This window comes from Paenibacillus baekrokdamisoli, assembly GCF_003945345.1.
GTDB lineage: Bacteria > Bacillota > Bacilli > Paenibacillales > Paenibacillaceae > Paenibacillus_Z > Paenibacillus_Z baekrokdamisoli.
The window spans coordinates 346,029-403,699 of the sequence record NZ_AP019308.1; the positions used below are offsets into that span (position 1 = coordinate 346,029).

50 protein-coding genes, 1 tRNA gene and 3 pseudogenes (2 of these 54 cut by a window edge) are annotated in these 57,671 nt (G+C 45.3%); 50 read left to right on the plus strand and 4 right to left on the minus strand.

Annotation, left to right across the window (positions count from 1 at the left end):
- From EKN16_RS01415 to pstA (EKN16_RS01455), 9 genes are all read left to right on the plus strand, one after another.
- Nucleotides 1-732, plus strand: partial view of an IclR family transcriptional regulator gene (locus tag EKN16_RS01415; RefSeq protein ID WP_125653372.1) — the 3' portion only. The gene continues 27 nt to the left of window position 1, outside the view; only the last 732 of its 759 coding nucleotides appear in the window; the start codon falls outside the window, past its left edge; it ends in the stop codon at nucleotides 730-732.
- A 55-nt stretch (nucleotides 733-787) separates the two neighbouring features.
- A complete protein-coding gene (locus EKN16_RS01420) occupies nucleotides 788-1,558 on the plus strand; it encodes an SDR family NAD(P)-dependent oxidoreductase (protein ID WP_125653373.1) in 771 nt (256 codons plus the stop codon).
- 42 nt (nucleotides 1,559-1,600) lie between these two features.
- Nucleotides 1,601-2,503 (plus strand): fumarylacetoacetate hydrolase family protein, encoded by a 903-nt coding sequence (locus EKN16_RS01425; protein WP_125653374.1) that lies wholly within the window; start codon nucleotides 1,601-1,603, stop codon nucleotides 2,501-2,503.
- Nucleotides 2,504-2,700: 197 nt separating this feature from the next.
- The gene (locus EKN16_RS01430) at nucleotides 2,701-3,339 is read left to right on the plus strand and encodes a PadR family transcriptional regulator (protein ID WP_125653375.1); all 639 of its coding nucleotides are present in this window, start codon (nucleotides 2,701-2,703) and stop codon (nucleotides 3,337-3,339) included.
- Nucleotides 3,332-4,864 (plus strand): MDR family MFS transporter, encoded by a 1,533-nt coding sequence (locus EKN16_RS01435; RefSeq protein ID WP_125653376.1) that lies wholly within the window; start codon nucleotides 3,332-3,334, stop codon nucleotides 4,862-4,864. The genes EKN16_RS01430 and EKN16_RS01435 overlap by 8 nt, the downstream gene beginning before the upstream one ends.
- A 526-nt stretch (nucleotides 4,865-5,390) precedes the next feature.
- Entirely contained in the window at nucleotides 5,391-6,785 is a 1,395-nt protein-coding gene (locus tag EKN16_RS01440) for a stalk domain-containing protein (protein ID WP_125653377.1), read from the plus strand.
- Between the two features lie 74 nt (nucleotides 6,786-6,859).
- Nucleotides 6,860-7,711, plus strand: a complete 852-nt coding sequence (locus tag EKN16_RS01445) for a phosphate ABC transporter substrate-binding protein (protein WP_375782099.1) — start codon at nucleotides 6,860-6,862, stop codon at nucleotides 7,709-7,711.
- Between the two features lie 111 nt (nucleotides 7,712-7,822).
- Nucleotides 7,823-8,782 carry a phosphate ABC transporter permease subunit PstC gene (gene pstC, locus EKN16_RS01450; protein ID WP_125653379.1) on the plus strand — a complete coding sequence of 320 codons (960 nt, stop codon included), beginning with the start codon at nucleotides 7,823-7,825 and terminating at the stop codon, nucleotides 8,780-8,782.
- Nucleotides 8,783-8,833: 51 nt separating this feature from the next.
- Nucleotides 8,834-9,679, plus strand: coding sequence for a phosphate ABC transporter permease PstA (gene pstA, locus EKN16_RS01455; protein ID WP_125653380.1), 846 nt, complete (start codon nucleotides 8,834-8,836; stop codon nucleotides 9,677-9,679).
- 748 nt (nucleotides 9,680-10,427) lie between these two features.
- Here pstA (EKN16_RS01455) and EKN16_RS01460 read toward each other — a convergent pair.
- A complete protein-coding gene (locus EKN16_RS01460) occupies nucleotides 10,428-10,919 on the minus strand; it encodes a hypothetical protein (protein WP_125653381.1) in 492 nt (163 codons plus the stop codon).
- A 102-nt stretch (nucleotides 10,920-11,021) separates the two neighbouring features.
- Between EKN16_RS01460 and EKN16_RS01465 the strand changes: the two genes are divergently transcribed.
- From EKN16_RS01465 to phoU (EKN16_RS01475), 3 genes are all read left to right on the plus strand, one after another.
- Nucleotides 11,022-12,185: a methyl-accepting chemotaxis protein gene (locus EKN16_RS01465; RefSeq protein ID WP_125653382.1), complete on the plus strand. Its 1,164-nt coding sequence runs from the start codon at nucleotides 11,022-11,024 to the stop codon at nucleotides 12,183-12,185.
- A 150-nt stretch (nucleotides 12,186-12,335) separates the two neighbouring features.
- Nucleotides 12,336-13,115 carry a phosphate ABC transporter ATP-binding protein PstB gene (gene pstB, locus EKN16_RS01470; RefSeq protein WP_125653383.1) on the plus strand — a complete coding sequence of 260 codons (780 nt, stop codon included), beginning with the start codon at nucleotides 12,336-12,338 and terminating at the stop codon, nucleotides 13,113-13,115.
- A 35-nt stretch (nucleotides 13,116-13,150) separates the two neighbouring features.
- Nucleotides 13,151-13,810, plus strand: coding sequence for a phosphate signaling complex protein PhoU (gene phoU / locus EKN16_RS01475; RefSeq protein ID WP_125665728.1), 660 nt, complete (start codon nucleotides 13,151-13,153; stop codon nucleotides 13,808-13,810).
- 49 nt (nucleotides 13,811-13,859) lie between these two features.
- Here phoU (EKN16_RS01475) and EKN16_RS01480 read toward each other — a convergent pair whose 3' ends face one another.
- The gene (locus tag EKN16_RS01480; RefSeq protein ID WP_125653384.1) at nucleotides 13,860-14,759 is read right to left on the minus strand and encodes a LysR family transcriptional regulator; all 900 of its coding nucleotides are present in this window, start codon (nucleotides 14,757-14,759) and stop codon (nucleotides 13,860-13,862) included.
- 183 nt (nucleotides 14,760-14,942) lie between these two features.
- On the opposite strand from EKN16_RS01480, the gene EKN16_RS01485 reads away from it, so the two are divergent.
- From EKN16_RS01485 to EKN16_RS01540, 12 genes are all read left to right on the plus strand, one after another.
- Complete coding sequence (locus tag EKN16_RS01485) at nucleotides 14,943-15,890, plus strand: phosphate ABC transporter substrate-binding protein (protein ID WP_125653385.1); 948 nt, start codon at nucleotides 14,943-14,945, stop codon at nucleotides 15,888-15,890.
- A 104-nt stretch (nucleotides 15,891-15,994) separates the two neighbouring features.
- The gene (gene pstC, locus EKN16_RS01490; protein WP_125653386.1) at nucleotides 15,995-16,933 is read left to right on the plus strand and encodes a phosphate ABC transporter permease subunit PstC; all 939 of its coding nucleotides are present in this window, start codon (nucleotides 15,995-15,997) and stop codon (nucleotides 16,931-16,933) included.
- Complete coding sequence (pstA, locus tag EKN16_RS01495; protein WP_125653387.1) at nucleotides 16,930-17,817, plus strand: phosphate ABC transporter permease PstA; 888 nt, start codon at nucleotides 16,930-16,932, stop codon at nucleotides 17,815-17,817. Before pstC (EKN16_RS01490) ends, pstA (EKN16_RS01495) begins: the two co-directional genes overlap by 4 nt.
- 19 nt (nucleotides 17,818-17,836) lie before the next feature.
- Nucleotides 17,837-18,598 carry a phosphate ABC transporter ATP-binding protein PstB gene (gene pstB, locus EKN16_RS01500; protein ID WP_170180892.1) on the plus strand — a complete coding sequence of 254 codons (762 nt, stop codon included), beginning with the start codon at nucleotides 17,837-17,839 and terminating at the stop codon, nucleotides 18,596-18,598.
- 58 nt (nucleotides 18,599-18,656) lie between these two features.
- Nucleotides 18,657-19,316, plus strand: a complete 660-nt coding sequence (gene phoU / locus EKN16_RS01505; RefSeq protein ID WP_125653388.1) for a phosphate signaling complex protein PhoU — start codon at nucleotides 18,657-18,659, stop codon at nucleotides 19,314-19,316.
- Nucleotides 19,317-19,821: 505 nt separating this feature from the next.
- Nucleotides 19,822-21,318 carry a GGDEF domain-containing protein gene (locus EKN16_RS01510; RefSeq protein ID WP_164522631.1) on the plus strand — a complete coding sequence of 499 codons (1,497 nt, stop codon included), beginning with the start codon at nucleotides 19,822-19,824 and terminating at the stop codon, nucleotides 21,316-21,318.
- A 2-nt stretch (nucleotides 21,319-21,320) separates the two neighbouring features.
- Nucleotides 21,321-22,535, plus strand: a complete 1,215-nt coding sequence (locus tag EKN16_RS01515; RefSeq protein WP_125653390.1) for an EAL domain-containing protein — start codon at nucleotides 21,321-21,323, stop codon at nucleotides 22,533-22,535.
- A 130-nt stretch (nucleotides 22,536-22,665) separates the two neighbouring features.
- Nucleotides 22,666-25,323, plus strand: coding sequence for a DNA polymerase I (gene polA, locus EKN16_RS01520; protein ID WP_125653391.1), 2,658 nt, complete (start codon nucleotides 22,666-22,668; stop codon nucleotides 25,321-25,323).
- Between the two features lie 170 nt (nucleotides 25,324-25,493).
- On the plus strand, nucleotides 25,494-26,357 hold the full coding sequence (gene mutM, locus EKN16_RS01525; RefSeq protein WP_125653392.1) for a DNA-formamidopyrimidine glycosylase: 864 nt from the start codon (nucleotides 25,494-25,496) through the stop codon (nucleotides 26,355-26,357).
- 152 nt (nucleotides 26,358-26,509) lie between these two features.
- A complete protein-coding gene (gene ytaF / locus EKN16_RS01530; RefSeq protein WP_311547861.1) occupies nucleotides 26,510-27,208 on the plus strand; it encodes a sporulation membrane protein YtaF in 699 nt (232 codons plus the stop codon).
- A gap of 13 nt (nucleotides 27,209-27,221) precedes the next feature.
- Nucleotides 27,222-27,818, plus strand: a complete 597-nt coding sequence (gene coaE / locus EKN16_RS01535) for a dephospho-CoA kinase (RefSeq protein ID WP_125653393.1) — start codon at nucleotides 27,222-27,224, stop codon at nucleotides 27,816-27,818.
- Nucleotides 27,815-28,396 (plus strand): lytic transglycosylase domain-containing protein, encoded by a 582-nt coding sequence (locus tag EKN16_RS01540; RefSeq protein ID WP_125653394.1) that lies wholly within the window; start codon nucleotides 27,815-27,817, stop codon nucleotides 28,394-28,396. Before coaE ends, EKN16_RS01540 begins: the two co-directional genes overlap by 4 nt.
- A gap of 68 nt (nucleotides 28,397-28,464) precedes the next feature.
- Here the strand turns inward: EKN16_RS01540 and EKN16_RS01545 are convergent, their stop codons facing one another.
- Nucleotides 28,465-28,683 carry an alpha/beta-type small acid-soluble spore protein gene (locus EKN16_RS01545; protein WP_125653395.1) on the minus strand — a complete coding sequence of 73 codons (219 nt, stop codon included), beginning with the start codon at nucleotides 28,681-28,683 and terminating at the stop codon, nucleotides 28,465-28,467.
- Between the two features lie 129 nt (nucleotides 28,684-28,812).
- On the opposite strand from EKN16_RS01545, the gene nrdR reads away from it, so the two are divergent.
- From nrdR to EKN16_RS01580, 8 genes and pseudogenes are all read left to right on the plus strand, one after another.
- Nucleotides 28,813-29,292 (plus strand): transcriptional regulator NrdR, encoded by a 480-nt coding sequence (gene nrdR / locus EKN16_RS01550; RefSeq protein ID WP_125665734.1) that lies wholly within the window; start codon nucleotides 28,813-28,815, stop codon nucleotides 29,290-29,292.
- A gap of 48 nt (nucleotides 29,293-29,340) precedes the next feature.
- A tRNA-Ala gene (locus tag EKN16_RS01555) sits at nucleotides 29,341-29,416 on the plus strand.
- A 351-nt stretch (nucleotides 29,417-29,767) separates the two neighbouring features.
- Nucleotides 29,768-29,845: pseudogene (locus tag EKN16_RS33395) on the plus strand (TetR/AcrR family transcriptional regulator); the annotation flags it as partial.
- A gap of 45 nt (nucleotides 29,846-29,890) precedes the next feature.
- On the plus strand, nucleotides 29,891-30,283 hold the full coding sequence (locus tag EKN16_RS01560) for a TetR family transcriptional regulator C-terminal domain-containing protein (RefSeq protein ID WP_269462742.1): 393 nt from the start codon (nucleotides 29,891-29,893) through the stop codon (nucleotides 30,281-30,283).
- Between the two features lie 412 nt (nucleotides 30,284-30,695).
- A complete protein-coding gene (locus EKN16_RS01565) occupies nucleotides 30,696-32,174 on the plus strand; it encodes an Lsa family ABC-F type ribosomal protection protein (RefSeq protein WP_125653397.1) in 1,479 nt (492 codons plus the stop codon).
- Nucleotides 32,175-32,388: 214 nt separating this feature from the next.
- Complete coding sequence (locus tag EKN16_RS01570) at nucleotides 32,389-33,420, plus strand: Cfr family 23S rRNA (adenine(2503)-C(8))-methyltransferase (protein ID WP_125653398.1); 1,032 nt, start codon at nucleotides 32,389-32,391, stop codon at nucleotides 33,418-33,420.
- 401 nt (nucleotides 33,421-33,821) lie between these two features.
- Nucleotides 33,822-34,391: pseudogene (locus EKN16_RS01575) on the plus strand (Crp/Fnr family transcriptional regulator).
- 101 nt (nucleotides 34,392-34,492) lie between these two features.
- Nucleotides 34,493-35,353 carry a DNA alkylation repair protein gene (locus EKN16_RS01580; protein WP_221226878.1) on the plus strand — a complete coding sequence of 287 codons (861 nt, stop codon included), beginning with the start codon at nucleotides 34,493-34,495 and terminating at the stop codon, nucleotides 35,351-35,353.
- A 144-nt stretch (nucleotides 35,354-35,497) separates the two neighbouring features.
- Here EKN16_RS01580 and EKN16_RS01585 read toward each other — a convergent pair whose 3' ends face one another.
- Nucleotides 35,498-36,064, minus strand: coding sequence for a TetR/AcrR family transcriptional regulator (locus tag EKN16_RS01585; RefSeq protein WP_125653399.1), 567 nt, complete (start codon nucleotides 36,062-36,064; stop codon nucleotides 35,498-35,500).
- Between the two features lie 200 nt (nucleotides 36,065-36,264).
- On the opposite strand from EKN16_RS01585, the gene lpdA reads away from it, so the two are divergent.
- From lpdA to EKN16_RS01670, 18 genes and pseudogenes are all read left to right on the plus strand, one after another.
- Nucleotides 36,265-37,665, plus strand: a complete 1,401-nt coding sequence (gene lpdA, locus EKN16_RS01590; protein ID WP_125653400.1) for a dihydrolipoyl dehydrogenase — start codon at nucleotides 36,265-36,267, stop codon at nucleotides 37,663-37,665.
- 36 nt (nucleotides 37,666-37,701) lie between these two features.
- Nucleotides 37,702-38,334 carry a biotin/lipoyl-containing protein gene (locus EKN16_RS01595; RefSeq protein ID WP_125653401.1) on the plus strand — a complete coding sequence of 211 codons (633 nt, stop codon included), beginning with the start codon at nucleotides 37,702-37,704 and terminating at the stop codon, nucleotides 38,332-38,334.
- Nucleotides 38,318-39,490: an ABC transporter permease gene (locus EKN16_RS01600; protein WP_125653402.1), complete on the plus strand. Its 1,173-nt coding sequence runs from the start codon at nucleotides 38,318-38,320 to the stop codon at nucleotides 39,488-39,490. The genes EKN16_RS01595 and EKN16_RS01600 overlap by 17 nt, the downstream gene beginning before the upstream one ends.
- 494 nt (nucleotides 39,491-39,984) lie before the next feature.
- Nucleotides 39,985-40,205, plus strand: a pseudogene (locus EKN16_RS01605) (glyoxalase); the annotation flags it as partial.
- Between the two features lie 172 nt (nucleotides 40,206-40,377).
- Nucleotides 40,378-41,838, plus strand: coding sequence for a M28 family metallopeptidase (locus EKN16_RS01610; protein ID WP_125653403.1), 1,461 nt, complete (start codon nucleotides 40,378-40,380; stop codon nucleotides 41,836-41,838).
- A gap of 325 nt (nucleotides 41,839-42,163) precedes the next feature.
- Nucleotides 42,164-43,405 (plus strand): ROK family transcriptional regulator, encoded by a 1,242-nt coding sequence (locus EKN16_RS01615; RefSeq protein WP_125653404.1) that lies wholly within the window; start codon nucleotides 42,164-42,166, stop codon nucleotides 43,403-43,405.
- 70 nt (nucleotides 43,406-43,475) lie between these two features.
- Nucleotides 43,476-43,631, plus strand: a complete 156-nt coding sequence (locus tag EKN16_RS31995) for a hypothetical protein (protein WP_164522632.1) — start codon at nucleotides 43,476-43,478, stop codon at nucleotides 43,629-43,631.
- Nucleotides 43,632-43,712: 81 nt separating this feature from the next.
- Nucleotides 43,713-44,828, plus strand: a complete 1,116-nt coding sequence (locus EKN16_RS01620; protein ID WP_125653405.1) for a Gfo/Idh/MocA family protein — start codon at nucleotides 43,713-43,715, stop codon at nucleotides 44,826-44,828.
- A 76-nt stretch (nucleotides 44,829-44,904) separates the two neighbouring features.
- Complete coding sequence (locus EKN16_RS01625; protein ID WP_125653406.1) at nucleotides 44,905-46,032, plus strand: ABC transporter ATP-binding protein; 1,128 nt, start codon at nucleotides 44,905-44,907, stop codon at nucleotides 46,030-46,032.
- Between the two features lie 6 nt (nucleotides 46,033-46,038).
- The gene (locus EKN16_RS01630) at nucleotides 46,039-48,984 is read left to right on the plus strand and encodes an extracellular solute-binding protein (RefSeq protein WP_125653407.1); all 2,946 of its coding nucleotides are present in this window, start codon (nucleotides 46,039-46,041) and stop codon (nucleotides 48,982-48,984) included.
- Nucleotides 48,977-49,939 carry a carbohydrate ABC transporter permease gene (locus EKN16_RS01635; protein WP_375782098.1) on the plus strand — a complete coding sequence of 321 codons (963 nt, stop codon included), beginning with the start codon at nucleotides 48,977-48,979 and terminating at the stop codon, nucleotides 49,937-49,939. The genes EKN16_RS01630 and EKN16_RS01635 overlap by 8 nt, the downstream gene beginning before the upstream one ends.
- Nucleotides 49,906-50,820: a carbohydrate ABC transporter permease gene (locus EKN16_RS01640; protein WP_125653409.1), complete on the plus strand. Its 915-nt coding sequence runs from the start codon at nucleotides 49,906-49,908 to the stop codon at nucleotides 50,818-50,820. The genes EKN16_RS01635 and EKN16_RS01640 overlap by 34 nt, the downstream gene beginning before the upstream one ends.
- Nucleotides 50,821-50,832: 12 nt before the next feature.
- Nucleotides 50,833-52,323, plus strand: coding sequence for an NHL repeat-containing protein (locus EKN16_RS01645; RefSeq protein WP_125653410.1), 1,491 nt, complete (start codon nucleotides 50,833-50,835; stop codon nucleotides 52,321-52,323).
- Complete coding sequence (locus EKN16_RS01650) at nucleotides 52,289-52,972, plus strand: Yip1 family protein (protein WP_125653411.1); 684 nt, start codon at nucleotides 52,289-52,291, stop codon at nucleotides 52,970-52,972. The genes EKN16_RS01645 and EKN16_RS01650 overlap by 35 nt, the downstream gene beginning before the upstream one ends.
- Nucleotides 52,969-55,185: a DUF5696 domain-containing protein gene (locus EKN16_RS01655; protein ID WP_125653412.1), complete on the plus strand. Its 2,217-nt coding sequence runs from the start codon at nucleotides 52,969-52,971 to the stop codon at nucleotides 55,183-55,185. Before EKN16_RS01650 ends, EKN16_RS01655 begins: the two co-directional genes overlap by 4 nt.
- Entirely contained in the window at nucleotides 55,178-56,110 is a 933-nt protein-coding gene (locus EKN16_RS01660; protein ID WP_232016149.1) for a carbohydrate ABC transporter permease, read from the plus strand. Before EKN16_RS01655 ends, EKN16_RS01660 begins: the two co-directional genes overlap by 8 nt.
- Nucleotides 56,111-56,119: 9 nt before the next feature.
- Nucleotides 56,120-57,040: a carbohydrate ABC transporter permease gene (locus tag EKN16_RS01665; protein ID WP_125653413.1), complete on the plus strand. Its 921-nt coding sequence runs from the start codon at nucleotides 56,120-56,122 to the stop codon at nucleotides 57,038-57,040.
- Between the two features lie 136 nt (nucleotides 57,041-57,176).
- Nucleotides 57,177-57,671, plus strand: partial view of an extracellular solute-binding protein gene (locus EKN16_RS01670; RefSeq protein WP_125653414.1) — the 5' portion only. 888 nt of this gene lie beyond the right edge of the window; 495 of the gene's 1,383 nt are visible here — the first part of the coding sequence; its start codon is at nucleotides 57,177-57,179; its stop codon lies beyond the right edge, outside the window.

Consider the following 57,671-nt stretch of genomic DNA (forward strand, 5'->3'; position numbering starts at 1 on the left):
CCTGCGCTAGAGAAGGCAGACCGTATTTTGAATTTAATAGCGCAAGAGCCAGGCAGCAATAAGCTGATTGATTTATCCAAGCAGCTTGATATGAACAAGAGCTCAATGTTCTCACTGCTACATACGATGGAAGCCCTTCAATGGGTCAAAAAAAGCAGCAGCGATACTTATTCGCTTGGGGCAGCTATCTCAGCACTTGGTTCGTCCATCGTAAAACAGTTTGATCTGCATGATGCATTTCAGAATGAAGCTACCGAACCTCGTGATCGGCTTCATGAAACCATTCAGCTGGCCAAGCGTGAGGATGCGTTTGTTCTCTACATTGGCAAAGTGGAAGCGTTGACACCTGTTCGACTGTTATCTGAGCCGGGGATGCGATTGCCGGGACATGCTACTGCCTTAGGGAAAGTGATGTTAGCTCAATTACCAGAGACGGAATGGCTGGAGCTGTTTCCAGAACTAACCTTGAGTGCGATGACACCCTTTACTTTGACGGATAGAGGTGAGCTTTTCACCCAACTGAGGCAGATTCGAGAACAAGGCTATGCGCTTGATTATCAGGAATCCGTAGTAGGCTTCCGGTGTGTAGCAGCGCCTATTTTCAATCAAGCTGGAGATGCTGTAGCCGCCGTTAGCTGTTCCATGCCACTTCATCAATGGGAGGTCAAAGCTGCAGCTGCGCAGCAGGAAATCACCAAGCTAGCACGGTGTTTATCGATGTTATCGCAATAGTTATGTTTTTTTAATAGTTATGTTTTTCTTTATAAACGATATAGGAGTGATTAGGTTGCGATTGAAGGACAAGGTTATTTTAATTACAGGCTCGGGATCAGGCATTGGCAAAAGCACTGCATTGCTATTTGCATCAGAAGGCGCGAAGGTCATCGTTAATGATTTGTCCGGGGTTGGCTTGGAGACGGTAAGTGAAATAGAAGCTGCTGGCGGAGAAGCGATCTTCATCCAATCCGATGTTACCGACGCTAGCTCGGTTGCCGCAATGGTCGATCAGATTATCCAGACCTACGGACGAATCGATGTTCTGTTCAACAATGCGGGGATCAGTGGTGTTGGCGTTCTGCATGAGATTGAGCCTGAGGCTTGGGACAAGGTCATTAATGTTAATATTCGAGGTGTATTTCTCCCTAGCAAATACGTTCTGCCTCATATGATTGAGCAGCGCAAGGGATCTATTATTAATATGTCCTCCTGCATCGCAGAGATCGGACTTGCTCGCCGTGCATCCTATGCTGCTACCAAAGGAGCGGTCCTTGCGCTTACCAAATCGATGCAGGTTGACTATGCACCGTATAATATCCGAGTAAATGCGCTGCTTCCTGGAACAATCATGACACCTTTCGTCGAAAAATATTTGAAAAACTCGTACGATGATCCTGCTGCGGCAATTGAGAGTCTCAAGAAGCGCCAGCTAAGCGAAGAGCTAGGCTTACCAGAGGATGTCGCTTTAGCTGCTCTGTTCCTGGCATCAGATGATTCGAAATTCGTCATGGGTTCACCATTATATGTGGATGGCGGCGCTGTTTTCGGTAAAAATGCTTAAGCATTTATATAACTAAATAAATATTATGGAGGTCAGCTTATTATGAAACTTTTAACAATTGCCAAAGAAGGACGCTATGCGCTTGGTGTTCAAACGGAAGCTGGTATTATCGATATTGAACTGGCGATCCAAGCTAAACCTGCTCAAGCAGTCCTTCCAACTACGATTATGGAAGTCATTGAGGGTGGGGAATCGAAGCTGGAAGCTTTGTCGAGCTATGTCTCTTCTCTGTCTACGGAAGGAAACGAGGAATATCTTCTCGACGAAACTAACGTTGAGTGGGGTCCTTGTGTCACTAATCCGAACAAAATCATTTGCGTTGGCCTTAACTATCGGAAGCATGCAGAAGAAACGAATGCCAAAATCCCTGACTATCCGATCTTGTTCAACAAATTCAACAATACGCTAACGGCTCACAATAAAGAGATTGTGGTTCCCAAAGTAACAGATAAGCTGGATTACGAAGCAGAACTCGTCATCGTTATTGGTAAGAAAACGAAGAATGTTGCGAAGGAGCAAGCGCTTAGTCATGTGTTTGGCTACTGTAACGTGAATGATTTGTCTGCGCGTGATCTTCAGCTCCGCACGAATCAATGGCTGCTCGGCAAGACTTGCGATGATTTCAGCCCGCTTGGTCCTTACTTGGTAACGGCTGATGAGGTAGGCAATCCGAATAACCTCTCCATTAAGTCAACAGTGAATGGTGAAGTGAGGCAATCTTCGAACACATCCGATATGATTTTCCACTGTGATGAGATCGTAAGCTACATCTCACAGCATATGACGCTAGTGCCGGGGGATATTATTTTGACAGGAACACCTGAGGGGGTTGTGCTTGGTTACCCGGAAGATCAGCAGGTTTACTTAAAGCCTGGTGACGAGGTTACAATTGAAATTGAAAAGCTGGGTTCGCTTACCAATCGGTTTATTAAAGATCCTGCTTGATTCTCGGAGTGCATAATTTTAATCCGATTCCGAAATAAAAACGAGCTCTCCTTGAATAAGGGATGAGCTCGTTTTTTTTGAAATGCTGCCAGAGGACGGGTCAGCCGTTTCTTTATGCTTGACAAAGAATACACCAAAAATATATAGTCGATCTAGACTATACGATGTCGGTCAATCGAACGAAAGGGTAGGATTGAATGGCAAAGCGTAAAATAACAAATATGCTAGCACTGGCCGTCTTGTCCATGTTGAACGAGAGACCGATGCATCCTTATGAAATTTCTGCTTTAATGAAACAGCGGGGAATAGCTGATGTCATTAAACTGAATAATGGTTCTCTCTACTCCACTGTAGATTCGCTGCTTAATAAGAAGTGGATCGAATCGGTGGAAACTCAGCGCGAGGGCAAGCATCCAGAACGAACGATCTACGTACCCACAGAATTGGGAAGAGCAGAATTCCAAGAATGGCTTCGCACTATCATCGACACGCCAATTGAGGAGTACCCTCAGTTCACTTCAGGTCTATCCTTCATCGCCCATATCGCGCCACAGGAAGCCATCTTATTGCTCCTTAAGCGAGTGAAGCTGATAAAGAATGAGGTAACGACAAGGCGAGCTATGATCCAAGGGGTGATTAAGGAAGGTGTAGGGAGAATTTTTCTCGTGGAGCAGGATTATAAGCTGACTCTGTTTGAAGCTGAGCTTAACTGGCTGAATCAGTTTATAGATGACATTCAAGAAGGCCGATTAACGGTACAACAAGAGGGTCAGCAAGCATGGAAGGTTTCGGGCGATTTTAATGAACAGGTGGAGGGAAAGAAAGAAAATGGCTAAAGGAAATAATATGAGCGTTATTGTTGCGGGTCTATTGCTTGCGATTCTAATGGCTTCAATGGACAACACTATTGTAGCGACAGCAATGTCAACGATTGTTGGTGAATTGGGCGGAGTCGATAAGTATGTATGGGTGACGTCAGCTTATTTGGTTGCTGAGATGGCAGGTATGCCTATTTTCGGTAAATTATCCGATATGTATGGGCGTAAAAGATTTTTTGTTTTCGGGATTATCGTATTCATGATTGGTTCCGCCCTCTGCGGAACAGCGGATTCTATTATTCAGCTTAGTATTTATCGCGCGATTCAAGGTATAGGCGGCGGCGCTTTGGTGCCGATCGCATTCACAATTATGTTTGATGTAGTACCACCTGAGAAACGGGGTAAGCTAGGAGGCTTGTTCGGAGCTGTATTCGGTCTTTCAAGTATTTTTGGACCTCTACTAGGTGCCTATATTACGGATTACATCAATTGGCCATGGATTTTCTACATTAATCTGCCGCTTGGATTAATTGCGTTTATTATGATCGCTTTCTTTTATAAAGAGTCTGTGGAGCATTCCAAGCAAAAAATCGACTACTTGGGTGCATTTACCCTTGTAGCCGCAATTGTATGTCTCATGTTCGCACTTGAATTAGGCGGTAAGCAATATGCTTGGGATTCAGCGATGATTATTGGGCTTTTCGCCGGATTTGCTGTTCTTCTCCTAGCATTCATCATTGCCGAGAATCGTGCGGAAGAGCCTATTATTTCTTTCAGTATGTTTAGAAAACGACTTTATGCGACGAGTAATGCCATGGCAATGTTCAGCGGTGCAGCGTTTATTACAGCTTCCATCTATATTCCGTTTTTTATCCAAGGCGTGCTAGGCGGATCGGCGACTAACTCCGGTCTTGTACTGCTTCCGATGATGCTTGGGTCGGTTGTTACGGCAGCTGGAGGCGGAGGTATGTTAACCAAATTCACTTATCGTTCCATTATGATACCTACACTAGCCCTTCTTGTAGTCGGTATTGCACTCCTCACCACATTAGGACCTGATTCATCCCATTTCATAGTAACGATCTTCATGATTCTAGTTGGTCTAGGTATTGGTGCCTCCTTCTCGGTGCTCAGTAATGCAGCGATTCATGGGTTCTCGACAAGGCAGCGCGGTTCTGCCAGCGCAACCTTGAACTTCTTGCGCTCGCTTGGGATGACGATTGGTATTACGGTCTTCGGTATTATCCAAAGCCACTCGTTCATGAACAAATTAACAACGGGATTTGCTGGATCAGAAGGTGGAGGTCAACTACCAGAGGGTGTTGATTTAAGCGATCCACGGGCTATCCTGACACCCGCATCGCGAGAACTAATTCCCGCACCTGTACTTGATAAAATCAAAGAGGCCTTATCCTCCTCCATTGTTCAAACTTTTGCTTGGGCGATTATCCCATCCGTATTGGCGCTCATTGCAGCTTTCTTTATGAGCAGGGAGAAGCTGGATCCAGCTGCAGAATTAGGTGAATATTCTTCTTCTCATTAATAAACCAAAATAGTGCTTGCCCTCACGGCTAACCTAGCGAAGTGGACGGAATCGTTCTGAAGAAGCGATAGCGTTCGCCTTTGTCTCCTTATTTCTACCCCTAAGGGATAGAATCAAGAAATAGGGAGACAACAGCGATCGTAAGAATGATCCGTCCGTGAAGCGGGCTGCACTAACGGGCTGCACTAAGAATGATCCGTCCGCGCAGCGGGTTGGCGTATACCCTTCATTATCAAGGAATAAAAGGTTGTCCCCAAGGTGATTTTGCACCTATGGAGACAACCTTTTTTGTTTTTGAATCGCTTTATGACTTTATTTACAATATCTCTACAATAGATTAACCGTCACTTAACAATATTTACATGGTTGATTAACGGTCACTTAACAATGGTTCCTTATAATCAATCTTGTACATAAGCACAACGCAACCATGGGAGGTATGAGATGCCCGGCGCTTTAGTCAGCTGGGGTGGTCGGAACGTCTATTAAATAAAGAGAAACCAATCGAAAGGTGATATGACCTAACATGTCTATGAAAAAAACGCTTCTCGTAACAGCATTAGCAGCAGCACTTAGCACTTCAGCAATCAGCGTGGTTTCCGCAGCTTCCGTTTCGACAAAGATTGAAGTACAGCAGTATTCATTATTTGTTAATGATGCGGCAACAACAGTACGTACCGTTAAAGTAAACGGTGTAACACTGGTATCCGTACGCGATCTGGGAACGGCAGTCGGCGCTCTGTTTGAAGTTAATCCTAAAGGCGGGGTATTCGCTTACTTCCAGGATCATGCAATTGCTCTGAAAGCTTCCTCGAATAAAGCTCTCGTGGACGGCTCGGAAGTAGATCTTGAAGCAGCAGTAACGAGCGTTGCTAATTCCTACTATATCAAGCTTGAAGACTTCGCTGCAGCACTTGGCGTAGATTCATCCGTAGATAATGCTGGAAAAGTATGGATCGATGCCGTACAAAAAATTCAAGCGGATCAAGCGAGCTGGATCGATGCTGGTCATTTGCTTGCTTCACAAATGACTGAAACGGGTCGCATAGATTATGTGGTTGATGCCGCAACAGGAAGCTACAAGCAGCTTCTGAATTCGACAGAGGCATCAGATCTTATCGTAGCTCCTAACGGTACTAAAGCTGCTTATACCGATCAAGATGGTGCGGTGTATGTAATCGACCTAGCTAAGAAAGTGACAGTTGAGATTACAGCAGATAACACAATTAAGCCTGAGCTTGTATGGTCGGCTGACAGCTCCGCGATCTACTTCCTACAAGGTGACAAAGGAAGTGTAATTGCAAAGCTGAACCCTGCAGACGGCACAATTACAAAAGTTCTTGATGATAAAGTTGATTACAAATCCAACCTGAGCGTTTCTGCAGACGGCAAATCCTTCATCTACACCGTTATTAAGCCAGGAGCCGTAACCGCTGATGCTAGCAAGCCAGTGGATTCCGATGATGTTGTTATTGATTCGACAGGAACTGAGCCGCAATACTTCGCTTACGATTCTTCCGTTAAAGAGAATAAACCAGTGAAACTGACAACATCAACGGACGACAAAATCTATGTAGGTGCCAATGCTGATGCTAGCAAAGCTATCTATGTGAGCGTAGAGGACAACAAGCCGTCTTCCTTGATTTCCGTAGGAAAAGACAAAACCGTAACGAAGCTGATTGATGATAAAGATGTTCTTCAAGCGGTAATCGCGGGTGACATCGTATACGCATTAGTTGATGGTGCTACGGACGAATCGATCTATGAAGTTAACCTGACTACTGGCGCGAAGAAGCTAGTTAGTACGGTTCCAGCTGAAGTAACAGAAATTATTGCAGCTCCAGGCACGCCGCTTGCTATTGTTCAGGATGGTCAAGTACTAGTAAATCACAATTCCAAATGGAAAAAAGTTACAAAATAGTACAAGGAAAAAAGTTGCGAATATACAAAAAATAATCGTTCCACATTCGAGAGGAGAAACAAATACCCATGAAAATGAAATGGTTTAAATCAATCTCTTTTACTGTTATCGCTCTAGCCGTAGCACTTAGCTCTGTATCCGTAGCAAGTGCAGCAAGCAAACTCACTGGTAAAATCGTAATTAACGGCTCTTCCGCTCTTCTGCCACTTTCGCTTCAAGCTGCTAGCGAATTCAAGAAATTGAATCCAAAAGTAAGAATTTCCGCATCAGCTGCAGGTTCCGTAACAGGTCCTCAATCTGTTCGTAAAGGTATTGCTGATATCGGCGCTTGCGACTGGGATGCTTCCACAGACGTTCCAGGGTTCAAGAAATTTGACGGTCAAGTAGCTAACAAGGTTGCCGTTATTCCTTTCGCTGCTGTAACAAACAGCAACGTTAGCGTAAGCAGCTTGTCCACTAGCCAACTACAAGGTATTTTCTCCGGTAAAATCACGAACTGGAAAGAAGTTGGCGGTTCTGACGCTGATATCGTTGTTGTAAACCGTGCTTTTGGATCGGGTACACGCGTTAACTTCCAAATGAAAGCTCTTGAAGGTACAGATTTCATGACTAAAGGCTCGAACTACAAAGAAGTTAAATCCAGCGGTGACATGAAAACAGCGATCGAAACAACTCCAAATGCAATTGGTTACCTTGACCTTGTTTATGTAACTAGCAAAATGAAAGCACAAAAAATCAACAATGTTGCTGCTTCTGAAGCAAACGTAATTAACGGTTCGTACAAGGTATGGGCTTATGGCTACTACATGACTAAAGGTCAACCAACTGGCGCTACTAAAGCGTTCATCGAATATGTACAAAGCAAAACGTTCCAAAATGGTTCCCTGAAAAAGCTTAAATTCATTCCGCTATCCGCAATGAAATAAGAAGCTTGATCCGGTGTAAGGAAAGAACAAGAGAGCCAGCATCGGCACCGCGCCGGTAGCTGGCTTCTCTTCGATAATGAAATTGAAAAGTAGTGAAGGGATGAGAATGATATGCTTGAAGTGCCATCGGCGGGTCAGCCTTACGCAGCCACAGGGGAGCTTGGGAAAAGTCTGAAATCAAGCTCTGGCAAAAATTTCGATCGCAAAAAAAGGCTCTCTTTCTATAATAAAACGTTTAAAATAGCCTGTATTGCTTGTGCGATCTTTGTTTGTTTGATTTTGTTCTCCATCTTGTTCCTCATGGGACGTACGGGCATTCTCACCTTTGAAACGGTTTCGGTTAAGGATTTCTTCTTCTCCACCGAATGGGTGCCTGAGAATGATCAATATGGAGCGTTCGTCTTTATTTTTGGCACGTTCGCGCTGACTCTTCTAACGATGGTGATCTCGATACCGCTATCTGTTCTCATCGCTGTCTTTCTCGCAGAAATGACGCCGCCTTGGCTCAAAACGATGCTGCGTCCGATTCTCGATCTTCTCGTTGGTATACCTTCGGTTGTCTACGGCTTCCTGGGGTTGACGATCCTTATCCCGATGCTGCGTTCGATTACCGGAACAAGTATGGGAGATGGTATTCTAGCTGCCGCAGTCGTGCTGACTATTATGGTACTGCCTACGATCAGCCGCATTACGGATGATGCGATCGTAGCGGTTCCGAAGAAGTATCGTGATGCTTCTTATGCATTAGGTTCCACAAGGTTTCAGACCGTATTCAAGGTCGTTCTGCCGGCAGCAAAAAGCGGTATTATGTACGCGGTCATTCTCGGTATGGCTCGTGCGATTGGCGAAACAATGGCTGTCGTTATGGTTATCGGGAATACACCGCAGCTGGCCGATGCCCTATTCAAGCCAACTTCGGTTCTAACAAGTAATATCGTTATGCAAATTGCTAACGTTCCTTTTGATTCAACATGGAATTACGCTTTGTATATGATGGGTTTCATCCTGCTTCTTATTTCATTGCTCATGATTGTGGCCGTACGTTTGATTCAAAGCAAAGGGGTGAAATAATTGCGTTCAGAGATCAAATCACCCTCAAATCCATTTAGCTCAAGCAAAAGCATGAATCATATCAACAATCGCTTGTTTACCATCCTTGTTTGGATAGTGGGCATCGTTACCATTTTATTTATTTGTGGACTCTTATTTCTAATTTTGCAAAAAGGGCTCCCTAAGCTGGACTTCTCATTCCTCTATGGGCTGCCAAGTGAAATTGACGAAGGCGGAGGAATCGGGCCGGCATTGTTCAATTCCTTCTATGTACTCATTATTTCACTTATTATCTCGATTCCGCTTGGCATGGCGGCAGGCATATATTTGGCTGAATTCGCGCCAGCTAACAAATTTATTGCTTTCATTCGTATATGTGTCGAGGGGCTTGCTTCTGTACCTTCCATTATTTTCGGTTTGTTCGGGATCGCCATCTTTGTAGAAGCGATGGGTGTTGGGCTAACCATTCTCGGCGGTGCTGTTAGCTTGGCCTTCCTGAACCTGCCTGTTCTTACTCGCGTAACGGAAGAAGCGCTGCGAGCGGTTCCTCAGGAGATGAAGACCGCTTCGTTCGCGCTTGGCGGTACACATCTTCAAACGATCCGCCGCGTTCTTATCCCTGTTGCATTGAACGGGATCATTACTGGTATTTGTCTAGTTGCAGGTAGAGCATTTGGTGAAAGTGCTGTAATCATACTTACGGCTGGTGTTTCTACATCCGGCGAAATGTGGGATTTCAGCTTGTTCTCGCCAGGAGCAACGCTTGCTGTTCACCTCTGGTATGTCCAATCGGAAGCGATTGTTCCGGATGCGCAGGCAATTGCGGAGAAAGCAGCAGCTGTGCTGGTATGCGTCGTTCTGCTCATTAATCTTGTGTTCCGCATACCGCTGTGGATCAATTCACGGAAAATGCGCTAACCTATAGGGACAAAAAAAATGTATTATCCCCTCTAAGTAGGAACTCAACCTTGGAGGGGATATTTTTTATGGTCAAAAAGGGGCTCAACACCAAAACTAGTGGTTGACGACGAAGGTAATCAGATACTGAGCGGACAGGAGAGCTCTTATTTCGGTCCAATCGCTGCATGTAGGTGGATTAAAGGACAGAGAAGACGCTAATCTCCAGAAAATCATCTGAAATCAGCTAAAATTTAGTTGATAGCGGAACCTGTGTCCGCTGAACTTGTTGGAGTCGTGTTTCGATCTGAATAGCGGTTCCTCAGTCCGCTCAGCAAGATTAACGGGAAAAGCTCCTGTTATTTCTTATTGAACGCCTGAAACGCTGTGTAGAATCATCTATCGGCGAATAAAAAGCGGCTAAGGCTCGAAACGGGCCCGTTACAAAATAGTCAACCACTGATTATGAGATTGAGCCCAAAAAGGACATGTAGTACTGTATTACGAAATGCGAAGCATGGTGCGTAGAAGTCCGCTACACGGACGGATCATTCTTACGATCGCTGTTGTCTCCCTATTTCTTGATTCTATCCCTTAGGGGTAGAAATACGGAGACAAAGGCGAACGCTATCGCTTCTTCAGAACGATTCCGTCCGCTTCGCTTTGTTAGTCGTGATGACAAGCACGTGGGGAATGGCTCTATTCATGGTCAGCCTATTGGTCATGTTATAGTTTGGTGTGAAACACTTTACGCTTGGGTTTTACTTGGTTACTCCAAGACTTGATCATTGGGTAAGTTAATGCGAAGCACTTCTTTATTTGCTGTATCAAACAAAACCACCCATTCAATTAAAGATTCGTGTGAGTCGCTTACTTTAACTGTGCTAATGAAGAAATGATCTTTTGGAATGGAAAGATTGTAAATCTCCCCTCCAACGGATATTTTTGCACTTCCTAAATTATCGTTTTCACCAAGTAGAGTAACGTATTTGGTATCACCTGACTTTATTATTGAATACCTGATTTTCGAGGTTCCATGGCCAACATTTTTATTGAGCAAGTTTTTATTAATTCCTTTATCGAAAATTGATTCTCCTATTTGATTTTCAAATGTGAATAGTACTACTTTTGAATGGCCGATTTCTAATGAATTTTTAATTGAAATTGGTCGGATGTTCGAGAATTGCTCAATAGATCGTTTGATCGCTGGTTCATTGTCTCTGATTGGATGTAATTTTGTTTCATTTCCGTGGCTTTCCAAATTTTCGGCTTATTTTGACACTCCCTTTACAATACTTTGCATTCTAGATAATGCAATAGTCCTATAGTGAGGTTAGATATAGACTCGAAGGGAGCGGGAAGTATGACGGTTGCATGGTTAGAAGCAGAAGTAGAAGCAGCACCAGAGGCCCAAATAGAAATTCCGATGAACGAGAGAGTGGTATCAGAGACTTCGGTCCTAGGAGATTTTATTCGAAAAACACCATCGGTGGCCCTTTCTCTTACCAGTGAGGAAGTCATCGCCTTATTTGCCATAACGCCTGATTGTGAATGCGTCGTTGTCTGTGATGAGAAGAATAGAGCACGAGGCCTTGTAATGAAGAACCGTCTTATGATAATTCAGACACATCGCTTTGGCAGAGAGCTTTATTATGGCCGCTCTATCGCCAAGATTATGGACTATCACCCGCTTATCATCGACAAGAATACTTTGCCGCAAGAGGTGCTTGACCGTGCGCTCAGTCGTGAGGAGAAAACGCTCTATGATTGTGTGGTTGTGACGGATGAAGATCGGTTTGTCGGGATATTAACGATGGCAGATTTACTTAACATCTCTCGTTTGTTACAGCGTCAGAGTGTTCATTCTCAGATTAGGACGATTCGCGGTGCAGAAGCGATGATTCAAGAAATTGATCAATCCGTCGTAGAAGTACATAAAGCAGCACAACTGGGCGAGTCCATGTCCGCAGCAATGGTTGATCTAACCCTTAAAGGGAAGAATGAGCTGAATAAAGTTACGGCAGCCTTCCACAGCATATCCAATCGGGCAACCGAGCAGGAGGGACAGATTGGAGACCTTCAAGAGCGAGCGGGTTCCATAGGTAAAGTATCTGGCTTGATTCGTGAACTGGCGGATCAATGCAACCTGCTGGCTATCAATGCAACGATTGAAGCAGCGCGAGCAGGAGATCATGGTCGGGGCTTCGCTGTCGTTGCTAATGAGGTGAGACAGCTGGCTACCCAGACGAAGCAGTCTGCTGAAGATATTAATCAACTCATTAAATCCATCCTTGAGGCCGTCAAACAAACGGTTCAACTCGTTCGTACAGGGCGTGAGGAAACAGCTGTTAGCCAATCTTCTGTCAAAGAAGCGACGGATGTATTCGAGAAGCTGTTCCATGCCGCTGCGAATAACAGCAAGAGTGCCAAGCAAATTGATACCTTGTCTACGCATGCTTATGAGCAATCGGAACGTGTATCCGATGAAATCAAACGATTAATTACAGATATGCAGGGCATTCGCTAAAAAGTTAATATGAAATTTACAAAACGAACATACGAGAATGACAATTATGCTCTATGATACAAGTTGTATATTGAATCGGACGATCGACCAATGATCAAAGCAATCTTTTGCTATTGGACGTTTAAGCCACTTTATTTGGAGGAGACTGTTATGCAGACCGCTACGCAATCAGCTGCGCAAACGTTAATCGACATTAAACAATTGAATTTATACTACGGTACTTTTCATGCGCTCAAAAATGTTTCGATGGAGATTCCCGAAAAAGCAATCACCGCTTTCATTGGACCATCAGGCTGCGGCAAATCAACGCTATTACGTACATTGAATCGCATGAATGACATGATTCCGAATACGCGTATCGAAGGCTTGATTGCTGTTGGAGGAGCTGATATCTACTCCAAAGAAGTGGACGTTGAAACCTTGCGTAAGAAAGTAGGAATGGTGTTTCAGCAACCGAACCCTTTTCCCAAATCGATCTATGATAATGTAGCTTACGGGCCTCGTCTTCATGGCATTCACAGCAAACAGAAGCTCGATGAAATCGTTGAGACAAGCTTGCGATCCTCTGTGCTGTGGGAGGAAGTTAAAGATTATTTGAAGCGATCAGCTCTAAGCTTGTCCGGTGGACAGCAGCAGCGTCTATGTATCGCACGGGCTCTTGCAGTTAACCCTGATATTCTTCTTATGGATGAGGCTACTTCAGCCCTTGATCCGATCTCAACACTTAAAATTGAAGAGCTGGCTCAAGAATTGAAGGATAAATATACGATCGTTATGGTAACGCACAACATGCATCAAGCTGCTCGTGTATCGAATCAGACTGTATTCTTCTTGAACGGCGAGGTTGTGGAATATTCCGATACAGAGAAACTGTTCTCCAACCCTAGAGATCAACGGACGGAAGATTATATTAGCGGCCGATTCGGCTAAATTAATTATATGAGTAGGGGCGGACTTTCATAATGATGACGAAACGTAAAGAGTTTGATCTTGGACTAGAGCAATTGAATGAGCTTATCGTCGAAATGGGTAATCGCGTGGAGAAATCAATCGGAGAAGCAATGATTGCGCTAATTAATGTGGATGGCCCTGAAGCGGTACGGATCATCGTTCAGGATAAGGAGCTTAACCAAATTGAAGAGAGAATCTCTGAACTAGGTGCTACGCTGATTGCTACGCAGCAGCCGGTTGCCAAAGATCTTCGTCGCATCCTTGTTGCCTTTAAAATTGCAAGTGATCTGGAGCGAATGGGTGACTTCTCCGTGGATATTGCTAAGGTGGTTGTTCGATTAGAAGGCCAAACACTAATCAAACCGCTTATAGATTTACCGCGCATGACGGAGATCGTGCAATTGATGACTCGTGAATCCATTCAGTCCTATGTGCAGGAGAACGTGGATTTGGCTTACAAAATGGCCAAGGATGACGATATGGTCGATGCGCTGTATTCCCAAATCATTCGGGAGCTGTTCACCATTATGATGGAAAATCCACTTACGATTTCGCAAGCCAATTTGCTGAGCTTCGTTGGAAGATATTTGGAGCGCTTTGCTGACCATGCCACCAACATCGGTGAAAGTGTCGTATATTTGGTTACTGGCGCACGTCCTGATCTGAACTCCTAGTTAAACAATTATAGTATGGCATATCCCTATAACAGATAATCCGAACTTATTAATTTCGGATTATCTGTTTTTTATTTTCCTGAAGAAGCTGCAGCATTCGCTGCATAAGGGATGGATTCCAATAATCACTGCGCCAAGTCGAATACAGCTGCCAGGTATGGGCTTGTCCTGGGAGAGGAATGACTTTAACCCCTTCAAGGGAATGAGATCTTGTATGAGAAGGCAAAATAGTCATGCAAAGCCCTGATTGTACCGCATTCAACGCTAGTTGAGCTCGATCTGTAGACCACTGCGTCTGCAGAGTCACCCGCTCACTGATTTCCCAAAGCTTGATCGTTTCTTGAAGAGAAGTTTCATTCAATAGCATAAAGGGAATGCCAGCTAAACGGTAAGAAGGCACAATTGATGATTGGGCTAACGCGTGCTGATCGGGCATGTATAAAGATAAGGGAGACTCGAGCAGCAGCTTTTGCTGGAAAGCAGCTTGGACAGCTTGGACAGGCAGCGTGCCGGTTATGATTAAATCCACTGAACCATTCTGAAGTTTATCGAACAGCTCAGTTGACGTGCCGGTTATAAAGGTAAACTGCCTATCGGCTATCTCAGAAACTTGCACGAACCAGTGATCCTGGAAAAGGATAGTTGCGGCCGCATCTATGCATCCGATCACGAAGGGATGTCTACCGCTTTCCTTATGCGAATTAAATCGATTCTGAGCTTCTGTATAGGTGCGGTCGATCTGTTCGGCATAATGATGAAGCAGTCTTCCTGCTTCTGTCAGCATGACCTTGCCGGTCTTCATTTCAAAGAGTGGAACCCCCCATTCCTCTTCAAGCCTGCGCATGTGAAAGCTGACAGTAGGCTGCTTCATTCCGAGCTCCTCTGCAACCGCAGTGACCTTTTTCAGCTTCTCAAGCAGAACGATAATCTTCATTTTTAATAAACTCATAATGTAAAAGCTCCTCTAGCGAATGAATATATATTTAATTTATAACAATCTTAACTTTTATACAATAAATCTATGTATTTTTAGCATTGCGTTAACACTTAGAAAATATCAGACGAATACCACACCTATACAATAGGTCTTGTAAACAAATAACCCGTGAAGACGGAAGGAGAAACAAACGAAATGAAAAAGGTATTGTTAGTTGTAATGGCGCTCATGTTGACGATCGGTTTGGCGGCTTGCGGTTCAAGTAACAGCAAAAACGACAATTCAAAAAATAGTGGTACAACGAACACAGGCAACGCAGGTAGCGGAGATTCAGCAGCACTTAAAGGTTCCCTTCTTGCAGCAGGATCATCTGCACTACAACCGCTAGTCGAACAAGTTTCGACTAAATTCATGGCCGATTCCAAATACAGCGGCATCACTGTTCAAGTACAAGGCGGCGGCAGCGGTACTGGACTTACTCAAGTATCGGGTGGTCAAGCACAAATCGGTAACTCCGATATCTTCGCTGAAGAGAAGTTCAAGGATGCTGATGCAGCAATCGCAAAGGAACTGGTTGATCATCAAGTTGCAGTTGTAGCTATGGCAACAGTTGTTAACAAAGATGTTAAGGTAGACAACCTGACGAAAGCTCAGCTTGTTGATATCTTCACAGGTAAAGTAACGAACTGGAAAGACCTTGGCGGCGCAGATGAGAAAATCACTATCGTTAACCGTCCATCCAGCTCAGGAACTCGCAAAACATTTGAGAAATACGCACTTGGTACAAAATCCGAAGATCTTAAAGGGTCCATTCAAGAGGATTCCTCAGGTACAGTCAAAAAACTAGTTGCTGACACAAAAGGCGCTATTGGTTACCTTGCCCTATCTTACCTGGATGATTCCGTTAAAACAGTGAAATATGAAGGCGTAGAACCTAAAGAAGAGAACATTGTAACAGGCGCTTATCCAGTATGGGCTTACGAGCATATGTACACGAAAGGCGAGCCTGATGCAGTAGCAAAAGCTTTCTTGGATTACATGATGAGTGATGCTGTACAAAATGCAGACGTTGTAGAACTTGGTTACATCCCAGTTGGCAAAATGCAAGTGAAACGTGATGTAGCAGGCAACGTTACGAAATAATCTTATTTTCTAAAATTCCATGCAAGAAGTAATCAAATAAGCCAATGAGGTAGAGCGATCTACCTCTTGGCTTAAAGCTTTGCTAAAGCGCAGGAGGAGATCTAATGGAGCGGCAAGCAGCCAACAATCAACCATCATCTACACAACCTAGCTCGACTAGAAAATTAGTACAACCGCATATATTGGAAGAATGGGTAGGTAAGGTTTATACGACGATTTGTATCCTGCTGCTTGTCGTAACCATCGTGGCCATCGTCTTTTTTGTCTCTTCACGCGGCTTGACTACATTCTTTGTTAATGGCGTCAGCCTGGGTGGGCTGCTTACGGGAATGAAGTGGGATCCGGAAGGCGATATTAAGCTTTTTGGCGCACTGCCTTTTATATTCGGTTCCTTCAGCACTTCTATACTAGCTGCAGTCATTGCTGCACCGCTTGGGGTTTGTGCAGCAATATTCATGACTCAAATTATGCCCGGCATTGGCCGCCGCGTACTGCAGCCTGTTGTTGAGCTGCTGGCTGGTATACCTTCTGTCGTTTTTGGATTCGTGGGGCTAAGCGTGGTTGTTCCGCTGCTGCGTGATATTTTCCCAGGTCAAGGAATTGGTATTGCTGCAGGTTCTATCGTGCTATCCATTATGATTCTGCCGACCATTACGACGATTGCTACTGATGCGCTTGCAGGGCTGCCTTTTGGATTAAAGGAAGGCTCTTATGCACTTGGTGCGACACGCTGGCAGACGATTTACCGAATTGTGGTTCCCACTACGCTGCCCGCTATTCTAACGGGTGTTGTTCTCGGGATGTCACGAGCATTCGGTGAAGCTTTAGCTGTACAGATGGTTATCGGTAATGCGCCGCATATTCCACATTCGTTATTCGAATCCGCTTCAACCTTGACTAGCGTGATTACGCTGGATATGGGGAATACCGTATCGGGCTCGGCCCATAACAATGCGCTTTGGTCGTTAGCTATGATCTTGCTTGCGATGACCTTCGTATTCGTATTCATTGTCCGCTTCCTTGAAAGGAGAAATAAACGATGAACGCTAAACTTGCTGATCGAATTGCCACAGGCGTCATTATTGCCGTCTCTGCCTTCATCGTATTATTGCTAGCGGGCTTGCTCGCATATATCCTTTTTCGTGGAGTAGGCCATATTAGCTTTCACTTTCTGACCTCGGCACCGCAAACGATAAAAGCTGGAGGCGGTATTGGTCCGCAGCTATTCAATTCCATCTTCTTATTAATACTAACCTTGATTATTACCGTTCCGCTCGGTCTTGGAGCAGGGATTTATATGAGTGAGTATGCAAAACCAGGTAAGATTACGGATACAATTCGTTTGGTTGTTGAAGTATTGTCCTCTTTCCCATCCATCGTAGTGGGTCTGTTCGGTCTGTTAGTTATTGTTCAGCTGTTCGGCTTTGGCTTCTCCTTATTCTCAGGAGCGCTCGCTCTAACCGTCTTTAACCTGCCTCTAATGGTTCGGATTACAGAGCAATCGCTTCGCGGCGTGCCGCGTGAGCAGAAGGAAGCAAGTCTTGCGCTGGGTTTATCCCGCTGGAAAACAATTACGTCGGTCATGCTTCCAATCGCAATGCCTACGATTGTAACGGGAACGATTCTAGCCTCAGGCCGTGTATTCGGTGAAGCGGCGGCTTTGCTCTTCACTGCGGGGATGAGTTCACCTCGATTGGATTTCACCAATTGGAATCCGCTTAGTCCGTTCTCACCGCTTAATCCGTTTCGCCCAGCTGAGACGCTAGCTGTTCATATTTGGAAAATCAACAGTGAAGGCCTTGCCCCAGACGCAGCACAAATTGCTGCAGGTGCATCCGCTGTGCTTCTCATAATGGTGCTGCTGTTCAACTTCGCAGCAAGATGGTTCGGTCGTGCTTTACATCGTAAATTTACGGCAACGAAATGATAAGGAAGGATTGATCCAAATGGTGCAGGAACATGAATTAGCAGCCAAGCAGCTAAGTGTTTTCTATGGGGAGAAAGAAGCGATTAAGAGTGTGTCGCTTGCATTCGCTCCTAAGGAAGTCACAGCTTTAATAGGTCCTTCCGGTTGCGGTAAATCAACGTTCCTCCGCAGCTTGAATCGGATGAACGATACGATTGGCGGAGTGAAAACGACCGGCGAAATATGGATTGATGGTGTAAATATCAATGAACCGGGTGTCGATGTCGTCTTGCTTCGTCAGAAGATCGGTATGGTCTGGCAGCGTCCGAACCCTTTTCACAAATCGATCTACGAGAATATAGCCTTCGGTCCTAGATACCATGGCATCCGCGATAAGAAAAAGCTCGATGAAATTGTAGAGAGCTGTCTGCGGAAGTCTGCCCTCTGGGAGGAGACGAAGGATCGTCTGCATAATTCCGCTCTCGCCTTATCGGGTGGTCAACAGCAGCGTCTTTGTATCGCACGATCGATTGCGGTTAAGCCTAAGGTCATCCTAATGGATGAGCCAGCTTCGGCCCTTGATCCGGTTTCTACCGCTAAGGTGGAAGAGCTCATCTCCGAGCTGAAACAGGAGTACTGTATTGTAATCGTTACGCATAACATGCATCAAGCTGCACGGGTCTCGGACAAAACGGCTTTCTTCTATCTTGGTAAAGTTGTTGAATTTGATGACACGCAAAAGATGTTCACCAATCCATCGGAGAAAGCAACGGATGATTACATTTCCGGCCGATTTGGTTGATCACAATATAATAGGTCGATAACGAAGAGCGATTAATGGGAGAAGGAGGTATGTACAAGTGGTCAAACGTAAAGAGCTAGATGAAGGATTAGAGCAGCTCAAAGTGATGCTGCTCGACATGGGGAGCCATGTGGAGGCCGCGCTTGGCGATGCAATGAGAGCGCTTGAGACTGTTGATGTAGAGAAAGCCAGAACTATTATTAAGAATGATATCAAGCTGAATCAGCTCGAGGAGAATATCGAGAATTTGGGTGCGCGAATGATCGCGACACAGCAGCCGGTTGCAAAGGATTTGCGTCGAATTCTCATTGCTTTCAAGATGGCAAGCGATCTGGAGCGAATGGGCGATTTGTCCGTAGATATTGCTAAGGTAGTGATTAGACTTGATGGTCAAATGCTGATTAAACCTTTAATCGATCTACCGCGTATGGCAGAGATCTCGCAGCAAATGATCTATGAATCCATTCAGTCCTATGTGCTTGAGAATGTGGATCTTGCTTATAAAATGGCTAAGGATGATGATCAGGTCGATGCTTTGTATAGTCAGGTTGTTCGTGACTTATTCGATTTGATGATTGAGAATCCGAAGACGATTTCACAAGCGAGCTTGATCAGCTTTGTTGGGCGATATATCGAACGAATTGCCGATCATGCGACCAATATTGGAGAAAGCGTCGTCTACCTTGTGACAGGCAAACGGCCGGATTTGAATGCCTAACATGCATCGCTTGCGTTATTCGTTTGGTTGCGTGTCTTAACCGTCTTATACAACAAGCGTCAACTCCGACCTACTGTAGAAGTAGGTCTTTTTCGTCTATTTTCGACAATAAATTCCTATATTCAACATAATAGGGCTCAACACTAAAATAAGTACTTAATAAATTCGAACCATGTTGCGTAGAAGCCCGCTACGCGGACGGATCATTCTTACGATCGCTGTTGTCTCCCTATTTCTCGATTCTAACCCTCAGGGGTAGAAATCCGGAGACAAAGGCGAACGCTATCGCTTCTTCAGAACGATTCCGTCCGCTTCGCTTTTGTTTCGTGTTGGCAAGCACTGATTATGGGCTTGAACCTATAAAAGGAATAAACAGGAATTAAAATTACATACATTTAACAAATTCGCTAATTTTACTTCACAATCTATAGGTACAATAGAACTATTAAGTGAAAGAAAGACTAGTCAAATCTACTCAAAATGATCCAGCCAGTGAGGGGTTTATGTGGACGAAGTTGGTTATGGACTTTTAGATCGCACAATGATTCAAAGAATAACCGAGAATTGGCATCAAGGAGGGCTTGGTGTCATTATCGTTCATTTGCCTGAGGTGGGGGCTTCCGCTTTGGAAGCTTTGCAGGCATGGTCAGCAGATCAACAACGACTTGTATGGCGTTATCGGATGGAAAGTGACTTCTTCTTCTTCCTGAAACGAGAGAAAAACGATGAGCGGTTGGACAAGCTCGTAGACAAGTCAGTTGAGTCACTGCGCAGCAGATTGAGTCAGATGCATCCAGCGGTATTGACCCCCTCACGAGGGGCGAGAAAGAAACAATCCTTTGCTATTGGGAGTGCAGTTGCTTTCCCTTCGGGGACAGGACGATCTGCTGAGGCGATGGTGTATTACGCTATTCGGGATGCTTTAACCGTTGTCATGCGCTCACAACTACGTGAAGAATCAGCAGCGCAAGCGGAGTTCAATTCCATGCGTGCCAATGAACCGCAGAAAGAATGGGACAGCTGGGACTCAACCTATGCGATCGGCGGACTTGCCAAGCCTATTCCAACCTTCTATTCCACCTCTCGTGTATCCGAAGTGGCCAAGATGTTCGAATCCAATCAGCATGTTCAAGGTGCTGTTATTGTGAATCAAGGACGGCCAGTCGGTCTAGTCATGAAGGAGAATATGAATCAACTGCTAGCTGGTCAATTCGGGCTCCCGCTCTATTGGAGCCGCTCCATTGAGAAGATCATGGATGATGATGCATTGATTGTGGATGCTGGATTACCGGTTGAACAAGTTGCTCAGTTGGCCATGGGACGCGATATCTCACGTCTTTATGATGTTGTGACCATCACGCAGAATGGCAAGCTTCTTGGTGCAGCGTCAATCCGTTCCATTCTAGAGTTCATTACGAACCTGAGGACGGAAGAAGCGCGAACAGCTAACCCACTAACAGGGTTACCAGGTAATGCATCTATTCAACGGGAGATGAAGCGGCGGATTGAGTCAGGCAAGCCCTTCTCCATTATTTATGCGGATTTGGATTATTTCAAATGGTTCAATGATTTCTTCGGCTTTAGCCATGGAGACGAGCTCATTCGCTTCTTAAGTTCTGTGCTGCAGGATGTTACTCATCATGCGGGTGAGCGTGTGGATTTTATCGGTCATATTGGGGGAGATGATTTCATTGTTCTCTCTGATGAGGTTGAGCCGGAGAAACTGTGCAAACAGATGATTGCACGGTTTGATGGCGGAGTTAGGTCTTATTATGGGAACGCGCAAGTTTCGGCAGTCAAGGATCGCAGCGGCAATCTCATTGAGCAAGAAGGAGTCACGTTATCACTATCGCTTCTCCTGTGGGATGGCGTTCATCCGATTACAATAGCGGCAATATCGCAGTCTGCTGCTCATTTGAAGAAGAAGGCCAAATCGATGAATGGCAGCGCGTACGTGATAGGTGACGTTGTACAAATGGGTCTGGGAGAGGAAAGATCGTAGACGTGAGACGAGACATCGGCATAGGTGCAGCATTCCGTTTGCAGCCTCAGCATAAAGGTCCTTTAGGTATTATTTATATGGCTTGGCACGGGAAGTCCAAGGATTTGGCTGCAATCCGTTCCCAGCTTCATCGCAGATGGAAACCATTTGTCGAACAGGCGATTCTGGAGCAGAATACGACGTGGCAGAAGGCACTAAGCTTAACTTGTGAATGGATAAGCGATGATGTATATCTCTGCATACAGCTCCCGCAGAAACGAGACGAGCTGATCGAGGAGCAGCTCCTTGAGCTTGGCAGCTTACTTAAGAATGATTGGGAGCGGCGCTTCCGGTTTATGATGCCTAGTGGAGAAATGCAGCCAGAGTTATCGGAGCTAAGGCTGCATGCAGGTGTCTCCTTCTTAACAGATGAGATCTCAGATGAGCATCGCTGGTATGAGGGGATTAAACAAGCGATCGTGCATGGACAAACGCATGGTGCAACAGAGCGCAGCTTGAAAAGGCGGGCGCTTGAGCAATATATTCAGGGACAAACGCTTCACTCTGTCTATCAGCCCATTCTTTCACTGAAGAATGACGAGATTTATGGGTATGAGGCCTTGTCTCGTTTCCCGGATAAACGCTGGTTTGATGGTCCTCAGCAGCTGTTTGATTTTGCCGAAGAGGAGGGACTTATGTATGCGCTTGATCGACTGGCTCGTGAGCGTGCGATTGAAGGCTCAACAGGACTGGCCAACGGTCAAAAGCTGTTCATTAATATAACGGCCCAGATTATGGAGGATGCCTCCTTCACACCAGGTCAGACGCTGCTGCTGCTGGAGCGATATGATTTGTCACCGAGCAATGTGGTATTCGAGATTACTGAGCGTTCGTCCATTGAGGACTTTAGTTCAGTGAAGAGGATGCTGGATCATTACCGTAAACAAGGCTATCAGATTGCAATTGATGATGCTGGTGCAGGCTATTCCTCTCTCCAATCGATAGTAGAGCTTCAGCCCGATTATATCAAAATCGATCGGTCACTCATAAGCGGTATCCACCGTGATCCGATGAAAGAGCATATCGTACATACATTCACAGAAATGGCGGCGAAGATGGACATTTCGCTCGTTGCTGAAGGGATTGAAGAACAAGCGGAGCTGCTGCATTTGAAGGCAATCGGCATTCATTATGCACAAGGCTATCTGTTAGGCAGACCACAGCCAGGTATAGGATAATGTGGGCAGGTATAAATAGTTAACCATCGACAAGCTTTCCTATAACTATCCCCCGTGGATGGTATGGGAAAGCTTGTCTGCTTTATGCTATGATAGACCTAGGAAAAACAAGGTGAGGTGTGCTTTTCGAATGGAAAAGTGGATGTTAATTGATGGTAACAGTATTGCCTATCGGGCCTTCTTTGCATTGCCGCCGCTGACGAATTCGGCCGGACTGCACACGAATGCGATTTATGGTTTCACGACGATGCTGCTTAAGATGATTGAGGAAGAAAAACCAACTCATATACTCGTTGCTTTCGACGCGGGCAAAGTAACCTTTCGACATGAAGGATATACCGAATATAAAGGCGGACGCGAGAAGACGCCATCCGAATTATCTGAGCAATTCCCGGTGCTTAAAGAGCTTATTCAATCTTTCGGCATTGCACAGTTTGAACTCTCCGGCTATGAAGCGGATGATATCATTGGCACTTTAACGAAGCTGGCAGATGAGAAGGATGTAGAGACGATCGTCGTCAGTGGAGATAAAGATATGCTTCAGCTTGCTTCTGAACGGGTAACAATTGCGTTAACCCGTAAGGGCGTAAGTGAAATTGATCGCTACCAACCTAAAGAGCTCATGGAGAAATATGGCTTGAAGCCAGAGCAGATCATTGATCTGAAGGGTCTGATGGGCGATACCTCGGATAACATTCCAGGGATACCTGGTGTGGGTGAGAAGACTGCGCTCAAGATGCTGCATGAATTCGGCACCGTAGAGGAAGTGCTGGCCAACACAAGCAGCCTCAAGGGAAAAATGAAAGAGAAAGTCGAGGCGCATCAAGAGGATGCTCGTATGAGTAAGAAGCTTGCAACGATCTTCCGTGAAGTGCCGCTGGAAGACAAGGTAAGTGAACTGTTATATAACGGCTATGATGCTTCCGTGCTAGGAGATATGTTCCGTAAGCTGGAATTCAAGTCGCTCATCGAGCGGCTGGAGCTGCCGGAAGCGGGTGGGACGGCTATAGTCGAAGAAGCGAACTACGACGTTGTTCTCGCCAGTGATGTTACTGGGGATGAGTTGACGAGTCTGTTAGCGCAAGCTGATAGTGTTTATTTCGAAGCCGTTGGTGAGAATCCGCATCAAGCCAAATTGATTGGTCTTGCGGTTACTACGGTTGATGGCGATAAGGTCGTCGTTGTGACGTACGATGAGTTGATGGATCCAGCTGTAGCCGAGCCTATCCGTAGATGGCTGGAGGACAGTGAAGCTCCTAAGCGGGGGTATGATCTGCACAAAGCGGATCTGACGCTCTCGTGGATTGGTATTCCACTGCGTGGCATTACCTTTGATGTGCTGCTCGCTGCTTATTTGCTCGATCCGACGGAGTCGAGCCAGACGCTTGCTTCACTCGTACCTCGTTACGGCCTGCCAGCTCTTGCACCTGATGAGGCGGTGTATGGTAAGGGTGCGAAGTTCCGGGTACCTGCGGCAGACATTCTTGCTAAGCATCTGGCTGCGAAGGCGGAGGCCATTCGCCGACTGGTACCCCTCCAGCAGAAGCATCTGGAAGAGGGCGGGATGAACCAGCTCTATTATGAGCTAGAACAGCCGCTTGCTATCGTCCTTGCAGGGATGGAGAAGCAGGGGATCAAGGTGAATGCGAGCACGCTTGAGGATCTTGGTGCTGAGATTGCACAGAACATTACGCGATACGAGAGTGAAATCTTCACGCATGCGGGAATGGAATTTAATATTAACTCACCGAAGCAGCTCGGCGACGTGTTGTTCGATAAGCTTGATTTGCCGGTAATTAAGAAGACCAAGACCGGCTATTCGACTGATGCTGAGGTGCTGGAGAAGCTGGAGCCGTATCATGAGATCGTCAGGCTGATCCTTCACTATCGCCAGCTGTCTAAGCTGCAATCGACTTATGTGGAAGGACTGCTTAAGGAGATTCGTCGTGATACAGGTAAGGTGCATACGTACTATAGACAGACGATTGCCGCTACGGGCCGCTTGTCGAGCCAGTTTCCGAATCTACAGAATATCCCGATCCGCCTTGAGGAAGGACGCCGTATTCGCAAGGCCTTCGTTCCGTCCGAGCCGGGCTGGACAATTCTTGCAGCCGATTATTCGCAGATCGAGCTTCGCGTGCTTGCGCATATTTCAGGCGATGAGCGGCTGAAGGAAGCTTTTATCGAAGACATGGATATTCATACGAAAACAGCGATGGACGTGTTCGGTGTACCTGCAGACGCCGTCGATTCCAATATGCGCCGTCAGGCTAAAGCAGTAAATTTCGGCATCGTATACGGGATTAGCGATTTTGGATTATCGAACAACTTGAATATTTCTCGTAAAGAGGCTTCGAGATTTATTGAGCAGTATTTTGAAGTGTTCAAGGGTGTTCGAGGCTACATGGACAATATTGTATTGCAAGCACGCAATGACGGTTATGTGACAACATTACTTGAACGCCGCCGTTATTTAGCGGATATCAAAGCTTCTAACTTCAACCTGCGTTCCTTCGCTGAACGGACCGCAATGAATACGCCGATTCAAGGAACTGCAGCTGATATCATTAAGCTGGCGATGGTAAGGATGGACGAGCAGCTGCGCGAGCGTGGACTACACAGCAGGATGCTGCTTCAAGTGCATGATGAATTAGTATTCGAGGTTCCGCCGGATGAGCTGGAGCTCATGAAGACGCTGGTACCCGAAGTGATGGGGAGCGCGCTTACCCTTGATGTGCCGCTCAAAGCGGATGTTAGTTACGGTGATAATTGGTACGAAGCAAAGTAAGGCACACTCCACGGTGATCGGTTATAATGGTTGTACATTATAATCCCCGATTAGCGGTTACAGTGACTGGAAGTCGATTGTGATTTTGAGATCTCAGCGGTTACAGGTCCTGCTAACCGCTGTCGTGGTAAAACCTGCAGCTAGCGGCTGCAGTGAGGAGTTGAACATATATGCCAGAATTACCAGAGGTAGAAACCGTTCGACGGACGTTAAACCAGCTTGTTGCTGGTAAGCGAATTGAACGCGTTACAGTATCCTTGCCTCGTATCCTTCAACGTCCTAAGGAACCTAGTCAGTTCGCTGAATTATTGGTAGGACGCACGATTGTATCGGTCGAGCGTAGAGGGAAATTTTTAAGAATATTATTGGATGGTCTTGTTCTGGTGTCCCATCTTCGGATGGAAGGACGCTATGGTGTATACGAGCAGGATGAACCTGTAGAGCTTCATACTCATGTGCGGTTTCATTTCGAGGATGGCACAGAGCTTCGATATAAAGATGTTCGTCAGTTCGGAACGATGCATTTGTTCAGATCAGGTGAGGAGCTGGAGCTTCCTCCGCTGAATAAGCTTGGCCTTGAACCGCTTGATGAGTCGTTCACGCTGAAGGCCTTCAAGAAAGTATTGGCTAAACGGACAACCAAGATCAAACCGCTCTTGTTAAATCAGGAATATGTAGTCGGGCTCGGTAACATTTATGTGGATGAGGCATTGTTCACAGCTGGGATCCATCCAGAAAGGCCAGCAGATTCATTGAAGCCAGCCGAATGGACGAAGCTCTACGAAGCGGTTCGGTTTACGCTTAGCAGGGCCGTCGAAGCAGGGGGCTCCTCGATCAAATCCTATGTCAACGGAGAAGGGGATATGGGGAGGTTCCAGCATGAACTGCTCGTTTACGGTCGTAAGGACGAGCCTTGCAGTAAATGTGGTCGCTGTATTGAGAAATTAGTCGTGGGCGGCCGAGGAACTCATATCTGTACAAGCTGTCAACCAATTCCTAAATCACGCCTTTCGGTCAAGCTAAACGGCAAATAAGGCACGACTGCGAGCATCCTGCATATGATGTACCATTCATGTTCTGGGCGAATGCACTTCCCCTCAACTATTGCTTACCGCATAATCGCTTCGCGCGATTGGCAAGCAAAGACTGAAGGAAGTGCTAGTTAAGCCATCATGGGAGGGACACAGTGTTGCTCGTACATGCTGCATCGTTAATTTTGCTTGCTTTTGCCGTTAGCTTGGACGGATTCGGTGTTGGAGTTACGTATGGTATGCGTCGCATTCGGATACCTATCCTGTCTGTCGTCATTATTGCACTTTGCTCTGGGATTGTTGTGTGGGTTTCCATGCAGATCGGCGCGGTGCTTAGTGGTTACATGTCACCAATGTTCGCAAAGGGAATCGGTGCGGTTCTGCTTATGCTGATTGGCTGCTGGGCACTCTATCAGTATTGGCGTAGAAGTCATCTGAGGGATTCTGATTCAGTACCAGTTGAAGAGGAACAGATTCAAAGGCAAGAGGCTACGCTTGATACCGAAGAAGCCTCAACTGTACTCATATTAGAGCTTAAACGGCTTGGTCTCGTTATCCAAATTCTACGTACGCCACAGATGGCTGATGTGGATCGTTCCGGCATTATATCTGCGTCCGAGGCACTGCTGCTTGGTATTGCACTGTCACTGGATAGCTTCGGTGCTGGGCTAGGAGCAGCGATGATTGGCTTCTCACCTATTCTAACGGCTGTTGTTCTCTCAACAACAAGCGGCCTTTTCTTACTGGCAGGAATGAAGCTTGGCTTCAAATTTGCAGCTTGGCAGGGCATGCGCGCACTCTCGATACTACCTGGAATACTGCTCTTTGTAATGGGCTTAGTGAAATTGCTATGAGGTGAACAAACGAATGAAATTTGGATTAACCGGCGGTATTGCCTGCGGTAAAAGCACCGTATCCGCAATGCTCGTGGAGCGTGGCGCCAAGCTTGTCGATGCTGACCAGTTCGCCCGGGAAGTTGTGCTTCCCGGGGAGGCCGCGCTTCATGCTATTGTTGCTGCATTCGGACAAGCCATCTTGAATGACGATGGAACCTTGAATCGAAGTGAACTCGGAAGCCTTGTATTTGGCAACGCCGAGCGACTCAAGCAGCTGGAAGATATTCTTCATCCAGCCATTCGCACGAGAATGTGGGAACGAATGAACGCTTATGAACAAGACAATCCCAGTCAGCTTATTATCGCCGATATTCCACTGCTTTATGAAACCGGACAAGCATCCCTGTATGATGGCATCATAGTCGTATATGTACCGAGAGCTGTTCAGATTCAGAGGCTTATGACTCGTAACTCAATGACGACGGAGCAAGCAGAGACACGTATTGCGCTGCAGATGGATATTGAGGAGAAGAAGAGGCTTGCGGATTATGTCATCGATAACAGTGGAACTTTAGAACAAACATCGGTTCAGGTGGAACGATTTTGGCGCGAGCAAGGTCTTGTATGAAGAAGAGACGAGTTATCAAGAAACGTTTTTTTCTCTTTATTGTCATCGTGCTTCTTGGCCTATTGTTCCTGAAGTCAGACTGGATGAGCCGCTGGCTTTATCCCATTCATTATAAGCAGGAAATTCAGATTAGTGCTGCCAATTATAGTCTTGAGCCTCATTTGGTCGCTGCGATCATTAGAGTGGAGACGAACTTCAGCAACAATGCGGTGTCCAAGAAGGGCGCGATTGGCATCATGCAGCTCATGCCAGATACGGCAAAGTGGATTGTGAAGAAGGGCGGCTTCAAGAATGTAACGAACGATGCCTTGTCCAGCAGAGCGGATATTAGCATTGAGATCGGTTCTTGGTACTTACAGTCTCTGAACCAACAGTTCAAAGGCAACAAATACTTAGTCATTGCAGCTTATAATGCGGGTCCTGGTAAAGTTAATCGGTGGCTATCTGAAGGAACGTGGGATGGGCAGCTTGAGACGGTCAGTCGAATTCCGTATGGTGAAACGAGGCACTATGTACAGCGGGTTATTTATTATTATAATAAGTATAAGGCGTTATATCCGGATTTTCTGACAAAATGAAGGAAGCCTTGGCCGGTTTACCGGTTAAGGTAAACGGCCAAGGCTTCGAATTAAGCCTCAGTAATTAATTACTTTTGTTGTCCTGCAAGGGATTGTTCTGCGATTTGCACCAGCTTACGAGTGATGTAACCCCCAAGGGAACCTGCATCACGAGTAGCCATATTCCCGTAGTAACCATCCTGCGGGATAGCAATGCCCAGCTCTTGCGCTACCTCGTATTTCAGTTGGTCAAGCGCTGCTGAAGATTGTGGTACAACTAGTTGATTGCTGCTTCTATTTGAGCTCATATGTTTCACCTCCTTGCGGTTGGTAAAAGTATTATGTGCAGATTCGGAAGTTTCATTACAGGAAAGAAGTGGGAAATAGATTTAGAACGAAAATGAGCCTTAGCTGATAAGATGGAGGATTACAAACAGATGAAATGTCCGTACTGCGACTATGCTGGGACGAAAGTACTCGATTCCCGACCTGCGAATGACAACAAATCCATACGCCGTCGTCGCGAATGCGAGAGGTGCACCAAACGCTTCACAACCTTCGAGATGGTCGAGGAAACACCGTTCATCGTGATCAAGAAAGATGGCAGCCGCGAAGAATTCAATCGGGACAAGATTTTACGTGGGCTAATCCGTGCTTGTGAGAAGCGTCCAGTGTCTGTGGAGAAGCTAGAAGTCATTGTCTCTGAGGTGGAGAAAGAAGTACGAACTACAGCTCAAGCCGAAGTGGAGAGCCGTGAGATCGGCGAGTTGGTCATGTCTGAGCTCTATCCAGTCGACGAGGTGGCCTATGTTCGTTTTGCCTCTGTATACCGTCAATTCAAAGACATCGACATGTTCATGAAAGAGCTCAACAGCCTTTTGTCCAAAGATCCCCTAGGTTCTGGAACAAAGGATTGACAGCGATCGCACTCTCATGGTACGATCTACCTTGTCGCCACAAAACACGGGGCCTTAGCTCAGCTGGGAGAGCGCATCGCTGGCAGCGATGAGGTCAGGGGTTCGATCCCCCTAGGCTCCACCAATAAAACAAATCAACCACGTCCATTGGACGTGGTTTTCTGTTTTATTAGTAATAGCCTAGGGGAGATGAACCCCAATGGGTTCGCCCGCGCGGACGGAATGAATGAAAAAGCTTCGAAGGAATAACATCAAGTGGAGGAGCACGGCGTCTGAATCTACCGCTAAAAGTCCTCGTCGTATAAACTTCGTCAGCCTACAATCAGGATTCATACATCCCTTGACCCGGGATGCAGAGGTACGATGTATCCCCCTAGGCTCCATAAAGAAAAAAGCCTTCAAACACAAGGATTTTCGGATTCCAATTGACAAACGGATCATTACGTAACACAATCGGAAGGAATTACAGGCTACCTCAATGGCGTTAATCGCAAAGGAATCTGGTGTATCGACGAGGAGTATTTATCACTATTTTCTAAGCAAAGAAGATATTGTTAACGAGTTGTACAAAGCGATTGTAACGTTTAACGGAGAGTATGTGCGTGATGGCTTATTGCAGGGCAGAACGATTCGTGAAAAGTTCGAGTTGGGTTGGAACCGGGTTATTGAATTGGGTAAAAAATATCCACATGGCTTTCAATTTATTGAGCAATATTCGTTCTCGCCTTACATTCATGACGAGGTGAAACAGGCTGTCTATACCGGCGGTTGGTGCGGGCCAATGAACAAGTTGTACGAAGAAGCAATTCAGCAGAAGCTGTTTATTCCTATGAATCCGGGAATGATGGTGCACATGCATTACGGTTCTTTTGTTTACATATTGAAAGCTCATCTGCATGGTGTCCTCGAATTAACCGACGACAGCATAATCGAAGCAATCCGTTCCTGTTGGAATGCCGTTCGTCTCATGGATGCTGCGGTGGTGGAATGATAGGCTCAAAGCTCGCTCAGACCGGACCTATTTTGCAGGGTAAATCAACTGCAGTAATATTAGCCTCCAAGGGAGCTAAAGTTATGGATGGCGGCTTTATTAATTAAGCTGTTTTTGTAAAATGGATCTTATAAGAAGATTGAAAAAAAATGACGTTTATGATAAGGTATCTTTTAACTTATACGATTGGAGTTGAAGAGGATAATGTAATATTTCTTGCTCAGTTATTAAGAATAAACCAGTGAGTTCCTGATTTATTCTTTATTAGCAAGAAAGTTACTTATTCTTTTCACTCAATCAATATATCCATTCCAGCCCTGCTTAAGGTTGGATTTGCTATATTTGTTTGAGCCACAAGAAAGGTAACTTTCTTGTGGCTCATTTATTTTTATATAGGAGGTAAGAATCCGACATGTCATTAATCAAAGTAACGAACCTGACGTTTGCCTATGACAACAGCTATGATGATATCTTCGAGAACGTAAGCTTTCAAATCGATACCGATTGGAAATTAGGATTTACGGGAAGAAACGGACGAGGAAAGACCACATTTCTCAATCTGTTGCTCGGCAAATATGAATACAGCGGAACCATTTCAGCCAATGTTGACTTTGAATATTTCCCTTTCCAAGTCGATCACAAGGAATACAATACCATGGATGTCGTCCACGACATTTATCCGGACTATCAGCAATGGCAGCTAATTCGTGAACTTTCGTTGCTGAAGGTGTCAGAGGACATTTTATATCGGCCCTTCGATTCCTTGTCCTACGGCGAGCAAACGAAAGTGCTTCTGGCAGCCTTATTTCTGAAGGAAAACAGTTTTCTTCTCATCGATGAACCGACCAATCATCTTGACCTGCATGCCCGGAAACTTGTCAGCGACTATCTGAACACGAAACACGGATTTATTTTGGTCTCTCACGACAGAGCATTTCTCGACAACTGCGTGGACCATATACTTTCGATCAACAAGACCGACATCGAAGTTCAGAAAGGAAATTTTTCCGACTGGTGGGATAATAAACAAAGGCAGGACAATTTTGAGCAGGCCGAGAACGAAAAGCTGAGAAAAGACATTAAACGGCTGACTGATGCGGCAAAACGAACGAGCAACTGGTCTGACGAAGTGGAGAAAACGAAAAACGGCATACGCAATTCAGGCTCCAAGGTCGACAAGGGTTACATTGGTCATAAAGCCGCCAAAATGATGAAACGATCGAAATCGATCGAGCACAGAGAGCAATCCGCGATCGAGGATAAATCCAAGCTCCTGAAAAATGTTGAAAGCTCGGAAAGCCTGAAAATCTCGCAGCTTGCTTACCATAAAAACCAACTGGTCGAACTTGATCATGTTTCGATTCATTACGGCGGGAGAATGGTTTGCAGCGATATAAACTTTACCATTGAGCAAGGGGAGCGCATAGCGCTTTTGGGGCCAAACGGATCCGGTAAATCAAGTATTCTCAAGCTGATTTGCGGTGAGGATATCTCCTTTTCCGGCACGTTTAGAAAGGGAAGCCAGCTTAAAATTTCCTATGTTTCGCAGGACACCACGCATTTACAGGGCAATTTATCGGACTACGCAAGAAGCAACGGGATCGATGAAAGCCTGTTCAAAGCTATTTTAAGAAAGCTTGATTTTTCCCGAGTGCAGTTCGATAAGGACATAGGCTCCTTCAGCGGCGGTCAGAAGAAGAAGGTACTCATTGCGAAAAGCCTTTGCGAGGATGTTCATTTGCATATCTGGGACGAACCGCTGAATTTTATCGACATCATTTCCCGTATGCAAATCGAAGAGTTGCTCCTTGAACATTCGCCAACCATTCTTTTTGTAGAGCATGACAGCCAATTTAGCAAAAATATCGCGACTAAAATCGTAGAACTATAATACGGTTACGAACCGTCGATTCAGACTGTCCAAAATTTAGGAGGATGAAAATGATGATTGAGGTTGTAGATGTTTATGTGAACCGGTCACAGTCCATTGACACGGTTCACGACAAAACGAAACGGAAGCCGGAGATTTATCCATCAATCGATAGATGCACGTAGCGATTCCTATGTAAAGCGCTTCGTATTTTCTCCGGCTATAAGGAGAAAACATGAAACCAACATCGAAATATGAAACCATACGGCAGATTCTGCAGGATATGAAACTGCCCACTTACCGTTATCTTCAAATCGCGGAAGCGATTTTCAAACAGAGAATTGGTGAATTTGAACGGATGACAATGCTGCCCAAGGCATTACGCGACGAATTGATCCGGGCCATTGGCTACCAAGTGTCCAGCGTCACGCCGGTATTGGAAAAAACATCGAGCCAGGTGAGTAAGGTGCTGTTTGCAATAGCAGGCGACGAGCGCGTAGAGGCCGTCCAGTTAAGCTATCAGCGAGGATGGAAATCTTATTGCATTTCCACCCAGTGCGGATGCGGGTTCGGCTGCCAATTTTGCGCTACAGGCACAATCGGCCTAAAACGAAATCTTACGGCCGATGAAATCACCGACCAATTGATGTACTTTCACTTGAATGGCCATGCATTAGACAGCGTCTCTTTTATGGGAATGGGGGAGGCACTGGCAAACCCGCATATCTTCGATGCTCTGACGATACTTACCGACAAGCACCTTTTCGGTTTGGGGCATCGAAGAATTACGGTTTCTACCATCGGAATCTTGCCGGGAATCGAAAGACTCATGATGGACTTTCCACAGGTTAACCTGACCTTTTCGCTGCATTCACCGTTCGACAATCAACGGAGCGAGCTAATGCCAATTAACAACCGGTTCCCGCTCCATGACGTGATGAAAGTGTTGGACCAACATATCCGGCAGACAAAGAGGAAGGTGTACATCGCGTATATTTTACTTAGAGGGGTAAACGATTCAACTGAACATGCGGAAGCCGTTGCGGCTCTCTTGCGTGGAAGAGGGTTCGGGGAGCATCTATACCATGTCAACTTGATTCCTTACAATTCTACCGACGTAACGCCTCAAAACTACAGTCAATCCGATCAAAGCCGCGTCAAAACGTTCGTTCGGATATTAAAATCAAGGGAAATCAATTTCACTGTCCGAACCCAATTTGGAACTGATATTAATGCTGCCTGTGGTCAACTATATGGAACTAATTAACGAACTCGATTCATGGTCAGTGATTTCAAAGCAGCATCTAAATACGGTTTGGCTCTTGGTGCAACAGTTACTGAAGAGGAACATTTGTGTCGTTTAACATCATACTAACCGCCTGAAAAGGCGGTTTTTCATTTTAATTTATATCCTTATCAGAACCTACACCGGGAGCGGAGGGTAATCAGTGAACTGTATATCGTGTATACTTATACATGTGGGGCTAAGCGTTTTTTCTCTCCAATTGTGAAAAAAAGCTTGATTATCATCAACCTTGTGTACTGTATATATCAACAACTATGAAAACGTGCCTTGCCGTACAGGGAATTTGAGCACACAAATGCTTTCATGGGGTTCTCAAGCTGAATAGATGATGGGGTAGATTCGCTTGTGGTTACGCAGATTTCATTAGTTTCGGGTTGCATATAAACAGCTCCTCTCCGAAAAAAACGTTTATTCAAACACCAGAAACTTTTTCAGAAGGGCTTTATTTTGTGAAAAAAGGGAAGGTACGACTGTATAAGCTGGGTGCTGAAGGTAAGCAATTTACTTCAGATATACTCAATGAAGGAAACGTGTTTGGTGAAATGGATATCATTTCATTCGGTACACGAGATCATTATATTGAAACGTTAGAAGAAAGCCATATTTGTCTAATGAATAAGGATAGATTTGAAAGTTTTTTAATTCAACGGCCTCGATTTATGATGACGTTATTGAAAGAAGTGATCGAGTTATCGGTATGAGTCATTTGACGCAAAATCTGGCTCTTGGAAATCTACATGATAAAGTTCTGTACGCTCTTATGAAGCTGTCTGAAGAGTTATCAAGATATCGCCAATTTAGTTGGAGCAACGAGAGAAGCGGTCACTTTGTCCTTACAGGAACTTGTTAAAGAAGAAGTCATTAAGACAGGATTTAAAACGATTTATATCCATCGAGAAAAGCTATTGGAAAGAAATAAAACGTATTTGTAAACCAAATTACATCTTTTTTTGGGAAAAAGAAGTATCGTATAACTGCCAGCAAAATATATGTTGCGGAGAGATGATGCAATCGAAGGTGAGGGAAGAGATACATGGATAATGAGAAGGGGATTCTGTTTTCCGACACAATTTTACAGCGCAAAGGAGCTCGAAAGATAGGTGATATTCCGGATGAAGTGGTCAAACTGCTTCAGAAGGGACAGCTGCAGACGGTTAATCTGACAGAATGGCTGGCTGTCAATCATATCTTACTGCTGAAGAACGTTCTTTATGAGCTCGGTTTGCAAGGAGAGTCAGATTCAATAATACATAGGCTAAATGATCTGAACGAAATGAAGATTATGAAAATAATACCAGATATTGCAAGAGAATGGCTGAATCTAATGGATCGCAAATCGGAAGAGGAACGTTCCCGAATCTACGATGCGCTAGCCACTCATCCTTCAGATAGTGTTCGCTGCTGGGCTGCTTATATCGTCGGGCTTGATCGACGTTTAAGCTTAGAGAAGAAATTGACATCTATTCGCCCGTTTGCTGCAGATCCCCATTTTGGCGTGCGCGAGATTGCATGGATGGCCCTTAGGGAATCGATCTCCAAGGAATTAATGAGTTCGATTGATATTTTGAACGATTGGGTGCATGACCAAGATGCGAATATCAGGAGATTTGCTATCGAATCGACCCGCCCACAAGGCGTTTGGGCTAAACATATTCCCGAATTAAAAGAGAATCCGGGTATGGTGCGTTCGCTTTTAGAAGCTGTTATATCCGACCCGGCTAAATATGTTCAGGACTCCGTAGGGAATTGGTTGAATGATGCTAGTAAAACCAATCCTGATTGGGTGCTTCAGTTTTGTGATGAGTGGCTGGAAACTTCGGATACGAAGGAAACGAAGCGGATCGTGACTCGAGCCAGGAGAAGCTTAATAAAAAATAAGGGATTATCCCTTTAGACTCCACCAAACACAAATTTTAACACGTCTAATGAAGGCGTGTTTTTTGTGTTTGTGGAGGGGGCCATATGGGCGAACCCCATTCTGGAGAATATGGATCAAGCAGCATCTAAGGCTTGAACAGCGTACGGCGTTTGGACAAGACTAGGTCATAACCAGCTCTTTGGCATGCTGCTTACCCGCTGAGAGAAGGCTGCTGCTCAGTTCAGGATCATTAACAGACCGTGCAAGCACAAGAGAGCCGACCATGGTACTGAGCAGTGCGCTGCCCTTGGCCGCGTCAATTTCCGCCAGATCGGAGATAAAAGCAATCATCCGCTCCAGTTCATGGGTGAATACCTGCCGAACCTCTTCTGAAGAACGGGATATTTCGCTAGAAAGGGCAGGAAGAATGCAGCCCATCTCCGTTCTGTCGCGGTGATACGGACTTAAATAGTAATCAATGACAGCATGGATTTTGGGGTTCTGCTTCTCCTGATCAGCGGCTTCCTGCAGAAGTGCGATGGTATCGCTGATGGCATACCGGCAGGCTTCGGCGACCAGCTGCTCTTTGTTGTCAAAGTGTGCATAAAACCCTCCATGAGTTAGCCCCGCCCCCTTCATAATGAACGGAACGCTTATGTCACGGATACCATTCGTGCGAAAAGCCTGGGCAGCACTTTCAACGATCTTGCTCCGCACTTTCATCTTATGGCCTTTGGGATAAGGCATCGCAATCACTCCGCAGCTTTATAATCTTATTTTCAAAATATTATAGTCGTCATAATAAATCATGTCAATGTTCTTTCTTGCAACTGTTAGCTTCTGAAGAAAGAATAAGCAGGGCTGTTGACGATTCTAAAATATGATGATTATAATATATTATGTTCATCATATTTTAGAGAACTTAATTCAACAGGAGGTGTCAGGATATGAGTAAGCTTGAATCCGTAGAAACGCTTGTAATTGGATCTGGTCCAGGAGGTTATGCGGCGGCTCTACGATCTTCACAGCTTGGCATGAAGACAGCGATTGTCGAACGCAGCCATCTTGGCGGAGTCTGTACGCATGTTGGCTGCATTCCATCCAAAGCATTGATTGCAGAAGCGCATCGCTATGATTTGCTCCGACAGTGGAATAAGGCAACAGCAGCATCATTTGAGCATGCACAAGCTTTCAAGCAGGGGATTGTGAATAAGCAGGCAGACGGAGTGAGTTATTTGTTGAAGACTGCCGGAGTGAGCATTCTGGAAGGAGAGGCAAGCTTGGTTGATGAACATACAGCCATTATTAAATCAACTGGACGGGAACAAACGATTTCCTTTAAGTACGCCATACTGGCAACGGGATCTCGTCCCACTGAGCTGCAAGCATTTCCGTTCGGCGGGCGTATTTTGTCTTCCACAGAAGCTCTATTGCTTCCTGAGATTCCGACCAGCCTGGTTATTATTGGCGGTGGATATATTGGAGTCGAGCTCGGCCAGATGTATGCCAAGTTTGGAACAAAGGTGACGATTCTCGAGGGAGGAGGACAAGTGCTGTCGGGATTCGAGGCGGATCTTGCGGCCCCTGTAGTCAAGCAGTTGAAAGCTGATGGTATTAACATTGTATCGGGTGCAACAGCTGAGAAAATGGTGCAGGACGCGGATACTATTACGCTGCATTATTCGAAAAATCAGGAACAGCATCATGTTACTGCGGCATATGCGTTAGTCACTATCGGAAGAAAAGCGAATACAGACGGGAGTTTAGGGCTGGAGCGCATAGGCTTGCCGGTTACGAGCAGGGGACTGATTGACACAGACGAACAGTGCAGAACAGCTATTCCGCATATTTTTGCAATTGGAGATATTACGGCTGGTCCGGCACTTGCCCACAAGGCTTCCTATGAAGCCAAAATTGCGGCAGAAGCCATTGCAGGTCAAGCTGCAAAGGTTGATTACAAAGCCATTCCGCTCGTCGTCTTTTCTGATCCAGAGCTGGCCAGCGTTGGTCTAAGTGAAACGGAAGCAGAGGCAAAAACAATCCCAGTTATCACTGGCAAATCCTCATTCGCGATTAACGGCAGAGCATTGGCGCTGCAGGCAGCGGAAGGGTTTGTCAAAATTGTGGCGGACCCGACATCAGGAATCGTGATTGGTGCGCAAATTGTTGGCGTGGAGGCGTCAACACTCATATCGGAGCTTGCTCTTGCCATCGAGATGGGGGCAACCGTGGAGGACTTGGCTATGACGATTCATCCCCATCCCACATTGGGAGAAGTGATTATGGAGGCTGCCGAGAACACGGTCAGAAAAATGATGATGAAAAGAAAAAAAGAGCAGCAGTCTTAACAACATATAAATTTAGGAAAAGGGAGAGATAGAAGGATGAAGATAAAAGTGGGATTTTATATCGGGATGGCGATTGTGCTGATCGCTGGAGGTTCGCTTCTAGCTGCTAAAGGTAAGGATGCTGTTAGCCAGGCTGAGAGTAGAAAGCAGGGTGTGCTTGAGGCGGAGCAGACGACAATATTTTATCAGAAGAGCCCAGGGTCGATTGTAAAGGTCAATGCGACTGTAGGTGATTCCGTGAAACAGGGAGAGGTGCTATTGAAGGTTAAATCAGCTGAAGGAGGAGAAGTGGATGTACTCGCGCCGGACGACGGACTGATCAACAGGATTGCTGTAAAGCCGGGGGAGCAGCTGCTGCAAGGAATGCCGGTTGCGGTTCTGCAAAAGAATACCTATTATACAGACCTCTACATTCAGGAAAGTGAAATCCAAAAGCTTAAGGTTAATCAAAGCGTTGCTGTTCATTTTCCGTATTTGGATCTTCCAGCTCAGGTCGATGGTGTTGTTACTTCGATCTCCGCCGCCCCTCAATTTGCGAGCTTGCGCATGACACGTGAGAAAGGACAAGCAGATATAAGTATGTTCCTTGTCCGAATATCCATGGACTCGAATGCGGATCTGCTTCCGGGTATGACTGCGGAGGTGAAACTTGATGAACTCGCTGATTGACGAGTGGAAGTACGTAGCGGGAAGCAAGTATCTTCGCCTGATCTTTATCGGTCCGCTTGTCGCGGCCTTGTTTTTTGGATTGATGTTTTCGAAGAATCAAATCAGCGAATCACCTGTTGTTGTTATTGATGAGGATCACAGCTCGTATTCGCGGCAGCTGATTTCCAAAATCGATGCCTCCCAATATATGAACGTCACGAACGTATACTCCAGCCGCCTGGCCCCAGAAACACTGCTGGCAAACGAGAAGGCAGTAGCGGTCATCATGCTTCCCAAACAGTTGGAGCAGCGTCAGCAGCAGGGGCTATCAACGAATATCGGCATCTTAATGGATAACACCATGCCCTCAGGGCTAACCGGCATCCGAACCGCAATTCAGGAAGTCATCGTAACAGAAAATATGACCCTTTCCATGACCCGTCTGGGTCAAAAAGGGATGGATGCCGAAACATCCAAAGGGCTTGTATCTCCATTGTCCCTTCAGCAGCGGATGCTTTTTAATCCGACCACAAGTTATGTCGGCTTTATGGTACTTGGATTTGTGAATATCGTGGCTTTGCTGATTACAACAAGCGCAGCAGGCTGGATTGTACCTCGCTTGCGTAAGGAAGGGGAGCTCTTTGCAAATGGTAAATCGCCTGTGCAGCTTTGGATTCGTTGTGTACCTTACGCCGTCCTGACTTCCCTCTCGCTGCTCTTATGCTATGGATTATTAAAGCAGGTGGTGGGAATGCGGTTTGAAGCAGAGCCTTATCTCTTTATCATCCCATTGCTAGTTTATGCCTTTGCCTTGGCACTCATGGGATTGTTGATCGGTTATTCTGCCAAAGACCAATCAAAAGTCAATTTACGGACCAGCTTCGTATTGTATCCCTCGTTTCTATCTACGGGAATTCAACTGACTCCGCTTGCGTTTCCGGAACCCTTTCAAATCTTTGCATGGGCATTGCCTATGAACTGGCTTAACCGCCTTATACGCGGGATGGCTTTTCGGGATGGGGCGCTAACAGCCTACAGTCAAGAGATAGGGGCACTGCTGATCATTATTGGTGTTGTGTCCTTGTTAATTGGATTGCTGGTATTACGGGAAGCAGGGAAAGCTTATCCCAGCCGGGAACCGCGTGTAGATTCGGACGTTATTCCGGTCAGCAGTTAAATATATGTAGTAGCCGGGTGCTAGGCTCCACCAAACCAATAAATTTAACCACTTCATTTAAGAAGTGGTTTTTTCGTTTTGGTGGATTATCTAGGGGGGAGATGAACCCCAATGGGTTCGCCCGCGCGGACGCAGTGGAGAGAAAAGACATCGATGAAAATGCTTCTCACGGAGGAGCAGTGGTTGACTATTTTGTTACAGGCCCGTTGCTGAGCGGACTGTGGAACCGCTATTCAGATCCAAACACGACTCCAAACAAGTTCAGCGGACACAGGATCCGCTATCAACTAAATATTAGCTGATTTCAGATGATTTACTGGAGAATAGCGTCTTCTCTGTCCTTTAATCCCCCTACATGCAGCGATTGGACTGAAATAAGATCTCTCCTGTCCGCTCATCATTTGATTACCTTCGTCGTCAATCACTAGTTTTGGTGTTGAGCCAATAAAGTTGTAGACTGAGATAATAAGCATCGGAATGAACGGAGGTTAGAAATGAAGGTCAAACGAATCGTTTGCAATATAGATACACAGGACATTACGGCAGCTAAATGCTTTTACCAGGCGTACTCGGCCTCGATTTATTGATGGATAATGGCTGGATCGCAACTTACGGCTCGCGTGAGGAAATGGGCATCCAAATTAGTTTCGCCTCAGAGGGAGGCTCCCAAACGCCTACGCCTGATCTATCGATTGAAGTAGATGATATTGATACTTTATCAACATTCTTACTCATGTATAATCCATATATGGCTCATTAGCTTAGAGGGATTGATACCAATAAAGCTTACCTCTAATCCGCGCGTTCGCTCATCCTTGAATGGTCTCAATTGAGGTTTCATATATTGAATATTAGGAAATTTAGAATGATAGAAAGGAGTTAACGAAATGAATATAAACATAGATCATACTATTCTATCAAACAAACAAGAAATATGGGATTGGCAGCAGAGTATTAACAACTTTGGACCTAGACTTACTGGTAGTTTGGCACATGAAAATCTTATCAATTGTTTTCAGATGGAATTAGAGAAAATCGGTCTGGAAGTTAATAGAGATCAGCATATATTCAAGAAATGGGAAGCAAAAAGTTGGGGATTGTCCGTGTTGAATGAGGATGGAAGTTTTGAACAAGTTCCTGTTGCTTTTTATTATCCCTATTCTGGAGAAACATCACCAGATGGTGTTATTGGTGAGTTGGTCTATTGTGGAAAAGGGTCTAAAAATTTCAATAAGGCTGCTGGTAAGATTGCCATTGTTGAAGTATCCATACCTAAGCTTCCGACAAGACTATTTTTCAAAAAAAGGTCCAATTATCCTAAAGAAACGGCTGCGTTACCTAAAAGGGTGTATCACCCTTTATTTGGTGCTGTGCTAAATGGGCCGAAGCTTAAAGAAGCAGAAAAAGCAGGAGTGCTTGGTGTTATATGTGTGTGGAAAAATATTTCTAATGAAAACGCAAGAGGACAGTACCTGCCATTTACAACCGATCATAAAAAATGTCCAGCATTATGGGTAGGAAAAGAGGATGGAGAAAAACTTAAACAACTAGCTATGAGAAAAGCTAAAGCTAAACTAATCCTACATTCAGAAATGGATAATAAAGCCAAGAGTGATACTATATATGCTACGCTGCCTGGCATGAATAATGCGGAGACGATAATTGTAAATACCCACACGGATGGCCCTAACGCTTGTGAGGAAAATGGGGGGATTGCCTTACTTGCCATAGCTAAATATTTTTCGCAAATTCCTAAAGAGCAGCGCAATAGAAGTATCGTTTTTGTTTTTGTAACCGGGCATTTTCAAATACCTCAATTTGGAATTAAGGGGCAAGCTACAACTAGATGGCTGAAGGACCATCCTGAGCTTTGGAATGGAGAAGGAACAAATAAGAAAGCGGTAGCAGGAATTACTATCGAACACCTGGGATGTACAGAGTGGAAAGATGATGACCAGCATGCAGCATATAAGTTTACAAATGAGATTGATAATGAATTAGTATTTACTGCTAATCAGGCCATGGACAGCATATATCTAACCTGCATTCAAGGACGAACAAAAGTCAGAACAATAACCTTAAAGCCTAAAGGTAAATTTTATTTTGGAGAAGGTCAGCCTCTGTATGAAGCAAACATTCCAACTATATCACTCGTGCCGGGCCCCGATTACCTTTGTGCAGTAGGCGACAATGGGCATATTGATAAAATTGATTTAGACCTTATGTATGAGCAGATTGAAACCTTTACAAAGGTAGTATCCGCCATCGATAATGCAAAAACGGAGGAATTAGGAAAACCGGAGCCGCCAAGCTTTAGCTTATTGGGATTGCTTGTAAAAGAGGAGTAATAACAGCGGCGGCAGACTATAATGTGACTCCGTGAAATAGAGTTAACGAATACGATAGATTTAGAGAGTCTAAAGGAGTAAAATGGAGATAACAGCTGGTTATATGCTGTAATTCAATTACATGCTAGCTGATTACAATATTGCCTAGTTACCCAATCTCATGTTTGTGTTATTTTTGTCCTAAATAAACATAACTTGAAAGAAACCCGTGATTCCTTTAGACTGTTCATTATTATTAGATAATAAATTTAGATTCGATCTTTTCATTTTTTCAAGAGCATTTATTAAATAAATAATTGCTCTCATCCAACTAGGAGGGTATTAGATGTTGCCCCAAACTTTGCGTACGACGGATATTCGATTGAGCAATAAATTACACTTACTGCAATTTGTGCGCCAGCGCGGAGAAGTGACTAAGCCTGAAATCGAGAAACAGCTGGGCTTCAGCGCTCCAACCGTATCCACACTTATCGATGAGATGGTTCATGAAGGCTTTATTAAATATAAAGGTATGGGTTCATCAACCGGACAAGGTGGGAAACGCCCTAAAATATTTACTTTCAACCCAACTGGTAGAGGGATCATTGGCATTCATATAGGGGTGCGAAGCATACAGGCAGCACTGATGGATTTGGAAGCGAATATATTATTCAGAGTAGATTGTCCTTTGAAGCCTAAGGTGCAAATTCATACAATGATGTCCATTCTGGATAGCCTTATCAAGGAATGTGTTGATGAGGCGCGCCGACGTCATATTTTTTTGCTCGGTATTGGATTAGGGTGCCCGGGAGTCGTTGACTTCAAAACAGGCAAGGTGCTTAGATCGATCAATATGCCGGTATTAGAGCAAGAGTCATTTGGAGATATCTGGATAAAAGAGTATGATATCCCCGCATGGATTGATAATGAGTGCAATAACTTGGCATTGGGTGAGAAATGGTTTGGTTTAACTGGTGCAGCTGGAACGACATTGAATTTGCTTACGGAAGAGGGAATAGGAGCTGGCATAATTATCGATGAGCAGTTGATTCGCGGTGCTAGTAATAGCTTTGGCGAAGTCGGGCATATGGTCATAGAACGTGATGGCGCACAATGCCATTGTGGAAATCGCGGTTGCTGGGAAATGCATTCGTCTACATCGGCGCTGCTTAGCTTGCTGGAAAAGTATGCGAATCAATCCGCCATTTTGACAGAAGCACTGGAGCAGAATGGAGAATTGACTATGGACGATATTGTTAATGCACTTGAAGCTGACGATAAAGTTACGCAAAGCATTGCTATTAAAGAGTTGTCAATTTCTTTATCAATAGGGTTGACCAACCTTGTTAATATATTTAATCCAGATGCGATTATTGTTCACGGTGAGATGACGAGGCTTGGTGCCCCCCTGTTGAGCGAATTGCGGAGAATAGTCAAAGAACAGGCGCTGCCAATTTCAGCAGAGCAGGTCCATATTGCATTCTCTGAGCTTGGAGAAGAAGCGCATTTAATCGGAGCTGGAGCACTCTGTATTAAAGAGCTTTTTGAATTTCCGGAAGCATTGTTTCGTAAAGACGAAACGATTTAAGTTTCGCGTAAATGTTCGAAGGGTAACGATAATCAAGCGTTCAAGAGTAGCACGCGTAGAATCCCACACTATGATAAACAGTGTGGGTATTAAGCTTTCTCTCATCGTCGGAACCGTGATGGAAGGCAGTCGAACGACGCTTCAAAAGTGGGTTTTAACCATGCATTTATTGATTCATGACAACGTGGAATCTCTGCAAATGAAAAAAATATTGACCTTTAGTTAGTTAAATACTATGATTAACTAACAATCATAAACAAAATAAGTTATTTCAGGAAACAAGAACAATATGATCAGGGGGCTTAGCATGAAAATCGGTATTATTGGATATGGATTGCGCGCGGGCTATGTATTCGCCCAGATGAAGGAATTATTCCCGGAAACGGAACTTGCGGCCATTACGGATCCACGCCAGCAGGAGCTTGCACAGACGGTAGGAGAGGAGACGAGATTCTACGACACACCGGAGCAAATGCTGAATAGAGAAAAGCTTGATGGCATTATAATCGGCACTCGCTGTAACTTACATACGGATTTGGCTATTCGAATGCTGCCAGCCGGTATTCCGATTTTTCTCGAAAAGCCGGTGGCTACGACGATTGAAGACCTGATGCGGTTAAAGCATGCATACGAGAATAGCCGGACGGAGGTTGTCGTTTCGTTCCCGCTCCGCAACACACCGCTAATAAAAAGAGTTAAAGAAGAAATTTCCTTAGGTAAAATAGGTAAGGTTGAGCATGTTCAAGCGATCAATAATGTTTATTACGGTGGCGTATATTTTCACAACTGGTATCGGGATGAAGCGCTTACAGGCGGGCTGTTCTTACAGAAAGCGACGCATGACTTTGATTACATTAACTATATTACGGGTGAGAAGGCACGTTGGATTACTGCAATGAAGTCCAAACAAGTATTCAAAGGCACGAAGGAGGCTGGCTTGGAATGTCCGGATTGCAATGAATATAATACTTGTCCTGAGAGCTCACTTATCCAGCCTTATGGTACGAAATGCTGCTTTGCAGAGGATACTGGAAATGAAGACTCGGGAAGCGCACTTATCGAGTATGAAAGTGGTATGCATGCGGTGTATACACAAAACTTTTTTGCTCGCAAGGCGGCGGGAAGACGGGGAGCAAGACTGCTAGGCTTCAAAGGTACATTGGAATTCGACTGGTACACCAGCGAAATCGTCATTTATCCCCATCATGAAGATAAAGAACCGGAGCGTATAGCGGTAACGCTTGCTGCTGAAGACGGACACAGTGGTGGTGATTCGGCACTAATTAGAAATTTCGTCGATGTCATTCGAGGCGAGGATAAGTCACGTACACCACTTGAAGAGGGATTATTCAGCGCTCTGATGTGCTTAAAGGCAACTGCCTCCGCAAATACGAGAACGTTTCAGCCTATCAGCTATGAATAAAATTGCAATTGATTTGAAAGCGCTTCCTATTTGTGCGAAAAAGTACTCGGTATAAACCGAAAGGGGGAGAGAACAAGTGGCTAGCGTGCATTTGCATAATCTAATCAAAAGATACGAAAAAAACGGCATGAATGTTGTCAATAGTATAAATTTATCAATTGAAGATGGTGAATTTATGGTGCTGGTTGGTCCCTCAGGGTGCGGCAAATCGACAACATTGCGAATGATAGCTGGTCTTGAGAGTGTCTCAGATGGTGATATCTATATTGGGGAGAAAATAGTAAATGATGTCCCTCCAAAACAGCGCGATATATCCATGGTATTCCAGAACTATGCGCTCTATCCGAACATGTCTGTCTATGAAAATATGGCGTTTGGGATGCGGCTGCGGAAGACGGAGAAACATATCATGGACTCATCCGTTAAACAGAGCTCTAGGGTGCTGGAAATTGAACATTTGCTGGAACGCAAACCACGCCAATTGTCTGGTGGTCAACGCCAACGTGTAGCGCTCGGCCGTGCACTCGTGCGCCAGCCGCAGGTGTTCTTGCTTGATGAGCCTCTATCCAATCTAGATGCACGACTGCGTGTCCAGATGCGTACGGAAATTGTTGAGCTTCATCGTCAGTTGGCGACAACGACGATCTATGTCACTCATGACCAGATCGAAGCGATGACCATGGGCACACGGATCTGCATCATGAAGAGTGGGACAATCCAACAGGTCGGAACGCCTGAGGAAGTATATACACGTCCTGCCAATTTGTTTGTCGCCGGCTTTATCGGTACACCGCCAATTAATATTTTACAGGGGACCGTTCTAGACCAAGGAAAAAGCGGCTTTACGTTTTCGACAAAGCGCTTCACACTCAAGCTGCCGCAAAGGTATGAAGAAACTTTAAGAGAGTTAAAACTTGCAGATCGAAAGGTCTATCTAGGAGTTCGCCCTGAATTTTCATCGCTGCCCAACTATTACGTTGGAGGTGCGGATGGGCTGAAGATCAAAGGTGATGTGTTCTTCAGTGAAATGGTCGGCGCAGATCGATATATTCATGTTCATATTGGTGAGAACTCGTTCGTTTTTCGCGCTCCCGCTTATGAACGTGTAGCGATTGGGGAACAGGTTGAGATTGTTCTTCATCCGGAGGCGCTGCTGCTGTTTCATGCAGAGACGGAAGAACGTTTGCCGGATGATCGGGGTTGAGGCAGGATGAATAAACGGGTCCGAAATATGCTGCTGCCGATCGTTCTCCTGTTTGCCACGGTGTTTGGCATTCTAACATTTTATAGTGGTTCGTCATCTTCATTCTCCATTGCCGAATTAGAAGGCAATGCTGTGTCCACACCGGCCGCTATCGGGGAACGAATGAAGGGATCATATACCACCTTGCTCCAGCAATGGAACGATGCAGGTTACGAGAAGGGGTCAAATAAGCCCGTTCAATTAACAGTCTCCGAGCCTTCCTCTTCATCCGAAATCACACAGCCCGCTGAGGATGGGAAGAGCATTCAATTACTAAAGCAGCAAAGTTGGGTAGAATATGCATTCCAAGTGACCGACAGCGGGCAGTACGAATTGGAAATGGAGTATATGCCACTGGAGGACACATTCGCCCCGGTTCAGATCGCAGTCGAATTGGATGGAAAGTTCCTCTATAAGGAAGCTGAGTATTTGATGCTTGATCGAGTATTTCACGATGCTATATATCCTCCTGCTACAAATGAACGGGGTGATCAACAACGGCCGCTTCAAGTGGAGGATCGGGCATGGCGTACTGTACGCTTACATGACGTCAAGATGGCACATAGTGAACCGCTGCGTTGGCTGCTGACAGAGGGGAAACATTCTCTACGTATTCGACTTATTCAAGAACGGGTTGCGTTGAAGTCGATTTCATTTGCTCCTGTGCAAGCGCTGTCATCATATGACGCATCTAAGGCAGCGAAGCGAGGGACTTCGAATGTATCATGGCAGAGAACAATTGAAGCGGAAGAGATGGCTGCGAAATCTGATCCGTCCGTTCAAAGTCAGCCGAGCAACGATGACTTGGCATTCCCACCTTCCAAGGGGCGCGTAATTCTAAATACGCTTGGGGGCGAGCGTTGGTACAGGGGAGGTCAATGGGCAGAATGGACATTTGATGTACCTGAGGATGGTTGGTATGACATTTATCTTAAGTATTTACAAGACTTGAATCGGGATGTAACCTCTTATCGCAGTGTTTCGATTGATGGGAAGGTGCCTTACAAGGAATGGCAGCAAGTCGCATTTCCTTATACAAGTGATTGGACGATACGAGCGATAGGCGATAAAGGAGGAAATGCTTATTCCGTGCATCTGTCAAAAGGCAGTCATACGTTAAGGATGACTGTGCAAACAGCGGAAACAACTGTTATTCGAGAACGGCTTTTGGCTCTGCAAGCAGAGCTGCAGCAGATCAATCATCAGATTATGATGGTTAGTGGCGTACATGATTCCCAGATGATTGATAATAACCGGGATTGGGATATTACGAAGTATGTTCCTGGTTTGGAAGTGACCTTTACCGGATACGCCAAGCTGCTATATGAGCAAATTGCTGAGTTACAGCAATTGTTCGGTAATAACGATGGAAGCACATCATTGCGTTCCGCGCTGTATGATCTGCTCGATATTGCCAAAGATCCGAATCTAATTCCGCGTAAGCCGCAAATGCTTGGAACGATTCAGGAGACGCTCGCTACCTATGTCGACACACTTACCTACCAGCCAGTATCACTAGACCAGATTTATATTAGTGCAGCAGGGATGAAACCGGAAGTGCAAATGTCAGACTGGAATGACAAACTTGCCAATGATGTCAGCAGCTTTTTCCGTTCTTTCTCATCCAATTATATGTACAACGGCCGTAGTGATAAGAAATCCTTGACAGTGTGGGTGAATCGCGGTCGCGATTATGTATCGCAGCTTCAGCAGCTAGTGGATGAGACGTTTACACCGGCAACTGGCATTTCAGTCAATATTAATTTGATGCCCAATGAGCAACTGCTTATTCTGAGCAGCTCATCTGACAAGCAGCCTGATGTTGCACTTGGAATCAGCCAGAACATGCCTGCTGACCTAGCGATGCGAAATGCGTTAGTTGATGTGAGTCAGTTTCCAGATTATAAACAAGTAGCTTCATCATTTCATCCCGGTTCGCTAATTCCGTTACAGTATAACGGCGGAGTATATGGGTTACCGGAAACGATTATGTTTCAAATGATGTTCTACCGTAAAGATATTTTTGAATCATTGGGTTTGGCTCTGCCTGATACATGGGAAGACGTCGTTAAGCTATTGCCGTCATTGCAGCAGCGAGGGATGAATTTCTTCTATTCCCCACTCGGCTTTTTACCCTTCTTTCTACAGAACGACGCCAATGTTTATAAACCCAACGGCTTGAGTAGTGGGCTCGATTCGAGAAATGGATTCAAAGCTTTCAAGCAATGGACTGACTTGTTTAATGTATATGGCTTCCCTAAGGAAGTGCCGAATTTCTACATGCATTTTCGCAATGGCAGTTTGCCGATTGGCATCGCTGATATTAACACTTATTTGCAATTGTCAGTGGCTGCGCCGGAATTGACTGGTTCATGGGGAATTGCGCCGTTGCCAGGGATCAAGGATGAGAACGGAGACACTCGCCGCTGGGCGGGCGGCTCACTGCAAAGCGGTGTTATTTTCAAATCAAGTGATCGCCAAGAGGACGCGTGGACATTCCTGAAATGGTGGCTATCCGATGAGACGCAAACCCGTTATGGCAACGATATGGAGTTGATAAACGGTATTGAATTTCGTTGGAATACGGCCAATTATAATGCATTTCAGAAGTTGCCATGGCCGGATGAAGAGAAGAAAGCAATTAGCAAGCAATGGCAATGGTTTCAGGAGATGCCTAACGTGCCAGGTGGTTATTTCACACAGCGGGAATTGACGTTCGCATGGAATCGGACAGTGCTGAATGGTGAAAATCCACATGAAAGCTTGGAGAAGGCTATCTTCGAGATTAATCGGGAGCTCGAGCGGAAACAGCGGGAATTCAATTTTGTCGATAAGAATGGACATGTACTCAAAACGTTCCGTGTTCCTACACTAAACAAGGCTTGGAGAGGGCGGGAGGAAGATGATGGCTAAGTCAGAGATATCAGCTCTATCGTTTGCGCAACCGGTAAGAAAGAGCTTGGCCATGCGATTCATACAGGAGATTCGAAGGAGCGCTCTATCGTATCTATTCATCTCGCCCTTCTTTATTATTTTCCTTTTGTTTATCGCGATTCCAACAGTGGCAGCAGTCCTTCTGTCCTTCACCTACTTTAATGCAGTCGAGCAGCCCCGATTCATCGGCTGGGCTAACTACATTAATTTATTGACGGAGGATCTTATATTCTGGAAGCATGCGCTTCCCAATACTTTCAAATTTGCCATTATTGTAGGGCCTATCGGTTATTTCATGTCTTTTGCTCTAGCCTGGTTTATTTGCAAGCTGCCGCAGCGCCTTCGGAAGTATTATACATTGGCGATGTATGCTCCATCTCTAACTGCTGGAGTTGCGATGGCAGTTGTCTGGCTTATTGTGTTCAGTGGTGATCGGCTCGGTTATTTGAACGGGCTCCTGCTTCGGCTAAATCTTATTGACTCTCCACAATTGTGGACGCAGGACCCGAAATATCTGCTCACCATAATGATGATCGTGTCGGTATGGGCAAGTATGGGCATCGGCTTCCTGGCGATGATCGCCGGTATTCAGAATGTCGATACACAGCTGTACGATGCAGGTAAAATCGACGGCATCAAATCTTCACTGCAAGAAATTTGGTACATTACGATTCCGGCGATGAAACCTCAAATGTTGTTTGGCGCCATTATGGCGGTAGTTGGAACTTTGAAGGCTGGAGCCATATCAATGGAATTGTCTGGCGTTAATCCGACACCAGGCTACTCCGGTCATCTCATTATTAATCACATCGATGATTTTGGATTCATCCGTTTTGAAATGGGCTATGCCGCGACGCTATCTGTGTTTTTACTCGTACTCGTCTATGCGACTAGCAAATTATGTATGAAGCTATTCGGATCACAGGGAGAGTGAGTGCTTATATGCGTTGGTGGAAAAGAAGGGGCCGACTAAATCGTTTAACTCCTTCTCAATTGTTGTTAATTTTGCTAATGACCTTGCTCGCGTTGTTCATGCTGCTGCCCATTGTTTTTTTGTTCAACCATGCTTTTAAGCCCAAGCATGAATTATTTCTTTATCCGCCAAGTTTTATTGTGCAAGAGCCGACATGGATTAATTTTGCCGATTTTCTAAAGGTATCCAAGTCAACAATAGTTCCGGCTACACGCTATTTATTCAATAGTATATTTACATCCGTATTAACAGTCATTACTGCAACCTTTATTAGCATTTTGTGTGCATACCCGCTTTCGAAGCATCGGTTCAAGGGGAAAAATTTTCTATTCTCAACCATACTGGTCAGTCTCATGTTTGCTCCGGAAACCGTGCAAATTCCAAGGTATTACGTGATTAGCAGCTTGGGTATCGATAATACGTACTTTGCACATATTTTGCCGATGGTTGCTCTGCCTGTTCTTGTATTTTTATTCAAGCAGTTTATTGATCAGCTTCCAGACGATTTGCTCGAATCAGCACGATTGGAAGGCGCTACTGAATTTAGATTATTTTTGTCCGTTATAGTACCGCTCTGTATACCAGTTGTGTCGACCGCAGCGATATTGTCGTTCCAAAGTGCTTGGAACAATCTTGAGGCGTCTCAATTGTTCATGGAAGATGAAACAATGAAAACCCTTCCATTCTACATCAGTACATTGACTAGTGGATTAGCCAATAGTGTGGCGCGGCAAGGGGTCGCTGCTGCGGCAGCGCTGCTGATGTTTCTGCCTAATTTTATTATTTTTCTGCTGCTGCAGCGCAGGGTCATTTCCACGATGGCTCATTCAGGTATCAAATAGGAGGGGCGCATCATGAAGAAACAACGACCAAACCGCTGGCTTGCCAGTTTGATGGCGGTAGTCATTATTACCGCAGGTCTTGTATCATTTTCGGATCATGTCAGTGCGGATCTTCCATTCCAGACCTATACGTTAGATAACAAGGGAAAGCTTGTGAACGTTCAGGCCGCATATGTGCCGGATCCATACTTGTATGTCTATTTGGAGGGCGTGATCCCTGGGTTTGCTGACAAAGCGCCGCCTTCTCTAAATCAGCCCGATGATCTATTTCTGGATCATCGCAATCATCTCTACATAGCCGATACAGGCAATAATCGCGTTATTGAACTGAATTCAGATAGGCAACCGATACGCGTATACGGCACGGATGAGGGGGAGGGGAAGCTCTCAGCTCCACGAGGTGTATTCGTAAAGGAAGACGGTACACTCTTTGTTGCCGATTCCAAAAATAATCGAGTTGCTGTTTTTAGTCCGGATGGCGAGTTTATACGAAAATATGAAAAACCGAAAACGAACTTCCTTCCTGAGGATTTTAAGTTTGAACCGATTAAGCTGGCTGTGGACAAACGAGGTTTTTTGTATATAGCTACACATAACGGTTATCAAGGCTTGCTTATGCTTGACGATACCGGCGCCTTTCAAGGCTTTTATGGTGCGAATCGTACAGAACGCACTTTTAGCGAAACGCTTAAGCGTATGTTCTATACAGAGAAGCAGCTTAGCAAGGAAGTCATGAAGATTCCAGGATCAGTGTCCAATGTGACGTTAGGACCGGACGATTTCCTGTACACGACAAGCGTATTAGTCAACCGAGGCCAAGTGAAAAGGCTTGATTTCTTCGGACGGGATATGCTTGGAGAACGAATTGCAGTACCAGGGCTGGAAACGATGACTGTTGATGTTGCGGTAAGTCAAAACGGCAGTATGAGTGTCCTAGATGCCGGTTGGGGAGTGATATATCAGTATAATGCACTTGGAGAACTGTTATTTGTATTCTCCGGCAAGGATGATGGCTACAACAAGCTTGGTTTATTGAAGCAGCCCTCAAGTATCGAGATCGATCGCGATGGCATGCTCTATGTGCTGGAGAAAACTCAAGGTATCATTCAGCGTTTCAGGCCTACCGAGTTTGCGGCTCTTGTTCATGAGGCCAATGAAAAGTTCATGGCAGGAGAATATGAGAATAGTGCCGGTCCGTGGCAAGAAGTACTCCATTTAAACACAAAGTATAATATGGCTCAGCTAGGACTAGCGAAAGCTTCATTTAAACAACGGGACTGGCAACAAGCACGCTATCATTTCTTTAATGCTGGGGATGCAATCGGTTACTCCGATTCATTCTGGTATATGCGCCTAGAATGGATGAACGTTCACGCTTCAGGTTTGTTGACGATAGCAGTCGTAGTTATCACCCTCGGTCTGATAGGTCGATTTGTATGGGTCAGGTTAAAGGGAAGGGGGAAACGGCATGCGAACAAGCATCGAGTGGATGCAGGGGAATGAGGTCGTTCACGTAGAGCAAAAATTCGGAAGCGCGATTGTCAGTCAACTGCGTACTTCTCTTCGTGTGCTGCGCCACCCATTTGATGTGTTTTGGGAAATTCGCTATCGTTCTCATGGGTCGATTGCTGCTGCAAGCCTATTGTTGGCTCTTGCTTTGGTTGTGCTGCTGATGTCTAAGCTTAGTGGCTCCTATTTATTCGGAGGTGCGAAGCTTGATGATCTTAATCCAACCGCCTTTTTGCTTCAATACTCAATCCCTTGGATAACGTGGGTGTTTGCTAATTACTTGGTCGGTTCCATTATGAAAGGGCAAGGAAAGCTGCTGGAAGTATTTGTGGGAAGTACCTATGCGCTTATGCCAATCATTTTGTTTTCATTGCCGCTTTCTATTATTTCGAATGTACTGACGTTAAGTGAAGGTTCCATATACGGCTTTGCGCAATTAATTATGAATTGCTGGTCTCTGCTTCTGCTATTCGTAATGGCTAAGGAAATTCATAACTATGAAATAGGAGAAACGGTGTGGAATATGATCATTTCCGTACTGTTAATGCTGGCGATTTGGCTATTATGTTTAATTTTCGCTGGTTTAACGTATCAATTGTATGATTTTGTTGCACAGATCTATAAGGAGGTTGCAGCCAGATGAAGAAGAACTGGATTCCAATCGTGTTCATTCTCGTACTGGTCGGCGCTTTCCTGCTTGTTACGAAGCCATATTTACCCCCGAAAAAGGCTAGCCTTACGGTTAGCGGGCAGGTAGGAACCACTGCTGCTGTATCTACCAACGTCGACATAGATGAAACGACGTACCGGACAACAGCTGAGAATGGACGGCTGCGTTTAGCGGTAGATGACATCGGGCAATTCATCGTTACGGATATGAGGAATGGCCATCAGTGGAGAAGCAATCCGACTGCCGAGGCCATGAAAAAGGAGGGTGTGAAAGGGCTATGGCGGCAGCATCTGCTTTCACCCTTTATTGTAGAAACGGTAGAACGCGGGAAGTCGAAGCCTGAACAAAGCAATTGGCTTGCTTCAGGTACGAAAACTTCGGTCGAGACGATTCCTGATGGCGTAAAGGTGAAGCACAATCTGACAAAGCTAGGAATCAAACTGACGTATTCGCTTACGCTGCATGAAGATTATTTGGCTTTCAATATGGAGCAGGACGGTATTGAGGAAAGTGGTAATCGGGCGTTGGTCATGCTGCGAATGTTTCCATTTCTTGGGGCGTTGCAAGAGGATAGCGGACGAGGCGGACTGTTCGTTCCAGAGGGGATGGGAGCGCTTATACCGATTGATGGCAAGCCCAAGCTTCCGTATGCTTACTCATCAAGAATATACGGAAGTGATATTAGCGTCGTGTCTCAAACCCAGAATCCGGTCATGTCGAACTCGCCGATGCCGGTGTTTGGGCTTATAGACGGAGATCATTCGTATATGGGAGTTATCGAGGCAGGTGATTCTCTAGCAAAGATTACGGCTTATCCAAGCGGGCTCATTACATCCTTCAATTGGGTAGCGGCAGATTTTATATTGCGGGAAAACTTTTACACAAAAACGAGCAATTTCAACCAAGGGTTCTTTCAGTACGAGGCGAGTTTGCGGCGGGAGCCCATTCATATGCGCTATTACTTTCAGCAGGGTGACAATGCCGGTTATGTTGGGATGGCACAAGACTACCGAGCTTATTTAATGGAAACGCAAGGAGCACGGCGCATTGATCCTATTTCACAAATGCCACTTGATTTGACCCTATACGGGGGAGCAACGAAGAAGGGATTCTTCGGCGATAAGACAGTTGTGTCGACATCGTTTAAGGCGGCGAAGGAAATTGTCGACGAATTAGCAAACTCAGGGGTACCTTCTCTTAAAGTTACCTATCAAGGCTGGTCTAACGGGGGCGTTGGCGGGGTGCTGCCGATGAAGGAGCCGTCAGAGGCACTTGGCGGCAAAGAGGACTTGCGTGAATTGGCAAAGCATATTAGCAAAATTGGCGGAAAGCTTTATGTGAGTGCCAATTGGTATGCAATTCGCTCATCAAGCAGCTTCCTTCCTTCACGTGACGGCTTGCGTGACTTGAGCGGAAACACGATTGAAAGAAACGATGAAGGGAAAAAGATGTACTATTATCCCCCTCGTCGTGTTGAGGCTACATGGCTAGATATGGAGAAGCAGCTCAAGGAGGTAGGGGTTTCGGGTGTAGACCTTGAGGGAATGGGCTCCTATTTATATTCGGGATATGACGGGAAGAAGCTTATCAGTCGTCATGAGGCAGAGCAAGCGTATCTGTCCGTAATGGATGGCATTCAAGACGAGTTTAGCGGTGTCTCAACCGTATTCGGAAATGCCTATGTGATCGGTCATGTTGACCATATTCGTAATTTTCCGCTCAGCCCAAGCTACGACCTGATCGCCACGGAGAGCGTACCGTTCTATCCGATAGCCATACACGGACTGGCGACCTACACGGGGATTCCGCAAAACTTAGAGAATGAGTCAGTGAAGGGAGCTTTGCAGACAATCGAGTATGGTGCTATGCCGACTTTTACGGTTACACAGAAAGATCCAATCGTGCTGAAGGATACCCCAGGCATCTCTTTGTTTAGCTCTCGTTTTGCTGAATGGAAAGCATCCATATTAGAGAACTACGCAAGGACGTCTGAATGGACTGCTTCTACGGCACATCGCTTTATAGTCGGTCATCGTCGTATTGCTAAGGATGTGTACCAGACTGAATATGAGGGTGGCTTGTCTGTTGTTGTGAATTACGGAGTGGTGGAGTATGTGGATGGAGCTCTGCGTGTTCCCGCGGCGGATTTCACTTTAATCGGAAAGGGGGTCAAAGGAAATGAGTAATCGCTTAACGGATCAGGAAGATGCGCTGCAACCGAAGCTCATAAAGCGTGGTAGATTCATCAATATGGAGCGCCGTACAGCTTTAGGCGGTTACCTGTTTCTATTGCCCTGGCTGATCGGTCTAGCACTCTTCGTTATATATCCGCTTATGTATTCCATGTATATGAGCTTCCACAGAGTGAACTTCACTGGGAAGGGAATGGTTCTTAAGCCGATCGGCTGGGATAATTATACATACGCCTTTTTCAGCGACAATGTGTTCATCGCTGCTATTCTCAGCACGCTTAAGAGTAGTTTGTTTATTATACCGATCATCGTTGTGTTCGCCTTCTTCGTTGCGATTTTGCTCAACCTGAAATTTCCGGGACGCTTTTTCTTCCGCGGGATATTCTTCCTCCCTGTTATTTTTGGGACTGGGCAGGTCATTATGCAGATTTTCGGAGTGGCTAGCGCAGGAAGGCTTGAAATGTTAGATCGCTATAACATAGTGGAATTTGTAACGGAAAATTTGCCAATGGTGTGGGCGGAGCCGGTCTTATCTGTGCTCAATTCTTTCGTGCTCATCCTATGGTATTCCGGTGTACAAATCCTGATTTTTATATCTGGCTTGCAGACGATTGGGGTCTCCGTTTATGAGGCGGCGAAGATTGATGGAGCGACGCCCTGGGTAACGTTCTGGAAAATTACGCTTCCGGCAATGACACCGTTTATTTTATTAAATCTGATCTACACGATGGTGGATATGTTTACACTGCCGCTCGTTAATCCGATTATGGATATGATTTTGGGCAATATGAGCAATTCCCAGCTTGGTTATGGTTATGCTAGCGCGCAAGGCTGGATTTATTTCATCTTCATGTTTGCCATGCTGCTCCTTGTGCTTTTAGTTACTAGGAGATTGGTTTACTACGCCGGGAAAAGGTAGGGATGCCGCATGAATGCAGCCTTTTGGAAGAGGCGTGTAAAAGTGTTGTTGCTGGGCAACGGGGAAAAAAGCGGATGGCTAATTCGCATATTGATTTACTTGATTTTGCTGGATATTTCTGTAATCTACTTAAATCCATTTTTCTATATGATTGCGACAATGTTCAAAAGTGGAGTGGATCTTGTTGATCCGACAATACGCTGGATTCCACGTGTAGTTGAATTGGAGAATTTAAAACTCGCTTGGCAGGGGCTGCGTTACTTGTCTTCGCTGTCCAACAGTTTGCTTATTGTGTCGCTTGGAGCGATATTCCAGGTCGTATTTTGTTCGTTGGCGGGGTATGCTTTTGCCCGAATTTCCTTTCCGGGCAAAACGTTGCTGTTCGGCTTACTGCTGTTTAGCTTTCTCATTCCACCGCAAACAATTATTATTCCGCTCTATATTTTATTCGGTAAGCTTGGTTGGTTAGGGACACCGCTAGCTATTGTCGGACCAGCGATTTTCGGACATGGCATTAAAGGTGCACTTTTCGTTATTATTTTCCGACAGTTTTTCATGACGCTTCCAAAGGAGCTTGAAGAAGCTGCGAAGATAGACGGGGCTGGCATGTTCCGAGTGTACTGGCGAGTTATTATGCCGCTATCGACCCCTGCGCTTCTAGTGGTGTTCTTGTTTTCCTTCATCTGGCATTGGAATGATACGACGTTCACTCAATTAATGCTGCGAGGTGAATTCACGCCTTTGTCGATTAGCCTGAACGGGCTTGATCAAGTGCTTAATGGCACATTCGGGCAGGAAAAGGATGTCAAGCTGAATGAAACGGTTCGGATGGCGGCAAGCTTCCTTGTTATTTTTCCGCCTCTCATCGTTTACTTCATTGCTCAGCGTTGGTTTGTCGAAGGGGTAGAACGGACTGGACTCGTTGAGTAGTGAATAGGCTTTACGCACATCACGGGCATGAAACAACATGTGATGGTATTGAGAGGCGGTGATGCTTATTGAAGTACTGGCAGTGTTCATAGTAAAAGGATTTTAATTGAATTGAAAATAATGGGGGTTATGGAAAATGAGAAGATTTCCTAATGTGGCAGCCATAATAGCGATTATCTTTGTATTGGCTATAGTTAGTGCATGTAGCAACACTAACGGCAACAGTAACAGTAGTGTCCCTAGTGACAAACCAAGCAACTCCGATCCCAAACCAAGCAACTCTGATCCTAAACCAACCGAAGAGACTCCAGCACCGGTAGATCCAGCGAGCTTGAAAGGAGAAATTGTTTGGAACACTCCGTGGTCCCAATATTTCCCGGAACAACATAAAAATTTAATTGCAGACTTTAATAAAGTATATCCTAACATTAAAGTAACACTCAATATTGAACCGATTGAAGTGTTGCTTGCTGCTAATACACCTCCGGATCTAGCATTGAATTTCGCGCTTAGTATACAACAGGTGGAGGATGGATTGCTGGAGGATTTAACGCCTTATGTGAAGGCTGATCCTAGTATGAACTTGGATTCATTTATGGAAGGTCCGATTAATTCGTATAAAATGAATGGC

Bases quoted from the DNA above. Each gene is read 5' to 3' on its own strand.
- EKN16_RS01610 (WP_125653403.1), top strand. From the start codon at position 40,378: ATGAATATAAACATAGATCATACTATTCTATCAAACAAACAAGAAATA.
- coaE (WP_125653393.1), top strand. From the start codon at position 27,222: ATGAAATTTGGATTAACCGGCGGTATTGCCTGCGGTAAAAGCACCGTA.
- EKN16_RS01585 (WP_125653399.1), bottom strand. From the start codon at position 36,064: ATGCCTTATCCCAAAGGCCATAAGATGAAAGTGCGGAGCAAGATCGTT.
- pstA (WP_125653380.1), top strand. From the start codon at position 8,834: ATGAATCATATCAACAATCGCTTGTTTACCATCCTTGTTTGGATAGTG.
- EKN16_RS01445 (WP_375782099.1), top strand. From the start codon at position 6,860: ATGAAATGGTTTAAATCAATCTCTTTTACTGTTATCGCTCTAGCCGTA.
- pstB (WP_125653383.1), top strand. From the start codon at position 12,336: ATGCAGACCGCTACGCAATCAGCTGCGCAAACGTTAATCGACATTAAA.
- phoU (WP_125665728.1), top strand. From the start codon at position 13,151: ATGACGAAACGTAAAGAGTTTGATCTTGGACTAGAGCAATTGAATGAG.
- EKN16_RS01595 (WP_125653401.1), top strand. From the start codon at position 37,702: ATGAAGATAAAAGTGGGATTTTATATCGGGATGGCGATTGTGCTGATC.
- nrdR (WP_125665734.1), top strand. From the start codon at position 28,813: ATGAAATGTCCGTACTGCGACTATGCTGGGACGAAAGTACTCGATTCC.
- EKN16_RS01615 (WP_125653404.1), top strand. From the start codon at position 42,164: ATGTTGCCCCAAACTTTGCGTACGACGGATATTCGATTGAGCAATAAA.
- EKN16_RS01545 (WP_125653395.1), bottom strand. From the start codon at position 28,683: ATGAGCTCAAATAGAAGCAGCAATCAACTAGTTGTACCACAATCTTCA.
- EKN16_RS01665 (WP_125653413.1), top strand. From the start codon at position 56,120: ATGAATGCAGCCTTTTGGAAGAGGCGTGTAAAAGTGTTGTTGCTGGGC.
- EKN16_RS01435 (WP_125653376.1), top strand. From the start codon at position 3,332: ATGGCTAAAGGAAATAATATGAGCGTTATTGTTGCGGGTCTATTGCTT.
- EKN16_RS01640 (WP_125653409.1), top strand. From the start codon at position 49,906: ATGTATGAAGCTATTCGGATCACAGGGAGAGTGAGTGCTTATATGCGT.
- pstB (WP_170180892.1), top strand. From the start codon at position 17,837: ATGGTGCAGGAACATGAATTAGCAGCCAAGCAGCTAAGTGTTTTCTAT.
- EKN16_RS01620 (WP_125653405.1), top strand. From the start codon at position 43,713: ATGAAAATCGGTATTATTGGATATGGATTGCGCGCGGGCTATGTATTC.
- EKN16_RS01430 (WP_125653375.1), top strand. From the start codon at position 2,701: ATGGCAAAGCGTAAAATAACAAATATGCTAGCACTGGCCGTCTTGTCC.
- EKN16_RS01465 (WP_125653382.1), top strand. From the start codon at position 11,022: ATGACGGTTGCATGGTTAGAAGCAGAAGTAGAAGCAGCACCAGAGGCC.
- EKN16_RS01540 (WP_125653394.1), top strand. From the start codon at position 27,815: ATGAAGAAGAGACGAGTTATCAAGAAACGTTTTTTTCTCTTTATTGTC.
- EKN16_RS01630 (WP_125653407.1), top strand. From the start codon at position 46,039: ATGAATAAACGGGTCCGAAATATGCTGCTGCCGATCGTTCTCCTGTTT.
- pstC (WP_125653379.1), top strand. From the start codon at position 7,823: ATGCTTGAAGTGCCATCGGCGGGTCAGCCTTACGCAGCCACAGGGGAG.
- EKN16_RS01655 (WP_125653412.1), top strand. From the start codon at position 52,969: ATGAAGAAGAACTGGATTCCAATCGTGTTCATTCTCGTACTGGTCGGC.
- lpdA (WP_125653400.1), top strand. From the start codon at position 36,265: ATGAGTAAGCTTGAATCCGTAGAAACGCTTGTAATTGGATCTGGTCCA.
- EKN16_RS01580 (WP_221226878.1), top strand. From the start codon at position 34,493: ATGGATAATGAGAAGGGGATTCTGTTTTCCGACACAATTTTACAGCGC.
- EKN16_RS01425 (WP_125653374.1), top strand. From the start codon at position 1,601: ATGAAACTTTTAACAATTGCCAAAGAAGGACGCTATGCGCTTGGTGTT.
- pstC (WP_125653386.1), top strand. From the start codon at position 15,995: ATGGAGCGGCAAGCAGCCAACAATCAACCATCATCTACACAACCTAGC.
- EKN16_RS01570 (WP_125653398.1), top strand. From the start codon at position 32,389: ATGAAACCAACATCGAAATATGAAACCATACGGCAGATTCTGCAGGAT.
- EKN16_RS01645 (WP_125653410.1), top strand. From the start codon at position 50,833: ATGAAGAAACAACGACCAAACCGCTGGCTTGCCAGTTTGATGGCGGTA.
- EKN16_RS01565 (WP_125653397.1), top strand. From the start codon at position 30,696: ATGTCATTAATCAAAGTAACGAACCTGACGTTTGCCTATGACAACAGC.
- EKN16_RS01650 (WP_125653411.1), top strand. From the start codon at position 52,289: ATGCGAACAAGCATCGAGTGGATGCAGGGGAATGAGGTCGTTCACGTA.
- EKN16_RS01600 (WP_125653402.1), top strand. From the start codon at position 38,318: ATGAACTCGCTGATTGACGAGTGGAAGTACGTAGCGGGAAGCAAGTAT.
- EKN16_RS01485 (WP_125653385.1), top strand. From the start codon at position 14,943: ATGAAAAAGGTATTGTTAGTTGTAATGGCGCTCATGTTGACGATCGGT.
- polA (WP_125653391.1), top strand. From the start codon at position 22,666: ATGGAAAAGTGGATGTTAATTGATGGTAACAGTATTGCCTATCGGGCC.
- EKN16_RS01660 (WP_232016149.1), top strand. From the start codon at position 55,178: ATGAGTAATCGCTTAACGGATCAGGAAGATGCGCTGCAACCGAAGCTC.
- EKN16_RS01440 (WP_125653377.1), top strand. From the start codon at position 5,391: ATGTCTATGAAAAAAACGCTTCTCGTAACAGCATTAGCAGCAGCACTT.
- pstA (WP_125653387.1), top strand. From the start codon at position 16,930: ATGAACGCTAAACTTGCTGATCGAATTGCCACAGGCGTCATTATTGCC.
- EKN16_RS31995 (WP_164522632.1), top strand. From the start codon at position 43,476: ATGATAAACAGTGTGGGTATTAAGCTTTCTCTCATCGTCGGAACCGTG.
- EKN16_RS01480 (WP_125653384.1), bottom strand. From the start codon at position 14,759: ATGAGTTTATTAAAAATGAAGATTATCGTTCTGCTTGAGAAGCTGAAA.
- EKN16_RS01635 (WP_375782098.1), top strand. From the start codon at position 48,977: ATGGCTAAGTCAGAGATATCAGCTCTATCGTTTGCGCAACCGGTAAGA.
- mutM (WP_125653392.1), top strand. From the start codon at position 25,494: ATGCCAGAATTACCAGAGGTAGAAACCGTTCGACGGACGTTAAACCAG.